The organism is Paeniglutamicibacter sp. NPDC091659, from assembly GCF_044756805.1.
Taxonomy (GTDB): domain Bacteria; phylum Actinomycetota; class Actinomycetes; order Actinomycetales; family Micrococcaceae; genus Paeniglutamicibacter.
Window position 1 is genome coordinate 172,547 of record NZ_JBIVTO010000009.1, and the last position, 40,839, is coordinate 213,385.

Genomic DNA, 40,839 nt, shown 5'->3' on the forward strand with positions numbered 1-40,839 from the left:
CGGGACATGGCCTTGCCCACCTGGCGCGGGCCGCCGGAACCGAGCAGTTCGGCGATATCCCCGTAGGAGAGCACCCTGCCCGGCGGGATCAGGGCAGCCACCTCAAGCACCGCCTCGTCGTAGTCGAGCCGGCCGCCGAATTCCTGCTGCCCATCGGCAGCGCTTTGCACCATGCATCAAATCTATCCGGCATTGCATGCCCGTCCTCAACGCCGCCGCGGTGTCGTGCGCCAAGGCGTCGTGTGCCAAAGTGTCCGCGATCCCCGGTAGCGTTGTTACATGACTTCCTGGCATACACTCCCCCGCGCCGCATTCGACCTTGAAACCACCGGGCGCGATCCGCTCGATGCACGCATCGTCACGGCGTCGATCGTCGTGGTCAACGGCCGCTCCGAAATCCTGCACACCAAGGAATGGCTGGTGAACCCCGGGGTGCCGATCCCGGTTGAAGCCAGTGAAATCCACGGCATCTACACCGCCCAGGCCCAAGCCGAGGGCACGGACGCCGCAACTGCCGTCGCGGAGATCTCCGCCTACCTTGCCGACCTGTTCCAGACCATGCCGGTCATGGCCTTCAACGCCGCCTACGATTTCACCGTACTGGACCGCGAGGCGAGGCGCCACGGCGTGGCCCCGCTGGCCCCCGCGCCGGTCATCGACCCCTACATCATGGACAAGCAGGTGGACAAGTACCGCCGCGGCAAGCGCAACCTCTCGGTGATGAGCGAGTTCTACGGCGTGCAACTGCTCAACGCCCACACCTCGCAGGCCGACGCCGTCGCGACCATCGGCATCGCCGACGCGCTGGCCGAGAAGTACCCCAAGCTGCAGCTCGACCCGTTGGAACTGCACGGCGCACAGGTCTCTTGGGCCGCCGAACAGGCAGCTGGCCTGCAGGAATTCTTCCGCCGCAAGGACCCCGCAGCGGTTGTCAACGGCGAGTGGCCGGTGCGCAACTGACGCTCAGGCCAAGCCGGAATTAGTCCGGTACAACCACATAGAAACAGCACAGCGCCCGGTGAACGTGATTCAGTTCACCGGGCACCTCTGTGCCCTCGCTCACCATGCGGAGTGCTGCCGGGTCGTCGATTTCTTCGACGAAGCGCTTCCTGATGCAACAAATCGATGGCGGCAAACCGGATGCACCCGGTTCGTTGCGCAAAATTACGCCGAGGAGCCACGATTGCGCCGCAATCATTCGACAGTGTTTCAATATGTAGTACCCCTTTTTACTTTTTGCATCTTGATTGCCGAGGACACCCCTTTTGATCACAGTTACCGACCTGCGCAAGGTCTACCAGCAGGGCGATCGCACCGTCGTCGCCCTCGACGGTGTCTCCTTGCACGTTGATGCCGGCCAGATTCACGGCATCATCGGCCATTCCGGCGCCGGAAAGTCGACGCTGGTGCGTTGCCTGACCCTGTTGGACCGCCCCACCTCCGGGTCCGTTGCAGTGAACAACAAGGAACTCGCCAACGTTTCCGATGCCGACCTGCGCACCGCGCGCCGCCGCATCGGCATGGTCTTCCAGCACGCAAACCTGATGGATTCGCGCACCACCGCGCAAAACGTCGCGTTCCCGCTGGAACTCATCGGCACCCCGAAGGCCGAGATCAAGGCCAAGGTCGCCGACCTGCTGGAATTGGTGGGCCTGACCAAGTTCGCGGACGCCTACCCGTCCCAGCTTTCCGGCGGCCAGCGCCAGCGCGTGGGCATCGCCCGCGCCCTGTGCTCGGATCCCGACGTGCTGTTGTGCGACGAGCCGACCAGCGCCCTGGACCCGAAGACCACCGACGAGATCCTTGAACTGATCAAGTCCGTGCGCGACCGCCTGAACCTCACGGTGCTGATCATCACGCACGAGATGAACGTCGTGAAGCAGGCCTGCGATTCGGTGTCCCTGCTTGAGGCCGGCCGCATCGTTGAGCACGGCGACATCCAGAAGGTCGTCGCCGACCCGGCGGGCCGCCTGTCCCAGGCCCTGCTGCCGATGCCGGGCGACCTGCCCGACAACCTTCCGTCGGGCACCGTGCTGGACCTGCTCTACTCCGGAACCCAGGCCACCGAGCCGGTGATCTCCTCGATCGCCCGCACCTTCGATGTCGATGTCAACGTGCTGGCCGGTTCGGTCGAACACCTCGGCGAACACCAATTCGCGCACCTGCGCATCCAGCTTCCCGAAGGATCCGACATCGCCGCCATCACCACCCACCTGCTCTCCAACGGCGTTGCAGTCACCGTGAAGGAGGCCAAGTAGGACATGGACTTCTTCAACGACCTGATGACCAACCCCGGCATCACCAAGGCCATGTGGCCCGCGTTCCTTGAGACCCTGCAGATGATTGGCATTTCGGCGTTCTTCACCGTGGTGGTGGGCCTGCCCCTGGGCATCCTGCTGCTGAACACGGCCAAGGACGGACTGACCCCGAACAAGACCCTGAACGTGGTTCTGTCGGGCATCATCGTCAACATCACCCGTTCGATCCCGTTCGCGATCCTCATGGTTTCGCTGATCCCGTTTGCCTCATGGCTGGTGGGAACCTCGCTGGGCCCGATCGCCGCTTCGGTCTCGCTGACCATCGGCACCATCCCGTTCTTCGCCCGCCTCGTGGAAACCGCCCTGCGCGACGTCGCCGCGGGCAAGATCGACGCGGCACTGGTCATGGGTTCGACCAAGATGCAGGTGATCCGCAAGGTGCTGGTCCCCGAGGCCATGCCCGGCATCATCGCCGCGACGACCACCACGATCGTGACGCTGATCGGCTACTCCGCAATGGCCGGCCTGGTCGGCGGTGGCGGCCTGGGCCGCCTGGCCTACAACTACGGCTTCCAGCGCTTCGACGCCACCATCATGATCGTCACCATCGTGATCATCGTATTGCTGGTGCAGCTGGTCCAGATCATCGGCGACAGGGCCGCCCGCGCGGTCGACCACCGCTAGACCCCCCGGGGCGCCGTCGCGGCGCTCCCCCAGAAAATTTCCGGCGGCTTGTCCGCCGGCGCGCAGCCAGTAGCCGCTAGCTGCGTTGGTTACCCGGTGTCACTTCATACCGGTTCTTCATGAAAAGGAAACGCATCCAATGCGTAAGAAACTCGCTCTCGCCCTCACCGGCGTCGCAACCCTGTTCGCGCTGACTGCCTGCGGCGGCGCTGCCGCCCCCAGCGCGGACGTCAACGCCACGCTCGACCCGGCCAACCCGACGGTCGTCAAGGTCGGCGCCAGCCCGGTTCCGCACTCCCAGATCCTCCAGTACATCGACGAGAACCTCGCCAAGAAGGCCGGCATCGACCTGGAAATCACAGAGATCGACGACTACCAGACCCCGAACCTGGCGCTGAGCGACGGCTCGATCGACGCCAACTTCTTCCAGCACGTTCCGTTCTTCGACGACCAGGTCAAGACCAAGGGCTACAAGCTGGAGCACGGCGCGGGCATCCTGCTCGAACCGCTGACCGCGTTCTCCAAGCAGTTTGCCGACGCGGCCTCGGTCACCGACGGCGCGCTCGTCGTGTTGATGAACGACCCGTCCAACCAGGTCCGCGGCCTGCGCGTCCTTGAGGGCGCCGGACTGCTCAGCGGCATCGTCGACGGCGACTCGGTCCTGACCGTCGAGTCCGACGAGGCAAAGAACCCGAAGCACCTGAAGTTCCGCGAAGTGAATGCCGAGCAGGTCCCGAAGTTCTACCAGGAGGACCCGACCGTGGGCATCGCCGTGGTCAACGGCAACTACATCGTCCAGGCGAAGCTGAACAAGGACGAGGTCATCGCCGTGGAGCCGACCAAGGACAACCCGAATGCCAACATCCTGGCTTGGCGTGCCGGCGAGAAGACCGCAGCCGTTGCCAAGCTCGATGAGCTGCTGCGCTCGGACGAGGTCCGCACCTACATCAAGACCACCTGGCCAGAGGGCGACGTCATCCCGGCCTTCTAGGCCCGACTCCACCCACCGGCAGGATCCAGGTTGGTGCGGCGCCTTGCGCCGCGCCAACCCACCCCGGGTGGCACGGTCCGGATGCGCAGTTCCGCCGACCATGCAGCACCCAGCTTTTCCATCGCAGTATCCCCTTGGGGCGCACCCGTGCCTCTTCGTGATTTTCCGGCGGTCCACCCGCCGGCGCGCAGCCAGTAGCCGCTAGCTGCGTTAGTTGCCCGTTGTCCACCGACATCGGGTCTTGATGAAAAGGAAAACGCATCCGATGCGTAAGAAACTCGCACTTGCCCTGACCGGCGTCGCAACCCTGTTCGCACTGACGGCTTGCGGTGGCGGCCCTGCCGCTGCCCCCAGCGCGACGGCATCCCTCGACCCGGCCAACCCGACCGTCGTCAAGGTCGGGGCCAGCCCGATCCCGCACGCCCAGATCCTCGAGTTCATCGACAAGAACTTGGCCGCGAAGAACGGCATCGACCTGGAAATCACCGAGATCGACGATTACCAGACCCCGAACATCGCCCTGGCGGACGGCACCCTGGACGCCAACTACTTCCAGACCGAGGCCTACCTGGCCGACCAGGAAAAGACCAAGGGCTACAAGTTCGATCACGGCGCCGGCATCCACCTGGAACCGCTGACCGTGTTCTCGAAGAAGTTCAAGGACGTCGCCTCGGTGACCGAGGGCGCCGTTGTCGTGCTGAACAACGACCCGGTGAACCAGCTGCGCGGCCTGCGCGTGCTGGAGACCGCGGGCCTGCTGAGCGGACTGGTTGACGGCGACTCGGCCCTGACCGTCCAGGACGACGCGGCCAAGAACCCGAAGAAGCTCGTGTTCAAGGAAGTGAACTCGGAGCAGGTTCCGAAGTTCTACCAGGAAGACCCCACCGTGGGCATGGCGATCGTGAACGGAAACTACATCGTCCAGGCGAAGCTGAACAAGGACGAGGTCCTGACCCAGGAGTCGGCGATCAACAACCCGAACGCCAACTTCCTGACCTGGCGCGAGGGCGAGTCGACCCCGGCGATCGCCAAGCTCGATGAGCTGCTGCGTTCGGACGAGGTCCGCGAGTACATCAAGACCACCTGGACCGAAGGCGACGTCATCCCGGCGTTCTAAGGTCCGTACGAGTCCCTCCGGGGAGTCCGCAAGAATGCGCTGTTCCCCCTGCCTCGGCAGGACGGGGGCAGCGCATTCTTTGTGCCAGCGACGCGTCAATCCCGTTTTGCCGCCGCACCGAGGCACCACTCCCGCGGCGGCGCGCGGGCCGAGACGGGCGGTGTCTGCCGCCCCGCAGCCAGGTCCTGCATCCCTGCCGCCGGCCGCCAAATTCGGAGGCTTTCCCACCTATTGACTCGCGACCGCCGGTGTTAGCATGGGCAAATGAGTTCGCCCCGGATGCACTCGCATCATCCGGGGCCGCTCAGGACCCCGGCCATGATGGCGCGGTCGAGGCCCCTGTAAGGACAAATCCAAGTGGCCGGACCCGGCCACGGTCGATTGGGGTGGCCAGGTGCCGCGGAGATTTCGTGCATTTTGGGGAGCATCGGCAGCGCTGGTTATCGCTGCCGCGATCGGGGGCTGGCCAACACCCAGCGCGGCGCCGGCGGTAGCACCGCCGCAAGGGGTTGCAGTACGCCAACAGGCCCCCGAAGGCCCCTCGCTCACGGGACAACCAGCCAAGGCCACGAAGGTCACCGAGCAGCCAACCAAGCCCGTGCCAAAGCAGGTTGCCACCGGCAATGCACCGGCACCGCGGATCACGGCAATGAGTTTCAACATCCTGACGGCGCTGCTGCACCAGGACGAGCACCCTTGGGACGAACGCCGTGGGACAGTGGCCAAGACGGTCGCCTCGCATTCCGTGGATGTCCTGGGAGTCCAGGAAGCCTCCATCACCCGCGACTGGGATGACAACGACGACGACATCCCCCAGTGGGAGAGCCTGCGCCGTGCCCTTGCCAAAAAGGGGTACGGCCACGCACTCACGGGTTCCGACGGCAAGTACGAGGATTGCGGCAAGAAGCACTGTTCCGATGACGAGGCGGAGCAATTCGGCCTGCACATCTTCTACAAAAAGGCAACGGTGGAACCCATCGGCACCGGAGGAACCGTCAACGTGGACAACGACTGGTGCGAATGGGACGACCGCGCCATGGTCTGGCAGGTCTTCCGCACGCGCACCACCCCATCGACCACATTCCTGATGGTGAACACCCACCTGGACTTCGAGGGCATCAACGAGCGCGGCGACTTCGAGCTCTGCCGCAACGGGCAAGTCAAGAACATCCTCAAGGCCCTGCTCACCTCGATCAATCCGCAGGGGCTGCCGGTTGTCTTCATGGGCGACCTGAACTCCTATGCCTACCAGAAGCCGGTGAAGACGTTGGTCAAGAACGGATTCTCGGACACCGCAAAAGTCGACGCGCCGGGGAAGAACACCACTTTCAACAGTTTCCACGGGTTCAAGAACCCTCCCCCGCGGATACCCGGCAAGCGAATCGACTACATCATGGTCACCAAGGACATCGGAGTCAAAAGCTGGGAACTGGTCGTGAAGCTCGATCCCCGCACCGGCAAGCTCAAGGGCAAGGTACCGTCGGACCACCATCCCCTCCTGGCGGTGCTGATGCTCCCCTTCCCCAAGGCTCCTGAGCCCAAACCGGCCGCCCCTCTTCCGGCTAAACCGACACCCACGGTTCCGGCCACGCCGACCCCGGACTCTTGGCTCTGCGGCGCCGATTTCCCCGACCCGCTGCGCCAGTTCTGCTTCTAGTTCCGCAGTCACAAGACCGGTGCCAACTGAAGTCGCGCCGGAAAGCGTGGAAACACGGCGGGTACGCAAAAGCGCCGGCACCCTGTTCTGGATCGCAGAAGTGGTGTCGGCGCTTTCGCCTGTTCGATGCTTGTTTGCCTGCGCCCCGGGTGGGGGCGGTCGGCGGTCTTACTTGCCGACGAGCTCCGGCTCGTCGGCCTTTTCCATCGCTGCGATCTGGTCGGCGAACTTCTCGTTCAGGCGCGAGTGGCGTCGGCCGTAGCCGAAGTAGATCGCCACGCCCAGCACCAGCCAGCCGGCAAAGTAGATCCAGGTCTCGACGGCCAGGTTGAGCATCAGGTAGGTGCACAACAGGGCCGAAACGATCGGGATGACCGGTCCGAACGGCACTCGGAAGGCGGGCTTCAAATCCGGGCGCTTGCGGCGCAGGACGATGATGCCCAGGCTGACCATCACGAAGGCGGACAGCGTGCCGATGTTGATCATTTCCTCGAGCACGTCCACGCGGGTGAAGCCGGCGGCGAATGCCACGAGGGCACCGCAGATGACGGTGATGCGCACGGGGGTGCCGCGCTTGGCGCTGGTCTTGGACAGCGAGCGCGGCAGCAGGCCGTCGCGGCTGATGGCAAGCACCACGCGCGAGAGGCCCATGAGCAGCACCATGATCACGGTGGTCAGGCCGATCAGCGAGCCGACGGCGATGACCGATGCGGCACCCTCGTTGCCCACCAGCTGGAAAGCGGTGGCCAGGTTCGGGGTGTCGACTGCGGCAAGGTCCTTGTAGGAGACCATGCCGGTCAGCGCGAGCGAGACGCCCACGTAGAGCAGAGTGGTCAGGGCCAGGCCGGCGAAGATGCCGCGCGGCAGCGTCTTGCTCGGGTCCTTGACTTCCTCGGCGCTGGTGGCGACGACATCGAAACCGACGAAGGCGAAGAACACCAGTGCGGCGCCCGCGAAGACGCCCATCATGCCGTACTGCGCCGGAGCGGCGCCGGTGGCGAAGGCGAAGAGCGACTGCTTGAGCACCTCGGTGGTGCCGTCACCCGTGGCCGGGACGGCCTCCGGAACGAACGGCGTGTAGTTCTCCACCTTGACGTAAAAGAACCCGGCGATGATGACAAAGAGCACCACGCCGATCTTGATGACGGTGAAGACGTTGCCGACCGTGGCTGAAAGCTTGGTGCCCATGACGAGCAACAGCGTAAACAGCGCAACGATCAGCAGCGGCCCCCAGCTCATGGTGACGATGCCTAGATCAATGGTTGGTGAGAGGTGTACTCCCACGAGCTGGAAGACTTCGGTGAGGTAGATACCCCAGTACTTGGCGATCACCGCTGCTGCGGTGAACAGTTCGAGGATCAGGTTCCACCCGATGATCCACGCAATGAACTCGCCCATGGTGGCGTAGGAAAATACATACGCTGAACCTGCAACGGGGATCGCCGTGGCAAATTCTGCGTAACACATGATCGCCATTGCGCAGGTAAGCGCGGCGATCACAAAGGAAAGCGTGACTGCTGGACCGGAGAAGTTTGCTGCGGCCCGTGCACCCACGGAAAAGATTCCGGCGCCCACCGATACTGCTACACCCATGATCATCAGATCCCAGGTGTTCAGGGTCCGCTTGAGCTGGCGACCCGGCTCTGCGGCATCCGCCAAGAAACTCTCGACGGGTTTTGTACGAAATAGGCTCACTATGATCCCCTGGGCAATGAAACGCGAAAACTAACCGCACAAGCCTAGCCGTGCTGCCTTGGCGCGGATTCTGCGCTCTGCCGAGGGACCGAACCGCATTGGCGGCTCCGGCTGCGGCCGCCCGCACTGCGATGCGGCCACTCTTTGTCGAACAATCTCATTCTGACGTGGGTGTTTAGAACCTATGACTGGCAGTGCGGCCGCGCTCCGGCACCGCGCCCGAGGTGCCGGATCCGACGTTGGGCCCGACGTGCCACGTGAGCCACGCCTCACCGCAAGGGACCCTCCAGCCGCCCGCCGGGGCCTCACCCGCCCAGTTTGCCTGCCCGCGAAACGCGGAATGCTCCCCGGTTTCCCGCGGCACCTTGGCGGTGTGCGGGAATACGGGGAGCATTCGGGCCGGGATCCGACCGGCGGCGGTCAGGCCGCTGAGATCGGATTGCGGAACTTAGGCGGCCGGGGTGGCCGCGGCGGCGGCGCGAGCCGCGGCCGGGAGCGCCGCGAAGATCTTGTCCATGGCCTCGTCGTCGTGGGCGGAGGACAGGAACCAAGCCTCGAAGACGCTCGGCGGCAGGTAGATGCCCGACTGCAGCATCGAGTGGAAGAACGGCGCGTAGCGGTAGGCTTCCTGCGCCTGGGCCTGCGCGTAGTTGTGCACGCCGTGCTCCGAGGTGCCGAAGGCGACGGAGAACAGGTTGCCCGCACGCTGGATCGAGTGATCGACCCCCGCGTCGTTCAGCGCGGAGGCCAGCGCGGCCTGCAGCTCAAGCGACTTGGCGTCGATGTGCGCGTAGACCTCCGGGGTCGCGTGGGTCAGCTGGGCGATGCCCGCGGCCATGGCGACCGGGTTGCCCGAGAGCGTACCGGCCTGGTACACGGGACCCAGCGGTGCCAGGTAGTCCATGACCTCGGCGCGGCCGCCGAGCGCGGCGGTGGGCAGGCCGCCGCCGATGACCTTGCCGAAGGTGTAGAGGTCCGGGGTCCAGCCCTCGGTGCGGCCGGTCAAACCCCAGTAGCCGGCGTCGGAGGCCCGGAAACCGGTGAGCACCTCGTCGAGGATCAGCAGCGCGCCGTTGGCGGTGGTGGTCTCGGCCAGGAACTTGTTGAAGCCGGCCTCCGGGGTGACGACGCCCATGTTGCAGGGCGCGGATTCGGTGATGACCGCTGCGATGTTGGCACCGTGCTCGGCGAAGGCCGCGGTGATGGCCTCGCGGTCGTTGTACGGCAGCACCAGGGTCTCCGCGGCGGTGGCCGCGGTGACGCCGGCCGAGCCGGGCAGCGCCAGGGTGGCCAGGCCGGAGCCGGCGGCGGCCAGCAGGCCGTCGAGGTGGCCGTGGTAGCAACCCGCGAACTTCACGATCAGGTCGCGGCCGGTGAAGCCGCGGGCCAGGCGCACCGCGGTCATGGTCGCCTCGGTGCCCGTGGAGACCATGCGCATGCGCTCGACGCCACCGACGCGGCCCATCACCAGCGCGGCGAGCTTGCCCTCGTCGGGCGTCGAGGCGCCGAAGGACAGCCCGCGGTCGACGGCCGCGTGCACGGCGTCCTGGATGGCCGGGTGCGCGTGGCCGAGCAGCGCCGGACCCCACGAGCAGACCAGGTCCACGTAGGAGTTGCCGTCGGCATCGGTCAGGTAGGCACCCTTGGCGCCGACCATGAACGGGGGCACTCCGCCGACCGAGCCGAAGGCGCGCACCGGGGAGTTCACCCCGCCGGGCATGAGCTTCTGGGCGGTGGCGAAGAGTTCTGCGGAGCTGGTCATTACTTTCCTTCTTTCAGCCACTGGGCGAGTTCACTGGCCCAGTAGGTCAACACGGTGTCGGCACCGGCGCGGCGGATGCCCAGGACGGATTCGGTGATGGCGGCGCGGCGGTCGATCCAGCCGTTGGCGGCGGCGGCCTCGATCATCGCGTACTCGCCGGAGATCTGGTAGGCGGAAACCGGCACCGGGGACATGGCGGCGACATCGGCCAGCACGTCGAGGTAGCTCATGGCCGGCTTGACCATGACCATGTCGGCGCCCTCGGCCAGGTCGAGCTCGACCTCCAGAAGTGCCTCGCGGCGGTTCGCGGCGTCCATCTGGTAGGTGCGGCGGTCGCCCTTGAGCTGGGAGTCGACGGCCTCGCGGAACGGGCCGTAGAACGCGGAAGCGTACTTGGCGGCGTAGGCCAGGATGGAGACGTCCTGGTGGCCGGCGTCGTCCAGGGCCTGGCGGATGACGGCGACCTGGCCGTCCATCATGCCGGAGGGGCCGAGCATGTGGGCGCCGGCTTCCGCCTGCGCGACGGCCATCCGGCCGTAGATCTCCAGCGTGGCGTCGTTGTCCACGTTGCCCTTGGCGTCGAGCACGCCGCAGTGGCCGTGGTCGGTGAACTCGTCCAGGCAGACGTCGGACATGATGACCAGCTCGTCGCCGACCTCGGCGCGCACGGCCTCGATGCCGCGGTTCAGGATGCCGTTCGGGTCGGTGCCGGCGCTGCCCATCGCGTCGCGGGTCTCCGGGATGCCGAAGAGCATGATGCCGCCCAGGCCCAGCTCGACGGCCTCCGCGGCGGCGGCCTTGAGCGTGTCGAGGGTGTGCTGCACGACGCCGGGCATGGAGGTGATCGGGTTGGGCTCGGTGAGCCCCTCGCGCACGAACGCGGGCAGGATCAGTTGCTGCGGGGCCAGGGTCAGCTCGGCGGCGAGTCGGCGCATGGCGGGGGTGGTGCGCAGGCGGCGGGGCCTGCGGGACGGGAATGACATTCTGGCTCCTTGTGAAGCTCGGGGTTTTCCAAGTTCTGGGGTGTTCAAGTTCGGGGTGTTCGGGTGCGGGGTTGCCAGTGGCATCCGGAGTCGCTAGCCGCTTCGGGAGGCAGCCAGCACGGCTTCCCAGGCGGCGATCATGCCCTCGGGTGTGGGCATGTCCGCGACGGCGGCGGGGGTGAGCCCGCGCTCGCGCAGGCGCGCCGCGGTGCTGTCCCCGATGGCGACGAGCGCCGGTGCGGCACCCGGATCGGGCACCACGGCCAGGAACCTGTCCACGGCGCTCGGGGAGGTGAAGAAGACGGCGTCGATGCCGGGCAGCGCGGCGGCAAGCCCGGCGGCGTCCAGCAGGAGGCAGCCGGGCGGCAGGTCCGCCGCGGATGCGCCGGCGGGGGAAACCAGTGCGCGGTCGGGGTCCGCGGGGGCCGCAACGGTGTTGTAGGCAACCACGATGTGGGCGTCCCACCCGCTGGCGGCGAACCCGTCGCGCAGCGTTGAGGAGGCGATGTCCGCCTGCGGCATGAACACGCTCGCCGGCCCCTCGCGCAGGGCGCCCCATTCGGCGAGCATGCCGCGGGCCGAGTGGTCGGCACTCGGCATGAAGTCGACATTCGAGCCCAAGGCCCGGACGGCCCGCGCCGTGGCCTCGCCGACGACGGCGATGCGGGTGGCGGACGGGATGGCCGGTTCCAGGCCCAGTGCCCTGGCGCGCACGGTGAGCGCGGCGAGCGTGTTGACGGAGGTGAACACGCACCAGTCGAACCCGCCGGCCAGCAGCCGGCGCAGGCCGGCATCCAGTTCCGCGGTGTCGGCGGGCAGCTCGAAGTCGATGAGCTGGCACAGCGCGGTGCGCGCCCCGCGTTCGCGCAGCGCAGCGATCGTGGCCGAGGCCCGATCCTTGCTGCGCAGCAGCAGGACGGTGCGCCCCGCCAACACCCCGGAAATGGACATGGCCGCTAGAGCCCCGCCAACGCCGCGGCGCCCTCGCGCAGCAGTTGCTCGGCCAGGGCCACGCCCAGGGCGACGGCCCCGTCGAGAGTGAGCTCCCGCGTGGTGGCGGAGCGGCGCATGGTGTCGGTGCCGTCGGGACGGCAGGCCACCGAATCGAGCACCAGCGTGTCCTCGAAGACGCGGGCCAGCGCGCCGATGGGCGCGGCGCAGCCGGCCTCCAGACGCGCCAGCAGCGCGCGTTCGGCGGTGACCGCCAGGCGGGTGTCGTGGTCGTCGAGCTTCTCCAGCGCCGCGTCGACCGCGGCGTTCGAGCTGCCCGCGGCACGGACCTCGACGGCCAGCGATCCCTGCCCGGGGGCCGGGAGCATGATCTCCGGGTCCAGGTACTCGGTGATGTGGGATTCGAAGCCGAGGCGTTCCAGGCCGGCGGCGGCCAGGATGACGGCGTCCAGGTCGCCCTGGTTGGTGCGGCCCACTCCCCCGTCGTCGGCCTGCGCGGGCGAACCCTTCACGCGACCCAGCCGGGTGCCGACGTTCCCGCGGATGTCGACGATCCTCAGGTCCGGGCGGAAGGCCAGCAGCTGCGCTGCGCGGCGCGGGGAGCCGGTGCCCACGGTTGCGCCCTCGGGCAGCTCGGCCAGGAACAGCCCGTCGCGGGCGCACAGCGCGTCGCGCACGTCGGCACGCTTGGGGGTCGCCGCGATGACCAGGCCCTCGGGCTGGGTCGTCGGCAGGTCCTTGAGCGAGTGCACGGCCAGGTCGCACTCACCGGTGAGCAGCGCCTGGCGCAGCGCCGCCGCGAACACGCCGGTGCCGCCGAGCTGCGAGAGCGGCCCGGTGATCACGTCGCCCTCGGTCTTCACCAGGACGGTTTCGATCTCGACGCCGGCCAGCGCCGCAAGCTCCGCGGCCACGTGCCCGGTCTGGGTGGTGGCCAGCGCGGAGCCGCGCGTGCCGATGCGGAAGGGTGCCTGGGTCATGGCGTCGGCACCCCGACCTCGGAGTCGACGGCGGCGATGGTCGGCTTGACGGTGCCGTCGCGCATGGCCTTGGCGCAGCAGTTGGGTCGGCAGACGTCGAACCACGGCCCCAGCGCGGCCACGGAGTCGCGGCCGGGCTTCAGCGCGTTTCCGTCGGCGCCGGCAACGCGTTCGCTGACCAGGTCGATCATGCCGGAGACGAACGTGGCGTGGGTTCCAGGGGTCGGCACGCGGTGGAAGGCCAGGCCGAGCTCGGCGCAGGTGTCCTTCGCCTCGGTGTCCAGGTCCCAGAGGACCTCCATGTGGTCGGAGACGAAGCCGATGGGCACCACCACGACGCCGGCAACGCCGGCTGCCTTGTACTCCTGCAGGGCGTCGTTGATGTCCGGCTCGAGCCACGGGATGTGCGGGGCGCCGGAACGCGACTGGAAGACCAGCGTGTGCTCCAGTCCGGCCGCGGCGGGCACGCCGGCGAGGATGGCGTCGGCCACGGCAAGGTGCTGGGCCGTGTAGAGGTCGGTGTCCAGGGTCGCGACGAGGTCGCGCGGGCCCGCAGCCTCGGCGTCGGAAACGGGGATGGAGTGGGTGACAAAGACGATCTTGATCTCGCCGTCCGGGTTCCCGGCCTGCGCCAGCTGCGCCCGCACGTCGGCCAGCGAATCGGTGAGCCCCTCCATGAAGGGTGTAACAAACGCGGGGGTGTCGAAGTACTGGCGCACCTTGTCCACCTCGAGCTTGCCCTCCAGTCCCGTCTCGCGCAGGGCCTCGCCGAGGTCCTCGCGGTACTGGCGGCAGCTCGAGTAGCCGGAGTAGGCGCTGGTGGAGAGCATGAGCACCTTGCGGTGGCCCTCGGCGTACATCCGCTCGACGGTTTCCGGGATGTACGGCGCCCAGTTGCGGTTGCCCCAGTAGACCGGCAGGTCGATGCCGCGGGCGGCCAGCTCGGCCTCGAGGGCCGCCTTCAGCGCGCGGTTCTGTGCGTTGATCGGGGAAATGCCGCCGTTCTTGCGGTAGTGGTGGGACACCTCCTCGAGGCGCTCGTCGGGAATGCCGCGGCCGGCGGTGACGTTGCGCAGGAACGGGATGACGTCGTCCTGCCCCTCCGGGCCGCCGAAGGACGCCAGCAGGATCGCGTCGTAGGCCTTGGGTGCCATGACACCGTTTTCGTCGTAGCCGACGCGCGGGTCGAAGGCCTGGCTCATCGCAGGACCTCGGCGACCTCGGCGGTGGAGATGCGGCGTCCGGTGTAGAACGGGGTTTCCTCGCGCACGTGGTTGCGGGCCTCGGTGTAGCGCAGGTGGCGCATCATGTCGACCAGGTCGATCATGTCCGGGGCCTCGAGGCAGATCTGCCATTCGTAGTCGCTGAAGGAGAACGCGGCGACGGTGTTGGCGAGCACCATCGGGAACTCGCGGCCCAGGATGCCGTGGTCGCGCAGCATCTTGCCGCGGTCCTTCGGGTCGAGCAGGTACCAGTCGTTGGTGCGCACGAACGGGTAGACGGTCATCCAGGCCTCGGGGGCGACGCCGCGGGCGAAAGCCGGCGAGTGGTCCTTGGCGAACTCGGCTTCGCGGTGCACGCCCATGGTCGAGTAGACGACCGAGGTCTCGGCGAAGAGGAACGAGCGGCGGACCTTGCGCAGCGCGGCCTGCAGGGACTCGGCGGTGGCGCCGTGCATCCAGATCATCACGTCGGCGTCCTCGCGCATGCCCGAGACGTCGTAGGTGCCGCGCACGGTCACGCCCTCGGCGGCGAGCTCCTCGACCAGCGAGTCGAAGGCCTCGACGCCCTCGGTGCGGTCCAGATCCGAGTCGCGCTTGAAGATGGTCCACAGCGTGTAGTACATCTTGGCGTCGCCCGCGGCCTCGCGGTCGCGGATCACTGGCGAATTGCTTTCAACTGCACTCATGATTCTTCTGCTTTCTCTGCGGTTCTTCGCACGTGAAGGCGAAGGGGCTGTTTCTTCTCTGGTGTGAAAGTCTGTTGCTGCCCGGCCGCCCGGCCGGATCCCCGGAGCTAGCTGGCACTGACGCGCAGGCGCCTGCGGGTGTCGGCCACCACGGCCGCCAGCCCGGTCCCGGAGAGCCAGGCACCCACGATCTCGAGCCCCGGGGTCGCATCCGCGCGTTCGCGGATCGCCGCGACGCGGGCGGCGTGCCCGGTCGTCGCAAACGGCAGCGCGCCCGCGTAGCGCACCACGTCGAAGCCCAGCACGTCGCCGGCCGTGATTTCCAGGCCCAGCAGGGTGGAGGCGTCCAAGAGCGCCGCGGCACGCAGCGACTCGTCGTCCGCGTTGGCCAGCGAACCGGCCACGTCGTTCAGCCGCCCGTAGGACAGGCGCAGCACGTGGGAGCCGGGTCCGGATTCGTCGCCCAGCCACTGCCACTTGGCGGTGCCGTGGGTCAGCGCCTTGGCCCCGACGGTGTCCACCGTGGGCGCGACCAGCAGGCCGGTGCCGCGCGGGGCGTCGTCGAGCTCGGGCTTGTCTATGACAAGTGTCACCAGCGAGATGCCGGCGCCCGGGGCCGGGCGGTGGCCGGTGAATCCGGGGTCGATGCCGGCCAGCAAGTCGGTGGCGATCTCGCCGGGGGTCGCGATGACCACGCGGGAGAAGAAGACGGGCTCGGCCGGCTCTGCACCGGCTTCGGAGGCCAGATGGAGCTCGAAGGCCCGCTCCGGCTCGCCGCTTTCGGCGTTGTGGTGCACCGAGGCGACGGGCGTCCCGGGCAGCAGGACGACGTTCGCGGCGCGCAGGTCCTTCAGCAGGGCAGCGGTGAGCCTGTTCATGCCGCCGACGATCGAGGCGACCGCGGAGCCGGCCGGGGCCGCCGCGCGCATGGCGGCCACGGCCCTGGCCAGCGACCCGTGCTTGAGCACTGCAGCTCGCAGGCCCGGGGCGACGGCGTCGACGTCAAGGGTGTCCGGGTCGGCCGAGTGCACGCCGGAAACCACCGGAGTGACGAGGTTTTCCAGCACGGCGGTTCCCATCCGGGAGCGCACCAGCGCGCCGAGGGACAGCTCGCCCTCCAGCAGTTTCTTGGAGACCGGGGTGATCAGGTCCGCCGCCGCGCGCAGGGCGCCGGCGCGTCCCACGGCGCTGCGCACCTCTTCGGCCCACGGGTCGCCGGGGATGCCCAGGATGCCGGTGGCCGGCAGCGGCTGGGCGGAGGATTCGCTTCCGCGCTTGAGGTACAGCCAGGCGCCGCCGGGGGCCGGGGTGACGATGTCGTCGCCCAGCCCGAGTTCGGCCAGCAGGTCCGCGACCGCGGTGGAGCGGGTGGCGAAGGATTCCGCGCCGGCGTCGAGCACCAGGCCCGCGACCTCGTGGGCGCGCACGCAGCCGCCGAACTGGGCGGAAGCCTCGTAGACGGTGACCGAGTGCCCGCTCGCGGCGAGCTCGCGGGCCGCAACCAAGCCGGCGATGCCGCCGCCGATGACGGCCGCCCGCGGCCCGGCCGGGGCCTTGGGCTCGGCCGAGCGGTGTTCGCCCGCGCGGGCGCGTTGCAGCAAGCGCATGGCGTGCGCCGCGGCGTTTGAGGCCACGGGTGCACGCTTGGCCTTGGGCGCCGCGCCGGGTTCCTGGTTCGCCGCTGCGGCGTTGGAGGCGGGCTGCTCTGGTGCGTTTGACTGCATGATCTCTTCCTGGAGACGGGGTTGCCCCTCCGCCTTCCCCGCCCCTTCCCGCCGCGGCCCAAGGGCGTCGCTGCGGGGTATTCCGGAACGGGGAAAGCGGATGCGGGCCGTGTTTCTAGCTTAACGTGCTATCGGGGCGATCGAGTGGATGAGTTCGACCACACGGGTCAGCGTCTCCGGGTTGGTGTCAGGCGGCACGCCGTGGCCGAGGTTGGCCACGTGGCCCGGCGCGCTGTCGCCGGCGGCGAGCACCTCGCGCACGTGCGCCTCGAGCACCTCCCACGGGGCCTCGAGCAGCGCCGGGTCGATGTTGCCCTGCAGCGGGATGTCCCCGCCCAGGCGGCGGTTCGCCTCGTCCAGCGGCAGGCGGTAGTCCACGCCCATGACGTCGACGCCCACGTTGCGCATCGCGCCGAGCAGCTCGGAGGTGCCGGTGCCGAAGTGCACCAGCGGCACGTCCAGGTCGCGCACCGCGTCCAGGGCGCGGGCGGAGGACGGTGCCACGAAGTTGGTGTAGTCGGCCAGCGAGAGCGATCCGGCCCAGGAGTCGAAGAGCTGGCCGGCGGAGGCGCCGGCCTCGATCTGTGCGCGCAGGAACGCGCCGGAGGCGTCGGCGGCCCAGTTGGCCAGCTCCTCCCAGACACCGGGTTCGGCGTGCATCATGGTGCGCGGGCCCAGGTGGTCGCGGGACGGGCGCCCCTCGACCATGTATGCGGCGACCGTGAACGGGGCGCCGGCGAAGCCGATCAGCGGGGTGTTGCCCAGCTGTTCGACGGTCATCGCGACGGCCTCGCGGATCGGGTCAAGGGCCGCGTCGTCCATCTTGGGCAGCGCACGCACGTCCGCGGCGGTGCGTACGGGAGAGCCCAGCACGGGGCCGACGCCCGGGACGATGTCGACATCGACGCCCGCGAGCTTCAGCGGGATGACGATGTCGGAGAAGAAGATTCCGGCGTCGACGCCGTGGCGGCGCACCGGCTGCAGGGTGATTTCGGACGCCATGTCCGGGCGCAGGCAGGATTCGAGCATCTGGGTGCCCTCGCGCAGCTTGCGGTATTCGGGCAGCGAGCGGCCGGCCTGGCGCATAAACCATACGGGGCGGCGGCTGGGGGTCTTGCCCCGGTAGGCGGAAATCAGCGGAGAATCGGCGGTGCGACCGTCCATCATCGGGTGGTTCTGGCTCAACGTCATAATCATGATTGTGCCAAGTTGTTGCGCCGAACTGTAATCCGCACGCCCCGGGCGAACAAACGCGCCCCGGGCCAGGCTGAAACCGATCAACACTCAGTTTTCTACGCGCAGTAGAAGCGCTACTATGGGAGGCACTGTGGTTTTACTATCTCTCGTTGCCTCCCATTCAGACATCGACCTCGAGACCGTGGCAAAGATCAGCGCCGACGCCTCCCAGGTCGCTTCCGTCGTGCTCGCTTCCGCCAGCCCCGTCGCCGGTGCCATCACGCTTGCCACCTGCAACCGCTACGAAATCTATTGCGAGGTGCCGCGTTCCGAGGACGTCCCGGCCGCCCGCTCCTCGGTGATCACCCAGATTGCCGCCAGCACCGGGCTCAGCGAGGCAACGGTGTCCACCGCCTTGGTCTCCAAGACGGAGTCCGACGTCGTCTCCCACCTCTTCTCGGTGGGCGCCGGCCTTGACTCGGCCGTCATCGGGGAACGCGAAATCGCCGGCCAGGTCCGCCGCGCCCTGAACGAGGCGCAGGCCGCAGGAACCGCCACGGGCTCCCTGGTCCGCCTCTTCCAGACCGCATCGCGCACCGCCAAGGAAGTCGGGTCGCGCACGGCACTGGGTTCGCGCGGCCTCTCGGTCGTCTCCGTGGCGCTGGATCTGGCCACCGACCTGAGCGTCGACCCGTCGTGGGAGAACAAGAACATCGTGATCTTCGGCACCGGCGCCTATGCCGGGGCCACCATGTCGCTGCTGCGCGAACGCAAGGCACACAACATCTCGGTGTTCTCCGCCTCCGGCCGCGCCGAGGCCTTCGTTTCGACCCGCGGCGGCACCGCCCTCGACGAGGAATCCCTCGAGTCGGCGCTCGCGGCCGCCGACGTGCTGATCGGCTGCAGCGGCTCGGACCACCGGCTGATGCGCGAGGACATCGCGGCGCTTGACCGCGGTGGCCGCGCGCTGATCGCCATCGACCTGGCCCTGACCAACGACTTCGACCCGAGCCTCGGCCAGCTTCCCGGCGTGGACCTGGTCAACCTCGAGTCCGTGCGCATGGCGGCCCCCGACGAACAGGCGCAGGCGCTTCACCAGGCACGCGCAATCGTGCAGGACGCGACCCATGCTTTCGCGCTCGAGCAGCGCGAACGTGCCGCCGACGCCGCAATCGTCGCACTGCGCAGGCACACCCAGTCCGTGCTCGAGGCCGAAGTGGAGAAGGTCCGTGCCCAGCACGGCTGCACCGCCGCGGCCGAAGAGGTCGAATTCGCGATGCGCCGCATGATGCGCCAGCTGCTGCACGTGCCGACAGTCCGCGCCCGCGAACTCGCGGCCGAGGGCCGTGCCGGTGACTACATCGACGCCCTGGAGACCCTCTACGGCCTCGAGATCGAGTTGCCGGCGGCACCCGCGTCCAAGGGAACCTGCCCGGCCGGCGGCGCCTCGGGGGCCTCCGCAGGCACGTCCGACACCGGCGAGCTCCTGCGCCAGGTCGGCTAACCACACGCCACACCACTCCGGGCGCCACCCGCCGTGCCGCGCCTGCAGCACCTGCACAGACACCGCGGGAGCCAACCCTTGATCAGGTTGACTCCCGCGGTGTCTGTGCGTTGACGGTCTCTTTGCGCCGCGGTCCTTGCCCGCTGAAGCAAGTTCCGGCGTTACGCCCCGGCGGGCCGTTTGCCGGCCAGCAAGGCACTTGCCGCTTGGTTCTGGGCGGAAGTGCACTTGCCCTGGTACCCGGCGATGTAGCTGTTGCCGTTGGAAAGCGTTCCGGTCCGCTTGGCACCCATCTTGTCACTCATGCAATCGGCCAGGTGTTCGATCCCGCGTCCGTCACGACGCGGATTGATACGGTCTGCGTACGCCGTCAGCTTTGCGAAGCCCGAGGGGTAGACCGTGAACTGGAGGATGTGCGCACACTCGTGCAGGGCGACGGCCTTGATGTTTGCCGCGTCCGGGTCGTTGTTGCCGACCCGGCTGAGCGTGATGCGACGCGGGATTGATTCCGCGTAGTACTCGCCCTTGACCTTGCTGACACGCACGGGAATCGAAGGGCAGTACTTGCCGATGTTGCTCTGGACCTTCTGGGACCAGGCCGCATTCGAATACGACTTCGTTCCTGCACCGGCAGCCGCGCTCAACGATGCACCCTTGAGGTCCCGGGAGGCGACCCATCCGGTCTTCCCCTGGTACTGGACCTGGATCCACATGTTCTTGTTGGCGTTCGTGAGTGTCCCGACGGTGTAGTCGCGGGGCAATGTCGCAAGCGTCTTGCCCGCCGCCGCCTGGGAACGGAACTTTGTGCCTCGAGTGGTTGTGTAGTTCGCAGCGGCTACGCGCTTGAGCTGGTTTGACTTCACCCACGCGTTCTTTCCGAAGAACTTGATTTGGGTGTGTCCGGCGGAAGTCTTGCCCGTGCCCCACACGGCGTATCCCTTGGACGCGGAGCCGAGCTTGGCTCCGCTGCTCTTGCCGGATCGCGGAGTGATGGATGCGGTCGTCAGGAACCGTGGTTTGGAGGAAGTGACCGAGCTTTTCCCTGAAAGCTGCACCTCGCCCGGTTCTTCTGCTTGCGTTGCATCCTGCTCGGAACCGTGGGCGTCGCCGCTCATTTGCCGGGATATTTCCGGTGGGGTAGGCAGTGCATTAATGTTTTGGGCCGCAATTGGAGCCGGTGAGAGCGCCAATAAACTCACAAGTGCAAGTAACAGAACTTTCATGGTGAACCTTAACCTCAGTGCCCTCCCCACAGAGCAACACTTCAGTATGTTCACCTCAGACTATGTGAATTTTATTCGTTTTGCATGATTTCTATGCACAATTTTTTCCGTTGTTGGGAACGCCACATGAGAATGCGCGAATCCGTGGTCTCAGTAGGCAGGAAGCGTCGCATCGACTTCGTGGATCCAGGCCAGAATCCCGCCCTCCAGATGACGAACTGCCGGATAACCCTCGCTGCGCAGGAACCGCAGGACCTCGGCCGAACGGGCACCGGATTTGCAATGAAGAATGATCTCTAAATCCATTGGCAAGATGATTTCACCCGAAAGTATGGCTCCCCTGGGAGCAAGAACGGCACCGGGAATCGCAACTATTTCATGTTCCCCCGGCTCCCGCACGTCGACGAGGAGGAAATCCCGCTCCCCCGCCGCACGATCATCCAGCAATGCGGCAAGTTGCGGGGCGCTGACGGTTGCCGGACCTTCCATGCCCTCCGCGGGGGCGTTCGCTGCGGGCCCGGCACAGAAAGCCTCGTAGCTGGGCAGCAGCTCCTTGATCCTTGGCGCACCCGGGTCCTGTTCCAGGCGGACTTCGCTCCATCGCATGTCCAGCGAATCGAGGATCAGCACCCTGCCCAGGAGCGACTCCCCCACACCGGTGATCAGCTTGATGGTTTCTACAACCATGACGGAACCGACCTGGGCGCACAACACGCCGAAGACCCCTCCCTCGGAACACGAGGGAACGGTGCCGGCCGGAGGCGGAGTGGGGTAAAGGTCCCGGTAGTTCGGGCCGAACTTGTCCCAAAAGACGCTGACTTGGCCGTCGAAGCGCAGGATGGACCCCCACACGTAGGGCTTGCCGCAGATCGCCGCCGCGTCGTTGACCAGGTACCTGGTGGCGAAGTTGTCGGTGCCGTCAAGAATGACGTCGTATTGCGCAAACAGTTCCAGGACGTTCTCGACGTCCAGACGGTGCGAATGCAGGTTCACGGCGACCAGCGGATTCAGTTCGCGGATGCGGGCGGCGGCCGATTCGGTCTTGAGCCGGCCGACCGAAGCCATGGCGTGGATGACCTGTCGTTGCAGGTTGCTGACGTCGACCACGTCGTCGTCGATGATCCCGATTGTTCCGACGCCTGCGGCGGCAAGGTAGAGCAAGGCGGGCGATCCGAGTCCCCCGGCGCCGATGACCAGGACCTTGGCGTTCTTGAGACGGCGCTGGCCGGCCATCCCGATCTCCGGGATGATGATCTGCCGCGAGTAGCGCATCCGTTCCTCGGCATCGAGCTCGGTTCCGGGCTCCACCAGCGGCCCGGGCCTCATCCCCGGACGCCGTGCCGGGGACGTGCCGGCTGAAATGGTTGTCGGCTCGTTGGGTTCCATGGAAACACCATAGCCCCGTATTGGAGGCCGTCGGCACTCTTTCCACTTCGTTACCCAAGAGTAGACTTGCACGAGAGTCCGCCGCGTCCGACGGCGGCTTGCACCTCGAAAGGGCCGATGTGACCACTCCCCCCAGCCGTGGCGTTCGTACACAGCGGATGCCGCGCGAGGCCCGCCGCCGCCAGTTGTTGCAGGCCGCGCACCAGGTATTCGTCTCCCACGGTTTCCACGGTGCCTCGATGGATGAAATCGCCGAAGTCGCCGAAGTTTCCAAGCCCGTGCTCTATCAGCACTTCCCCGGCAAGCGCGAGCTCTACATTGCGCTGCTGGACCAGCACATGGACGAGTTCAGTGCGCTGCTGCAGCAGGCGATGAACTCGACGAACGACAACAAGCTGCGCGTGCGGGCCACAATCCACGCGTACTACGAGTTCATTGCCCGCGACTCCCAGGCGTTCCGGCTCATCTTCGAGTCCGACCTGCTCAACGACGAGGAGATCGGCGGGCGCATCGAGGCGTTCAACGCCAAGTTCGCCCTTGGCATCGCCGAGGTCATCGCCGAGGACACCAACCTTCCCCCCGGCCAGGCGGTGCTCATGGGCCGGGCCTTGGCCGGGATGGCCCAGGTATCGGCCCGTTACTGGGTGGACCTGCGCGATGAAGTGAGCATGGAGGAGGCCAGCAAATTGGTCTCGCGTTTAGCTTGGCGCGGAATCGGTCGCTTCCCCAAAGAATCGTGACGTAAGTTCAGATCAGAAGTTTCTCGGTGTCATTGGGCACCGACGTACGCAAAAACCAGGAAGGCCATCATGGACGTTCGCATTGGAATTCAGAATGTTGCCCGCGAGATCGTAATCGAGTCTGCCGAAAACGCGGAAGAGTTGGCCCAGCGTGTCTCGGACGCCCTGAGCGCCGGTGGAGAATTGCGCCTCACCGATTCCAAGGGCCGCCTCATGTTGGTTCCTGTCGCGGGCATCGCCTACGTTGAGATCGGCGTGGAGGAAGCCCGCCGCGTGGGCTTCGCGCACTAGTTCCGATTAAGCCGGGGGCGCCGGGTCTGCATTCCAGATGGAGTGCGGACCCGGCGCCCTTTGGTCTTAAGACGTGTGCGTGTGTGGACGAGGCTATGCGTCGTAGGTCTCGCCGGGGACCTCGGGTTCGGCACACAGGCACATGCGGTTGCCGTCGGGGTCCGTGTAGACCACCCAGCGCGGCGCGTGGGTTTCATCGCCCGCGCCGGCAACGGGAAGCATTTTCTCGCGGGCGGCATCGAATTCCGACCGGGCGACAAGTTTGTCAATGTGGAACCGGCTGGCGCTTGGCGTTCGGGTTTCCTGGAACCAAAGCGGCGGGTTGCGGCGTTCGGGATCCACGAGGTCGCCCTCGCGACCCTTGCGGTAGCCCAACGTCGCGGACCAGAATGCCTCGAGTTTCGCGGGGTCCTGCGCGTCGATGGCCAGGGTCACGTCCTGGTGCCGGTGCGGGACGGCAATGGCCCCTGAATCCGCGGCGGCGAATTCCAGCAGCGTGGCCAGCTCGATGTCGCGCGGCGTGATCTCCCCGCCCACGTCGTGCGAGGAGGTGGTGAGGAAGATGGTGTTCCATCGCCAGTCGACATCGGGGTGGTGGCCCAGGTGCTCGGCTGCCTCGGCAACGATCGCCAGGAAGTCCACGGCCTCCCGGGAGGTCGCGAACGACCAGGCGCACACCAGTGTTCCCATGCGCTCGCGCCACGACGGAAGTTCCTTCAGCGCGCGGGCAATCTCGTATCCGTCCAGGACGTGTTTTGGTGAATCCATCGTCGTTCCTTTGGTTCTGGGGAGTGGGTCGGGTGGCATATGGCCGCGCCTAGGCCGTCATGCCCAGTTTGCTCATGCGACGGGAATGGTTTTCGACAAGCCGGGCAAAGAGCGCCGTCATGGTCTGCCCGCGGTCGCCGCGTTCCTCCAGGGAACCCCAGTAGTCGTACTGCTCCCCGATCTCGCGGGCCTGGGTCAGCGCTTCGCCGAGCAGCCGGCGTCCCCACAGGGCCAGGCGCGAGGCCCGCTCCGGGCGGTCGGCGATGGCCAGCTGCAGGCGGTCCCTCAGCCACACGGTGTTGGCGTCGGAAGTCTTCACGCTCTGGACCACCGAGCGGGACTCCTCGGTGAGCTCCGAGGCGATGTAGGAGTAGAAGTCGGCGGCGACGCCGTCGATCACATAGGCCTTGGTCAGCGATTCGTACCAGTCCCCCGGCTTGGTGCGCTCGTGCATCTCATCGAGCGAGGACATGAACGGTTCCATGACCTCCTGGGCGTCCATGCCGCGCGAGGCGATGATCTCCCGGATGAGCTCGTAGTGCCCGAACTCGGTGACCGCCAGCCTGGCCAGCGTTTCCCTGTCCACGAGGGTCGGCGAGAACCTGGCGTCGGAGGAAAGGTGTTCGAAGGCCGTCAGCTCCTGGTAGGCGATCAGGCCCAGCAGCGCCATTTCGTCCTGGGCGGCGTCCCGCCGGGCGGGGATTGCGGAAGGATTGCTCATGCGTTCAGCCTACTCGGGACGCCAAACCCGCGACAGTTGGGGACCCGGCGGCGGCGCTGTGGCTATGCTGTCGTTGTGAGCCACAACATCCTCGGGCTAACGCCCGACGCACAAAGTACAGCCCTGGCCCAGGCACTGGTTGCCCTGGAGACCGAATTCGAGTTGCGCACCGATTTCCCGTCGGCGGTGCTCGAGGAGGCGGCGCGGGCCATCAGCAACTTCGAGTTCCCGCCCACCGACAGGCGGGACATCGAATTCGTGACGATCGACCCCGCGGAGTCCACGGACCTGGACCAGGCCGTGCACCTGTCCCGCACCGCCGACGGCTACCTGGTGCACTATGCGATTGCCGACGTGCCGGGCTTCGTGGCCCTCGGCGGGCAGCTGGACGGCGAGACCAGGCTGCGCGGGCAAACAGTCTACCTTCCGCACCGAAGGATTTCGCTCCACCCGGAATCGATAGCCGAGGATGCCGGTTCGCTGCTGCCGGACCGGGACCGCAGCTCCTACCTGTGGTCCTTCACCCTCGATGCGGGCGGGGTCGTCACCAACACGGCCCTGGAACGCGCCATCGTGCGCAGCCGTGAAAAACTCAACTACGTCGGCGCGCAAAAGGAGCTCGATGCGGGGACGGCACCGGAGATGCTCGGGCTGCTGCGCGAGATCGGGCTCAAGCGCATCGAGCTGGAACGCGAGCGCGGCGGCGCCAGCCTGCGCATCCCCGCCCAGGAGGTCGAATGCATCGACGGCACCTACGTCCTGCTGGCCAACGCGCCGCTGCCCGTCGAGGACTGGAACGCCCAGATCTCCCTGCTGACGGGGATGGAAGCCGCCCGGCTGATGATCCGGGCAAAGGTCGGCATCCTGCGCACCATGCCCGCACCGCTACCCAAGGACCTTGAGGTGTTCAGGCTGCAGGCCGCCACGCTGGGCGCCCCGTGGCCCACCGACCAGCCCTACGGGGAGTTCCTGCGCTCGCTGGACCTCGACGATCCCGGGCAGCTGGCGCTGATGCACCACGCGGCAAGCCTGTTCCGCGGCGCCACCTACACGGTGCTTGACGGGGAGGTCCCCGCCGACCTGGAGCAGGCGGCGATCGGGGCGCCCTACGCGCACACCACCGCGCCGCTGCGCAGGCTGGTCGACAGGTTCTCCCTGCTGGTGTGTTCGTATGCGGCACGCCGGCAGGAAGTCCCCGCGGCCGTCCGCGAGGTGCTGCCCCTGCTTCCGAAGCTGATGGGCTCCTCCAACCAGTTGGTGAACAAGGTCGAGCGCGCCGTGATCGACACCGTGGAGGCTGCGTCGCTGGCCCACCGGGTGGGCGAAAGGTTCGCCGCCGTCACGCTGACCGGCACCATGCCGGCACCGGGCGGCGGGGAGCCGGGTCCCGCGCATGCGAACGGTTCCAACGGATCGAACGGGGCAAACGGTCGCAACGGGCACAAGTCGCGCGGCACCCTGCAGCTTGTCTCCCCCGCCGTCACGGCCCCCTTCGAGGGCTCGGCGGCGGCCGGGCAGCACGTCGAGGTCGAGCTTGTCACCGCCGACTTGTTGACCCGCACGGTGCTCTTCAGGATCGTAGGTCCCTAAGGCGAAGCCCGACGCACCCGGGGCGGCAGCTTTGCGCCGTCCCGGGTGCGTCGGGCCGCGAAATGCCGGGATCGGAACGGGTGCGGGATATGCTTGGGGGGTATACAAGGATGCCCGGTCGCGTATCTTGAACAAGTTTTTTAGCGGGATTACCCAGCGACTCCTGCGCCCACGCAGCCACAACAGCCTGGCTGCGATGCATAGCCTGCGATCGGCTCCGCTGGAATCACCGCCATGTGGTGGACTCCGACCCCTGGTCTTTTCTCGACTTCTCGGGGTCGTCGAGCACCCCAAGCACGGTGCCTAAACGAATGAGAACCCTGTCTTGAACACTGAACACCTGCTCACCGCCGACTCGGCGTCAGAAGCCGTGGACATCGAAGAGTCGCTGTCCACCGACGAAAAGCCCCACGAACTGCCCGAGCAGTCCTTCGCCGACTACGGGGTCCGCTCCGACATCGTCGAATCGCTCGCCGCTGCCGGCATCACCCACCCGTTCCCGATCCAGGCCATGACCCTTCCGGTCGCCCTGGGCGGCCACGACATCATCGGCCAGGCCAAGACCGGCACCGGCAAGACCTTCGGCTTCGGCATCCCGGCGCTGCAGCGCGTCGTCGGCCCGGACGACGAGGGCTACGACAAGCTCCCGGTCCCCGGCGCCCCGCAGGCCCTGATCGTCGCACCGACCCGCGAACTGGCCGTCCAGGTCGCCGCCGACATGGACAAGGCCTCCAAGTTCCGCAACGCGCGCATCGCCACCATCTACGGCGGCCGTGCCTACGAGCCGCAGATCGAGCAGCTCAACAGCGGCGTCGAGATCGTCGTGGGCACCCCCGGGCGCCTGATCGACCTCTACAAGCAGAAGCACCTGAGCCTGAAGAACGTGCGCATCGTCATCCTCGACGAGGCCGACGAAATGCTGGACCTCGGCTTCCTGCCGGACGTCGAGACCCTGCTGGCTGCAACCCCGGCGACGCGCCAGACCATGCTCTTCTCCGCAACCATGCCCGGCGCCGTCATTGCGATGGCCCGCCGCTACATGACCAAGCCGACGCACATCCGCGCCGCCGACAACGACGATGACTCCATCACCAAGAAGGACATCCGCCAGGTCATCTACCGCGCCCACCAGCTGGACAAGGACGAGGTCGTCGCCCGCATCCTGCAGGCCGAGGGCCGCGGACGCTGCATCATCTTCACCAAGACCAAGCGCTCGGCCGCCAAGCTGACCGACGAGCTGGTCGATCGCGGCTTCGCCGCCGGCGCCATCCACGGCGACCTGGGCCAGGGCGCCCGCGAGCAGGCGCTGCGCGCCTTCCGCAACGGCAAGGTCGACGTGCTCGTCGCCACCGACGTCGCCGCCCGCGGCATCGACGTCGACGACGTCACCCACGTGATCAACCTGCAGTGCCCGGAGGACGAGAAGACCTACCTCCACCGCGTGGGCCGCACCGGCCGCGCCGGCAACAAGGGCACCGCGGTGACCTTCGTCGACTGGGAAGACGTTCCGCGCTGGGGCCTGATCAACAAGGCCCTTGGCCTTGATGTCACCGACCCGGTGGAAACCTATTCCTCCTCCCCGCACCTGTTCGCGGACCTGCACATCCCCGCAGGCACCAAGGGCCGCCTGCCACGCAGCGCCCGCAAGCTCGAGGGCCTGGCCGGCGAGAAGCTCGAGGACCTGGGCGAGACCGGCAAGAAGAACAGCCCGCGCACCGGTGCACCGCGCCGCGGCGGCGAGCGCGGCGGCGAGCGCGGCTCGGAGCGAGCCGGCCGCCACGGCCACTCGCACGGCCGTGCGGACCGCCCGGCACGCGAGGACGAGCGCCACCACGAAACCAAGGCCGCCGGCCACGAGGACGCGGCACCCGCCGGCGAGGGTGCCGAACGCCCGGCACGCACGCGCCCGAACCGCAGCCGCACCCGTCGCCGCAACGGCGAAGTAGTGAACAAGACCGACTCCGAGTAGATCGGTGAGCCGTCTTAACACCCCCGACGGGCCCGTGCAGGCAACCGAACCGGTTGCCAGCGGGCCCGCCGGTCCCCCGCCGGTGCAGGCCTGGGATCCGGAGGGCCCCAACCTGATCGTGCACGCGGAGAACGCGACGTTCCTGCCGACGCTCCCCGACGGATCCTTCACGCTGATCTACGTCGATCCCCCGTTCAACACCGGGCGCACCCAAAAGCGCCAGGTGCTCAAGGCCGTGCGCGCGGCCGAGGGCGAGGGCGACCGCATCGGCTTCCAGGGCCGCAGCTACTCGACGCTGCGCGGGGACCTGCACAGCTACGACGACGCCTTCGACGACTACTGGTCCTTCCTGGAACCGCGCCTGCGCGAGGCCTGGCGGCTGCTGGCCGACGACGGCACCCTGTACGTGCACCTTGACTACCGCGAGGTGCACTACGCCAAGGTCATGCTCGATGCGATCTTCGGCCGCGAGTCGTTCCTCAACGAGATCATCTGGGCGTACGACTACGGGGCGCGCGCCAAGAGCCGCTGGCCGGCCAAGCACGACAATATCCTTGTCTACGTGAAGAACCCGAAGGCGTACCACTTCGATTCCGCCGAGGTCGACCGCGAGCCGTACATGGCCCCCGGGCTGGTCACTGCGGAAAAGCGCGAGCGCGGCAAGCTGCCCACCGATGTCTGGTGGCACACCATCGTCTCGCCCACCGGCAAGGAAAAGACCGGATACCCCACGCAGAAGCCCGAGGGCATCCTGCGCCGCATCGTCAACGCGAGTTCGCGCCCGGGCGACTGGGTGCTGGACTTCTTCGCGGGCTCCGGAACCACCGGGGCAGTGGCCGCGGCGACGGGCCGCCGCTTTGTCTGCGTGGATGAGAACCCGCAGTCGATCGCGGTGATGAGCGCCCGCATCCCCGGTGCGAGCCTGCTCGAGTCCCCGCCGGCCTAGCGCTTCCGGCGTCCCGGCACCCGCCTTGCAAAGACAGCCCCCGACCCGTACCGCATTCGCGGAACGGGTCGGGGGCTGTCTTGTCTTGTCGTGTCCTGTCGTGGAATCCGAACGGGCTCGGAAAGCTAGAGGACCGGCATCCCGACGGCGCTGCTGCCGGTTCCGGCGGCGAGGATGCGCCGCAGCATCTCCGGTGAGGTGGTGTGCTCCCCCAGCCGGTTCGGCTTGCCCGTGCCGTGGTAGTCGGAGGAACCCGTGACGATCAGGTTGTGCCGTTCGGCGAGCGCCCGCAGGTGCTTGCGTCCCTGCTCGGGATTGTCCCGGTGGTCGATCTCCACGCCGAGCAAACCCGCCTCGATCATCTCCTCGTAGGTTTCTTCCCCGACGACGCGCCCGCGCTCGGAGGCGACGGGGTGGGCGAAGACCGGCACGCCGCCGGCATCGCGCACCAGCCGCACAGCAGTCACCGGGTCCATCGCATAGTGGCCCACGTAGTACCGGGAGCGCGCGGTGAGGACCTGGGCGAACGCATCGCTGCGGGTGCGCACCACCCCGGCGGTGACAAGCGCGTCGGCGATGTGCGGGCGGCCGATCGTGGCTCCGGGCACGGAATGCTTGGAGACCAGCTCCCAGTCCACGGGGTAGTCCTCGGCGAGCAGTTCGACCATGCGGCGGGCGCGCGTGATGCGCGCATCGCGGGCCTTCTCGATCTCCTCGAGCAGCCCGGGGTGCGTCGGGTCGTGCAGGTAGCTGAGCAGGTGCACGCTGATGCCGATGCCGGTCTTGCAGGAAATCTCCATGCCCGGGACCAGCCCAATGCCGAGTTCCAGGGCCCGTGCGGAGGCCTCGGCCCAGCCGGAGGTCTGGTCGTGGTCGGTCAACGCCACCACATCGAGCCCCGCGGCGGCCGCAGCGGTGACAAGGTCGGCGGGAGACTCGGTCCCGTCGGAAATGTGTGAGTGAGTGTGAAGATCGATCCGCATAACATCCAGCGTAGTCCTTGCCCGCACCGCGGAGCGGTTTGGGCCCGGCGGTTCCTCCACCGATGAACAGGAACGCGGCGGGAGCCTTTTTCCCACACCCGGCTCCGCCCAGCGCATAGCGCCTTGGCACATGTCGCCACGCTTTGAGACGATTGGAACCATGAGCACTGATGCAACCACCACCACCGGCAGCGACCAGCCCCTCGAGGAGCGCGTGAACAACCGTTCGCAGCGCCCGTCCTCCGAGGCCTTCAAGACCTTCATGGCGTCCTCCTGGGCGCCCGACACCTCCGAGCTTCCCGGCGCCGACGAGGTTGCCCCGTACGCGGCCACCCGCCGCGCCGCGGTTTCCGCGCGCTTCCCCGGCGAGCGCCTGGTGATTCCGGCGGGCCCGCTGAAGGTCCGCTCGAACGACACCGACTACCGCTTCCGCCCGCACTCGGGCTTCGCCCACCTGACCGGCCTGGGACTCGACCACGAACCCGACGCGGTGCTCGTCATGGAGCCGACCGACGAGGGCGCCGGCGACGGCGGATCCAACCACAACGCCACGCTCTACTTCTCCCCCATGGCCGGCCGCGACACCGAGGAGTTCTACTCCAACGCCCGCACCGGCGAATTCTGGATCGGCCCCCGCCCGACCCTGGGTCTGCTGCAGGCACGCCTGGGACTGCCCACGGCCGACCTGGGCGGCCTTGAGGTTGCGATCACCAAGAACGCGGGCGTCGTCGAGCTCGGCGGCATGCGCGTCCGCCTGCTGCGCGACGTCGACATGAACTGCGACGCGCTGGTGGACACCTCCCGCATCAACACCGGCGTGGACCTCGAGGTCTCCGACTCGCTGGACGGCGAGCTGACCGAGGCCCTGTCCGAGATCCGACTGGTCAAGGACGCCTGGGAAATCGGCGAGATGAAGAAGTCCGTCGCGGCGACCATCAACGGCTTCCACGACGTGGTCCGCTCGCTGGACCGCGCGCTCACCCACCCGCGCGGCGAACGCGTCGTCGAGGGCGCCTTCTTCGCCCGTGCCCGCGAGGAGGGCAACGACCTGGGCTACGACACCATCGCGGCCTCCGGCAACAACGCGACGGTCCTGCACTGGATCAACAACAACGGCACCGTCAACGACGGCGAGCTGCTGCTGCTCGATGCCGGCGTCGAGGCCGAGTCCCTCTACACCGCCGACGTCACCCGCACCCTGCCGGTGAACGGCAGCTACACCGAGGTGCAGCGCAAGATCTACCAGGCCGTGCTCGACGCCGCGGACGCCGCGTTCGCCGTGGCCAAGCCCGGCACCAAGTTCCGCGACCTGCACGGCGCCGCCATCAAGGTGCTCGCCGAGAACCTCGACGCCTGGGGGCTGCTGCCCGTCTCGCTCGAGGAGGCGCTGTCCCCCGAGGGCCAGCAGCACCGCCGCTGGATGCCGCACGGCACCAGCCACCACCTAGGCCTTGACGTGCACGACTGCGCGCAGGCCAAGGCCGAGCTGTACCTGGACGGCGTGTTGGAGGAGGGCATGGTCTTCACCATCGAGCCCGGCCTGTACTTCAAGAACGAGGACCTCGCCGTGCCGGAGGAATACCGCGGCATCGGCGTGCGCATCGAGGACGACGTGCTCATCACGGCCGACGGCTGCGTGAACCTCTCGGCCGCGCTGCCGCGCACCCCGGAGGCCGTCGAGGCCTGGATGGCCCAGATCCGCAACAGCTAGCCGCCGGCGCAGGTGCCGCCCCCGAACAACGGGCGCTGCGCCGGCGCACTTGGCACAAAAAACGGCCCGGGTCCTTCCCGCATCTCATCGGAGAGCGGTAAGGACCCGGGCCGTTTGACGTTAAGTAACGGGCCGCTGAACGACGGTCCTAGTGGCGCGGGCCGGCTTCACTGCCGGTTTCGTTTTCGGTGCCCGCGGCCTTCGCACCTTCGGCTTCAGCTTCAGCTTCGGCTTCAGCCGCTGATTGCTCGCCCACGGCGGGTGCCGCGCTATCGGCGGCGCCGGCTTCCGGGGCAGGCGCTTCGGGTGCGGTTGCTTCCGGTGCTGCGGTTTCCGGTGCGGTGGCCTCCGGGGCGACGTGTGCCTGGGCTGCGGCGACGGACGCTGCGACCGGCGCCTCCGACGCCGGGGCCTCGTCCGCGGGAACCGCCGGCGCTCCGGGCTGGACCCGGATGCCGAACTGCGGGCGGCCGTCCGGAAGGTCGGAGTAGCTGCTTGACGGTGCCGGGGCGGCCGGGGCCTGCGCGTTGCCCGGGGCGACCGGGGCCTGCGGCTGGACCGGGGCCGGCGGCTGCACGGGGACCGCGTGGACGCCGACACCGGCGTCGGCGGCGCCGCGGCTCATCGGCAGCTTGGATGCCAGCGCGCGTGCGGCGTGGGCGTGCGAGAAGTCGACGACCACGTCGTAGCTGGTCGCCAGCACCTGGGACTGCGAGGCGAAGTCGCGCTTGCCGCGGCGGAACGAGTAGCCCACGACGGCCACGATCAGCCAGATCGCGATGCCCAGGCCCACCGAGGACAGGATCTGCGCCCACGCGTCGCTGGCCGGGTTGAAGATCGACAGGATCAGCCCCACGAACACGCCGAACATGGCGCCCTGCGCCGCGCCGGCGGCCGCAACCTTCGGGTAGCTGAGCTTGGCCGTGACGCGCTCGACGCTCTTGAGGTCGTTGCCCACGATCGTGATGTTGCTGACCGGGAAGTCGTTGTCGGCCAGGTAGTCGACGATCTTCTGCGCATCGAGGTAGGAGTTGTAACGCCCCAGGAGTTCACCGCGCGGCAGGCCGAGCGAGTTCGAATGGGTCTGGGAAGCACCAAGTGGGGATGACATGCTTCCATTGTGCACGCTCGCGGCCCCCCGCCGCCCGCTTGATCGCTGAAGGTGAAAGACAAATGTCGCGCGAAGCGGCGCCGGCACGGGTGACTCCGTATGTGCTCCCCGCTTCGCGAGGCAGTAGCCTAGAGAGCGTGAGCAGCAATTCTTCGAAGGTCTTCATTGCACGGTTGTTGGGTCTGGACGTGTTCGACCCCCTGGGCGACCGCCTGGGCCGGTTGCGCGACGTCGTCGTGATTTCGCGCTCGCTCACCAAACCCGCCCAATGCGTCGGCGTCGTCGTCGAGGTCCCCGGCAAGCGCCGCGTCTTCGTCCCGATGACCCGCATCCAGGCTATGGAGTCCGGCCAGATTATCTGCTCCGGCCTGGTGAACATGCGCCGCTTCCAGCAGCGCGGCGCCGAGATCCTTGTCGCGGCCGAGCTTTTCGACCGCCGCGTCGTGTTCGCCGACGGCAGCGGCCACGCCGTCGTGGAAGACATCGGGCTCAGCCAGGAACGCGGCGGCGACTGGATCATCTCCGACTACTTCGTGCGCCGCGGCGAACACCTCGGCGGGATCCTGGGCCTGCGCCGCACGCGCGGCGAGCGCCTGCTGGTGCCCTGGGACGCCATCGTCCACACCGCCCTGCACGAACCGCAGGCGGCCAGCACCTACGTCGCCGCGCACGACGAGATGAAGCCCGCCGACTTCGCCGACGCGCTGCACGAGATGAACGACAAGCGCCGCGTCGAGGTCGCTTCCGAACTTCAGGACGGCCGCCTGGCCGACGTCCTGCAGGAAATGCCCGACGACGAACAGGTGCAGATCCTCTCCGCGCTGGGCATGGAACGCGCGGCGGACGTGCTTGAGGAAATGGACCCCGACGACGCCGCCGACCTGCTCTCCGAGCTCAGCGAGGACACCAAGCACGCGCTGCTCGAGCTCATGGAACCCGAGGAGGCCCGCGACGTGCGACGCCTGCTCGAGTACGCGGAGGGCACCGCCGGCTCCATGATGACCCCGGTGCCGGTGATCCTCTCCCCGGAGGCGACGGTCGCCGAGGCGCTGGCCTCCGTGCGCCGCGAGGAGCTCTCCCCCGCTCTGGCCTCCACCGTCTACGTGACCCGCCCGCCGCTGGAAACCCCCACCGGGCGCTATCTGGGAGCCGTGCACATCCAGGCACTGCTGCGCACCCCGCCGCCCGAATCCCTGGGCAACATCCTCGACACCCACCTGGCCCCGATCTCGGACATGGCCGACGTGCCGGAGGTCGCCCGCACGCTTGCCACCTACAACCTCACCTCGCTCGGTGTCGTGAACGACGCCGGCCGCCTGGTCGGCGCCGTCACCGTCGATGACGTGCTGGACCACCTGCTGCCCGAGGACTGGCGCACCCACGACGACCACACCGCCAAGAGCACCGCGGTGGAGAACGGAGACACCCATGGCTGAGAAACGCCAGTCAGGCAGCGGGCTGGACACCCCGATGAGCGCCCGCGACCGCTTCTTCCCGCGTTTCTCCCCCGACCCGGACGCCTTCGGTTCCAGCACCGAAAAGTTCGCGCGGTTCATGGGAACCCCACAATTCCTGCTCTACATGAGCTTTTTCTGCATCTTCTGGCTCATCTGGAACACCTGGGCGCCCGTGGCGTGGCGCTTCGACTCCGCGGCCCTGGGCTTCACCGCGCTGACCCTGATGCTCTCGCTGCAGGCCTCTTACGCGGCCCCGCTGCTGCTGTTGGCCCAGAACCGGCAGGACGACAGGGACAAGGTGTCCCTCTCCGACGACCGCGGCCGGGCCGAACGCAACCTCGCCGACACCGAGTACCTCACCCGCGAGCTTGCCGCGCTGCGCATCGCCCTGCGCGACGTCGCCACCCGCGACTACGTGCGCTCCGAGTTGCGATCGGCGCTCGAGGAACTGCTGGAGACCGCCGACGGCGAGGAGCTGAGGCTGCGCGCCAAGAGCCCCAAGCGCCGCGACCGCACCTCCACCAACACCGGGCTCATCCCCCAGGTGGCCAAGGCCTCCAAGCGGGCGGACAAGAACGACAGACAGCGCGAGAAGCAGCACGAAGCACAAGCAGAGAAGAACATACCCTCATGAGCATCGAGCCACGGCTCCTTGAAGCACTCGCCGCGGTCCAGGACCCGGAACTGCGCCGCCCCATCACCGAACTGGGCATGGTCGAATCCGCGGTCCTCGAGAACGGCACGGCACGGGTCAAGATCCTGCTCACCATCGCCGGCTGCCCGATGCGCTCCACCATCGAAAACGACGCCACCGCCGCACTGGCAACCCTGCCGGAGGTCGACTCCGTGGAGGTCGAGCTCGGCGTGATGAGCCCCGAACAGCGTGCGGCCCTGCGTGAGTCCCTGAAGGGCCGCGCGGTGCCCTTCGGCGACCCGGCCTCGCTGACCCGGGTCATCGGCATCGCCAGCGGCAAGGGCGGGGTCGGCAAGTCCTCGCTGACCGCCAACCTGGCCTGCGCGATGGCCGCCGACGGGCTGCGCGTGGGCCTTATCGACGCCGACGTGCACGGCTTCTCCATCCCCGGCCTGCTCGGCATCGCCGGCGCCAAGCCGACCCGCGTGGACGAAATGATCCTGCCGCCGGTCGCCCACGGCGTGAAGGTCATCTCCATCGGCATGTTTGTCGACGACAACAAGCCGGTGATCTGGCGCGGTCCGATGCTGCACCGTGCCCTCGAGCAATTCCTCACCGACGTGCACTTCGGGGACCTCGACGTGCTGCTGCTCGACCTGCCCCCGGGCACCGGGGACATCGCCATCTCCGTCTCCCAGCTGCTTCCCGGCTCCGAGCTGGTGGTCGTCACGACCCCGCAGGCCGCGGCGGCCCAGGTCGCCGAGCGCGCCGGCGCCATCGCCGTGCAGACGGGCCAGAAGGTCCTCGGCGTCATCGAAAACATGAGCTGGCTGCAGATGCCCGACGGCTCCACCATGGAGATCTTCGGTGCCGGCGGCGGCCGGGATCTCAGCGAACGCCTCTCGGCAACCCTCGACGCGGAGGTACCGCTGCTCGGGCAGATCCCTTTGGACCCGCTGCTGCGCGCCGGCGGCGATGCCGGGCTGCCGCTGGTGCTCTCGCACCCCGGCTCCTCCGCGGCGGCTCAGATCACCGCGATCGCCCGTTCGCTCTCGCACCGCCCGCGCGGACTGGCCGGCATGAAACTATCGGTCACCCCCGGTCAAGCCCGGCAGGTCGGTTAGGCCCGGTCGGCTTCCGCCCCCCGGACGCCGAAAAGGTGGAGGCCGCAATCCCCGAACGGGAATCGCGGCCTCCACCTTTTGCCAAATCATGCCCTGCGATGCCGGGGCCGGCCCCCTGCTAGGTGGCTTCGGCGTCGAACGGCGCCGGCTCGTTCGGCTCCAGGCGTGTCACCTGTGCCGTCGCGACGGGACGCTGCTGGATGGCAACAGGCTCCTTGACGGCGCTGGCGGCGTCCTCGAAGTCGTCGAGCAGCGCTTCCTTGATGATCCGTCGCGGGTCGTACTGCCGGGGATCAAGCTTTTTCCAGTCCATGTCAACGATGTCGTCGCCGACCTCTTCGCGCAGCTGTTCCTTCGCGCCGGTGGCCATGCGGCGTAACTCCTTGACCAGTCGCGCCAGCTGGGCCGCGTATTCCGGGAGTTTTTCGGGTCCCAAAATAACCACGGCCAGTACGGCCAACACCAGCAACTCACTACCGTTGATTCCCAGAAACACCCTAGTAGACTACCTGCTTTCGTTGCATCATTTGGCCACGGCCTAGTCGAAGTCCAAAACCATCAGTCTGGACAGCCCGCGCATCAGGCGTTCGCCCAGCTCCTCGGGACTCGCGTCAAGCCCGGAAGCTCGCGTGTGTTCGCCGACGACCAGGCGTTGCAGCAGCCGTTCAACGTCCTTTTTCGCAAGGTTCGACGTGATCGTGTAATCCACGTCGTCCATGCTCAAGGTGGCCTTGCCCTTTCCGAAACTGACGGCGGCGGCCGCCTTCGCGCCAAGCCGTCGCCCCAGCTCCGTCAAGGGCCCCTCGGTGGCCTCGGCAGCCGACTGTTTGGCCGTTACCTGTTCCGGGGCGGCCAGGCTGCCTGTTGCCAGCGGACCGCCCGCCAGTTTCCGCACCTCGGTCACGTTGAGTTCGTGTTTTCCGTTCTTCATCACGATGTGGACCGCGGCGTTGCCCCCCGACCGGGTGCCAGTGGCAGAGGCCAGATGGTAACCCGCCGACTCGACAACGGGGCAGGTCCAACCCGACTCGCGCAAGTCTTCTAGTTCATCTTCGCCAAGGTGTGTGGCCGTTGCGTTCCAGGAACCGGTGGGATCGTGTTGCCCGGCGGACGCGACGCCCTGAGCCCCCAACGACCATGAAAGGCCCACGAAAGCTCCGACCATCACCAGGATGCCCAAAAGCGCCACGGCCGGGATCCATGGGCGGAAATGGGAAGTGCGGTGTTGCCCACCCAAGCCGCCGTCCGCGGAGGCGCTGCTCAGAAGGGTCTGCGCGGTGAGCGGAGGCCGCGGGATCTCGGATTGGCTGTTCCACTGCGGAGAGGTCCTCGGCATGGCCGACTGGAGTGCTTCCCAGCACCTCAGGCATCGATGCACATGTCTTTCGATGCTGCGGCGCTTCTTCGCATCCAGCTCGCCGGCGAGATACGCACGGATCCATTCTTGTTGTGAATGCATGCCCTAGCGGACTCCCGGGATCGGCCGCCGGATCTTGGGCAACCCCACGGTTGCCGATGGTCGGACAGCGGGATTTCGGTGGGCAAGCTTTTCGCGAAGCATCGCCCGACCGCGGTGGATGCGCGATCGAACCGTGCCAAGCTTGACGTCCAGCGCATCGGACACCTCCTCGTAGGAGAGCCCCTCCAGGTCGCACAGGACGATGGCTGCACGGAATTCCGGGGACAAGGCATCGAGCGCGGCCTGCACGTCGACATCCAGGTTGTTATATTCGAAGCTGCGCTCCGGGCCCGGGGCCGTACCGGGCAGCTTCGCTTCGGCTTCCTCGCCCAGTCCGTCAAACCTGATGCGGGACTTGCGGCGCGCCTGGTCAAGGAACAGGTTCGTGGTGATGCGGTGCAGCCACCCGCCGATGGTTCCCGGGGTAAATGTGTGCAGGGATCGAAAGACCCGCACGAACGTTTCCTGCGCCAGGTCCTCGGCATCCTGCCGGTTGCCGGTCAATCGGTAAGCGAGTCGGTAAACCCGTGGGGAATGATCCCTCACGATCTCATCCCACGTGGGAACCCCATCCGCACCGAGCTCGTCGGTGGAGCTCGGGTTGATGGCCAAGGTCGGATTCGTTGCGTTCACGGTATCAATTCTGGCTCAGGCTCCTGAGCGAATCCTGTATGCAACCTGTGCCACTCCTACGATTCCAATTCAGCCGCTGAAGTGGACACTCAGGGATAGGATGGGGGACGTATCGGCACCCCGCCCGGCGGCAGGCCATGGCCGGGCGCTTGAAGACGCCGCGCGCGCGGACCGGGACGGCGCCCGCCAACTCACGCGCTTCTTGAAAAGGACCCCACCACACTCATGAACCTGGATGTCTATAGCAGCTGGTCGTACGCCGAGGCCCAAGCCACGGAAGATCAGGTCATCGAGCGGGCCCGCGAACGCGGACGCGAGCTCGGGGTCGAGTCCGTGGGTCCCGCCACGGCCAACTTGCTGACGGTGCTGGCGGCCACGTCCAAGTCGCGCAACGTGGTGGAGATCGGTTCCGGCGTGGGCGTCTCGGGAACCAGCCTGCTCCGCGGCCTTGGCGCACACTCGGCGCTGACCACCATCGACATTGACGTCGACCATCTGGCCGCGGCGCGCGAAGCGTTCCACGAGTCGGGGTTCGACTCCTCCCGCTTCCGCGCCATCGCCGGCCGGGCCGAGGCCGTGCTGCCGCGCCTGACCGACGCCGCATACGACATGGTGTTCATCGATGCCGACAAGGCCCACCTGTCCGACTACGTCACCCAGGCGATCCGCTTGGCCAAGGTCGGCGGGATGATCTTGCTTCACGACGCCTTCGACCACCACCGCGTGGCCAAGCCGGCAATCCGCCAACCCAGCACCGTCGCCACCCGCAACGCCATCCGGATGCTGCGAAGCGACGAGCGTTTCACCACCACGCTGGTCCCCACTGGCTTGGGGATGCTGATCGCTGCGCGAACCATGTAGTGCGAGGCAACGGAACTGTGCAGGTCGGCACACATGCACATGGGAGCCGACCCGTGTGGATCGACCCCCATGTGCACAATTCCAAACCGAAGATTACTCGGTGACACCCACGAGGCAGTCACGCAAGGCCGCGGCTTCGTCGGCGTTCAGTTCAACTACCAGACGTCCGCCACCGTCGATCGGTACGCGCATGATCAGGCTACGGCCTTCCTTGGTGACCTCCATCGGACCATCCCCGGTACGTGGTTTCATCGCAGCCATTAGCGCTGTCCCTTTCCTATGAGGCGGAGGGGGGTTGCCCCTTCGCCCGGTCGTGAGTTACTTGGCGAATTCAACTATTCCGTGAATCGCTTTCAACTTGCTAACTTCCATTATTCCGAATAATCGCCCGTGTTGCTAATCACACGCTCTTTACCGCGTTGCGCGATGACCTGATGCAACCTGTCGATCTCGGCCGAGAGCGCATCCAGGACCTCATCAACCTGGTCGCACCGGTACCCCCGCAGAGCCAAGGAGAAGCCCACCGCCTCGATGTCGGCGGGCTTTGGCTCCAGGGGCAGCAACACCGGGGGCAGCGACGCCACCGGCTCGACAAGCCCCTGGATCGGGGTCCGCGGCGATTCGTAACGCGACCCTCCACCCTGTAGGCGCGCACGCCGGGTTCCGACACCCATCAACACGGCCGCACCCAACAGCAAGATCGCCAGGACCAACAAAACGTACACCAATACATACTCCTCTTGAAGCCAGTAAAGCCCGCCGGGGGCCGTCAGTCAGCCGCGGTAAACCCATTGGCGTGGGCGGATTCAATAACAATCCGCACAGCCTCGTCGATGTCGTCGGTCAGCTTGATCAGGTCGAGGTCGGCAATCGAGATCGCGCCTTCCTCTGCGACGGTGTTTCGCAGCCACTCAAGCAGCGGGCCCCAGTAGTCGGTTCCCACCAGCACGATCGGGAACCCTGTGACCTTCTCGGTCTGCACCAGGGTCACCGCCTCGAACAGCTCATCGAGCGTTCCGTAGCCACCCGGCAACACGACGAATCCCTGCGAATACTTCACGAACATGGTCTTGCGAGCAAAGAAGTAGCGGAAGTTGATGCCGACATCGACCCACTCGTTCAAGCCGGTCTCGAACGGAAGCTCGATGCCCAGCCCCACGGACACACCGCCGCTCTCGCAGGCGCCCTTGTTTGCGGCCTCCATGGCGCCGGGGCCGCCCCCGGTGATGACAGCGACGCCGGCCTTCGCAATCAGCGAACCGATCTTTTCCGCCTGCGCATAGCGCACCGAATCGCGCTTGGTGCGCGCCGAACCGAAGACGCTGATCGCCGGCCCGATGCCGGCCAGCGCCCCGAACCCCTCGACGAATTCGCTCTGGATCCGCAACACGCGCCACGGATCGGTGTGGGTGAAGTCCTGGTTTTCCCGGGTGTCCAGAAGATAGCGGTCCGACTGCGGAATGTCGGCCTGTCCGCGGCGCAAAACCACGGAGCCCTTGCGGCGCGCCGGGTCGGGCAATGATTCGAAGTTCTTGGCTTGAGAGTTCTGGCGTGGCATGTCACCCACTGTATCGGCAATCGCCGTGTTCACCGGTCGCGCCCTAAATAATTTAGGAAACGATTCGGCAAAGGTATGCGCAAGCTAATGGTGATTCAGCCCACGTCCGCTAAGGTCGACTCATGAGCACTGATTCCCCCGCGAGTAGCGCTGGGTCGGCCTTGGTTCCGATCGTCAAGCTGTCCGCTGTCAACAAGCACTACGGCCCGCTGCACGTCCTGCAGAACATCAACCTCGAAGTCGCCAAGGGCGAGGTCGTCGTTGTCCTGGGACCCTCCGGCTC

Annotated in this window: 40 protein-coding genes (1 of these 40 running past the window's edge); 17 read left to right on the forward strand and 23 right to left on the reverse strand. The window is 67.3% G+C overall.

Annotation, left to right across the window (positions count from 1 at the left end; all coding sequences use genetic code 11):
• A protein-coding gene (locus ACIQLF_RS16465) for an MGMT family protein (protein WP_400300667.1) crosses the window boundary here: on the reverse strand, positions 1–173 show its beginning. 229 nt of this gene lie to the left of the window's left edge; the window shows 173 of its 402 coding nt (coding positions 1–173); its start codon is at positions 171–173; the stop codon falls past the left edge of the window.
• Positions 174–279: 106 nt separating this feature from the next.
• Here ACIQLF_RS16465 and ACIQLF_RS16470 point away from each other — a divergent pair, with 106 nt between their 5' ends.
• Positions 280–960 carry a 3'-5' exonuclease gene (locus ACIQLF_RS16470; protein WP_400300670.1) on the forward strand — a complete coding sequence of 227 codons (681 nt, stop codon included), beginning with the start codon at positions 280–282 and terminating at the stop codon, positions 958–960.
• Positions 961–979: 19 nt separating this feature from the next.
• Here ACIQLF_RS16470 and ACIQLF_RS16475 read toward each other — a convergent pair whose 3' ends face one another.
• Positions 980–1,198, reverse strand: coding sequence for a hypothetical protein (locus ACIQLF_RS16475; RefSeq protein ID WP_400300672.1), 219 nt, complete (start codon positions 1,196–1,198; stop codon positions 980–982).
• Between the two features lie 67 nt (positions 1,199–1,265).
• On the opposite strand from ACIQLF_RS16475, the gene ACIQLF_RS16480 reads away from it, so the two are divergent.
• The 5 genes from ACIQLF_RS16480 to ACIQLF_RS16500 all read left to right on the forward strand — a co-directional run bounded on the left by ACIQLF_RS16480 (position 1,266) and on the right by ACIQLF_RS16500 (position 6,707).
• A complete protein-coding gene (locus ACIQLF_RS16480; RefSeq protein ID WP_400300675.1) occupies positions 1,266–2,258 on the forward strand; it encodes a methionine ABC transporter ATP-binding protein in 993 nt (330 codons plus the stop codon).
• A gap of 3 nt (positions 2,259–2,261) precedes the next feature.
• Positions 2,262–2,942, forward strand: coding sequence for a methionine ABC transporter permease (locus tag ACIQLF_RS16485; RefSeq protein WP_400300678.1), 681 nt, complete (start codon positions 2,262–2,264; stop codon positions 2,940–2,942).
• Between the two features lie 139 nt (positions 2,943–3,081).
• On the forward strand, positions 3,082–3,933 hold the full coding sequence (locus ACIQLF_RS16490; protein ID WP_400300681.1) for a MetQ/NlpA family ABC transporter substrate-binding protein: 852 nt from the start codon (positions 3,082–3,084) through the stop codon (positions 3,931–3,933).
• A 265-nt stretch (positions 3,934–4,198) separates the two neighbouring features.
• Positions 4,199–5,050: a MetQ/NlpA family ABC transporter substrate-binding protein gene (locus ACIQLF_RS16495; RefSeq protein ID WP_400300683.1), complete on the forward strand. Its 852-nt coding sequence runs from the start codon at positions 4,199–4,201 to the stop codon at positions 5,048–5,050.
• Positions 5,051–5,699: 649 nt separating this feature from the next.
• The gene (locus ACIQLF_RS16500) at positions 5,700–6,707 is read left to right on the forward strand and encodes an endonuclease/exonuclease/phosphatase family protein (RefSeq protein WP_400300686.1); all 1,008 of its coding nucleotides are present in this window, start codon (positions 5,700–5,702) and stop codon (positions 6,705–6,707) included.
• Positions 6,708–6,875: 168 nt separating this feature from the next.
• On the opposite strand, the gene ACIQLF_RS16505 is transcribed toward ACIQLF_RS16500, so the two are convergent.
• From ACIQLF_RS16505 to hemE, 9 genes are all read right to left on the reverse strand, one after another.
• On the reverse strand, positions 6,876–8,402 hold the full coding sequence (locus ACIQLF_RS16505) for an amino acid permease (protein WP_400300689.1): 1,527 nt from the start codon (positions 8,400–8,402) through the stop codon (positions 6,876–6,878).
• 448 nt (positions 8,403–8,850) lie between these two features.
• On the reverse strand, positions 8,851–10,164 hold the full coding sequence (gene hemL / locus ACIQLF_RS16510; protein WP_400300691.1) for a glutamate-1-semialdehyde 2,1-aminomutase: 1,314 nt from the start codon (positions 10,162–10,164) through the stop codon (positions 8,851–8,853).
• Positions 10,164–11,147 carry a porphobilinogen synthase gene (gene hemB / locus ACIQLF_RS16515; protein WP_400300694.1) on the reverse strand — a complete coding sequence of 328 codons (984 nt, stop codon included), beginning with the start codon at positions 11,145–11,147 and terminating at the stop codon, positions 10,164–10,166. Before hemB ends, hemL begins: the two co-directional genes overlap by 1 nt.
• Positions 11,148–11,240: 93 nt before the next feature.
• Positions 11,241–12,098, reverse strand: a complete 858-nt coding sequence (locus ACIQLF_RS16520; RefSeq protein WP_400300697.1) for a uroporphyrinogen-III synthase — start codon at positions 12,096–12,098, stop codon at positions 11,241–11,243.
• 5 nt (positions 12,099–12,103) lie between these two features.
• On the reverse strand, positions 12,104–13,078 hold the full coding sequence (gene hemC / locus ACIQLF_RS16525; protein WP_400300699.1) for a hydroxymethylbilane synthase: 975 nt from the start codon (positions 13,076–13,078) through the stop codon (positions 12,104–12,106).
• The gene (locus ACIQLF_RS16530) at positions 13,075–14,280 is read right to left on the reverse strand and encodes a ferrochelatase (RefSeq protein WP_400300702.1); all 1,206 of its coding nucleotides are present in this window, start codon (positions 14,278–14,280) and stop codon (positions 13,075–13,077) included. The genes hemC and ACIQLF_RS16530 overlap by 4 nt, the downstream gene beginning before the upstream one ends.
• Positions 14,277–14,987: a hydrogen peroxide-dependent heme synthase gene (gene hemQ / locus ACIQLF_RS16535; protein ID WP_400300705.1), complete on the reverse strand. Its 711-nt coding sequence runs from the start codon at positions 14,985–14,987 to the stop codon at positions 14,277–14,279. Before hemQ ends, ACIQLF_RS16530 begins: the two co-directional genes overlap by 4 nt.
• A 107-nt stretch (positions 14,988–15,094) precedes the next feature.
• Positions 15,095–16,711 (reverse strand): FAD-dependent oxidoreductase, encoded by a 1,617-nt coding sequence (locus tag ACIQLF_RS16540; protein ID WP_400300707.1) that lies wholly within the window; start codon positions 16,709–16,711, stop codon positions 15,095–15,097.
• Between the two features lie 120 nt (positions 16,712–16,831).
• Positions 16,832–17,902 carry a uroporphyrinogen decarboxylase gene (hemE, locus tag ACIQLF_RS16545; RefSeq protein WP_400300710.1) on the reverse strand — a complete coding sequence of 357 codons (1,071 nt, stop codon included), beginning with the start codon at positions 17,900–17,902 and terminating at the stop codon, positions 16,832–16,834.
• A gap of 136 nt (positions 17,903–18,038) precedes the next feature.
• On the opposite strand from hemE, the gene ACIQLF_RS16550 reads away from it, so the two are divergent.
• Positions 18,039–19,391 carry a glutamyl-tRNA reductase gene (locus ACIQLF_RS16550; protein ID WP_400300712.1) on the forward strand — a complete coding sequence of 451 codons (1,353 nt, stop codon included), beginning with the start codon at positions 18,039–18,041 and terminating at the stop codon, positions 19,389–19,391.
• Positions 19,392–19,552: 161 nt separating this feature from the next.
• On the opposite strand, the gene ACIQLF_RS16555 is transcribed toward ACIQLF_RS16550, so the two are convergent.
• Together ACIQLF_RS16555 and moeB are read right to left on the reverse strand one after the other, a co-directional pair.
• A complete protein-coding gene (locus ACIQLF_RS16555) occupies positions 19,553–20,506 on the reverse strand; it encodes a hypothetical protein (RefSeq protein ID WP_400300714.1) in 954 nt (317 codons plus the stop codon).
• A gap of 258 nt (positions 20,507–20,764) precedes the next feature.
• Positions 20,765–21,940, reverse strand: a complete 1,176-nt coding sequence (gene moeB / locus ACIQLF_RS16560; RefSeq protein WP_400300768.1) for a molybdopterin-synthase adenylyltransferase MoeB — start codon at positions 21,938–21,940, stop codon at positions 20,765–20,767.
• 218 nt (positions 21,941–22,158) lie between these two features.
• Between moeB and ACIQLF_RS16565 the strand changes: the two genes are divergently transcribed.
• Together ACIQLF_RS16565 and ACIQLF_RS16570 are read left to right on the forward strand one after the other, a co-directional pair.
• The gene (locus ACIQLF_RS16565; RefSeq protein ID WP_400300771.1) at positions 22,159–22,740 is read left to right on the forward strand and encodes a TetR/AcrR family transcriptional regulator; all 582 of its coding nucleotides are present in this window, start codon (positions 22,159–22,161) and stop codon (positions 22,738–22,740) included.
• A 69-nt stretch (positions 22,741–22,809) separates the two neighbouring features.
• Entirely contained in the window at positions 22,810–23,031 is a 222-nt protein-coding gene (locus ACIQLF_RS16570; RefSeq protein ID WP_209997809.1) for a DUF3107 domain-containing protein, read from the forward strand.
• A 93-nt stretch (positions 23,032–23,124) separates the two neighbouring features.
• Here ACIQLF_RS16570 and ACIQLF_RS16575 read toward each other — a convergent pair whose 3' ends face one another.
• Entirely contained in the window at positions 23,125–23,799 is a 675-nt protein-coding gene (locus ACIQLF_RS16575; RefSeq protein WP_400300716.1) for a 4a-hydroxytetrahydrobiopterin dehydratase, read from the reverse strand.
• A 49-nt stretch (positions 23,800–23,848) separates the two neighbouring features.
• The gene (locus ACIQLF_RS16580) at positions 23,849–24,520 is read right to left on the reverse strand and encodes a ferritin-like fold-containing protein (protein ID WP_400300719.1); all 672 of its coding nucleotides are present in this window, start codon (positions 24,518–24,520) and stop codon (positions 23,849–23,851) included.
• Between the two features lie 75 nt (positions 24,521–24,595).
• Between ACIQLF_RS16580 and ACIQLF_RS16585 the strand changes: the two genes are divergently transcribed.
• From ACIQLF_RS16585 to ACIQLF_RS16595, 3 genes are all read left to right on the forward strand, one after another.
• Positions 24,596–26,110, forward strand: coding sequence for an RNB domain-containing ribonuclease (locus tag ACIQLF_RS16585; protein ID WP_400300721.1), 1,515 nt, complete (start codon positions 24,596–24,598; stop codon positions 26,108–26,110).
• Between the two features lie 325 nt (positions 26,111–26,435).
• Positions 26,436–28,079: a DEAD/DEAH box helicase gene (locus ACIQLF_RS16590; protein ID WP_400300724.1), complete on the forward strand. Its 1,644-nt coding sequence runs from the start codon at positions 26,436–26,438 to the stop codon at positions 28,077–28,079.
• A 34-nt stretch (positions 28,080–28,113) separates the two neighbouring features.
• The gene (locus tag ACIQLF_RS16595; protein WP_400300774.1) at positions 28,114–29,025 is read left to right on the forward strand and encodes a DNA-methyltransferase; all 912 of its coding nucleotides are present in this window, start codon (positions 28,114–28,116) and stop codon (positions 29,023–29,025) included.
• A gap of 125 nt (positions 29,026–29,150) precedes the next feature.
• Here ACIQLF_RS16595 and ACIQLF_RS16600 read toward each other — a convergent pair whose 3' ends face one another.
• Positions 29,151–30,008 carry a PHP domain-containing protein gene (locus ACIQLF_RS16600; protein WP_400300726.1) on the reverse strand — a complete coding sequence of 286 codons (858 nt, stop codon included), beginning with the start codon at positions 30,006–30,008 and terminating at the stop codon, positions 29,151–29,153.
• A gap of 160 nt (positions 30,009–30,168) precedes the next feature.
• Here ACIQLF_RS16600 and ACIQLF_RS16605 point away from each other — a divergent pair, with 160 nt between their 5' ends.
• On the forward strand, positions 30,169–31,719 hold the full coding sequence (locus tag ACIQLF_RS16605) for an aminopeptidase P family protein (protein WP_400300729.1): 1,551 nt from the start codon (positions 30,169–30,171) through the stop codon (positions 31,717–31,719).
• Positions 31,720–31,867: 148 nt separating this feature from the next.
• On the opposite strand, the gene ACIQLF_RS16610 is transcribed toward ACIQLF_RS16605, so the two are convergent.
• A complete protein-coding gene (locus ACIQLF_RS16610; RefSeq protein WP_400300732.1) occupies positions 31,868–32,830 on the reverse strand; it encodes a general stress protein in 963 nt (320 codons plus the stop codon).
• Between the two features lie 137 nt (positions 32,831–32,967).
• On the opposite strand from ACIQLF_RS16610, the gene ACIQLF_RS16615 reads away from it, so the two are divergent.
• From ACIQLF_RS16615 to ACIQLF_RS16625, 3 genes are read left to right on the forward strand one after another with little or no spacing between them, the layout of a single operon-like run.
• Positions 32,968–34,266 (forward strand): magnesium transporter MgtE N-terminal domain-containing protein, encoded by a 1,299-nt coding sequence (locus ACIQLF_RS16615; protein ID WP_400300734.1) that lies wholly within the window; start codon positions 32,968–32,970, stop codon positions 34,264–34,266.
• Complete coding sequence (locus tag ACIQLF_RS16620; protein ID WP_400300737.1) at positions 34,259–34,921, forward strand: DUF1003 domain-containing protein; 663 nt, start codon at positions 34,259–34,261, stop codon at positions 34,919–34,921. The genes ACIQLF_RS16615 and ACIQLF_RS16620 overlap by 8 nt, the downstream gene beginning before the upstream one ends.
• Entirely contained in the window at positions 34,918–36,045 is a 1,128-nt protein-coding gene (locus tag ACIQLF_RS16625) for an Mrp/NBP35 family ATP-binding protein (RefSeq protein ID WP_400300740.1), read from the forward strand. The genes ACIQLF_RS16620 and ACIQLF_RS16625 overlap by 4 nt, the downstream gene beginning before the upstream one ends.
• Before the next feature lie 118 nt (positions 36,046–36,163).
• On the opposite strand, the gene ACIQLF_RS16630 is transcribed toward ACIQLF_RS16625, so the two are convergent.
• The 3 genes from ACIQLF_RS16630 to sigE are packed head-to-tail and all read right to left on the reverse strand — an operon-like array spanning position 36,164 to position 38,116.
• Positions 36,164–36,541 (reverse strand): sec-independent translocase, encoded by a 378-nt coding sequence (locus ACIQLF_RS16630; protein WP_400300743.1) that lies wholly within the window; start codon positions 36,539–36,541, stop codon positions 36,164–36,166.
• Positions 36,542–36,583: 42 nt separating this feature from the next.
• Entirely contained in the window at positions 36,584–37,504 is a 921-nt protein-coding gene (locus ACIQLF_RS16635) for a zf-HC2 domain-containing protein (protein WP_400300746.1), read from the reverse strand.
• A gap of 3 nt (positions 37,505–37,507) precedes the next feature.
• Complete coding sequence (sigE, locus tag ACIQLF_RS16640) at positions 37,508–38,116, reverse strand: RNA polymerase sigma factor SigE (protein ID WP_400300776.1); 609 nt, start codon at positions 38,114–38,116, stop codon at positions 37,508–37,510.
• A 246-nt stretch (positions 38,117–38,362) separates the two neighbouring features.
• On the opposite strand from sigE, the gene ACIQLF_RS16645 reads away from it, so the two are divergent.
• Entirely contained in the window at positions 38,363–38,998 is a 636-nt protein-coding gene (locus tag ACIQLF_RS16645; RefSeq protein WP_400300749.1) for an O-methyltransferase, read from the forward strand.
• 93 nt (positions 38,999–39,091) lie between these two features.
• Here ACIQLF_RS16645 and ACIQLF_RS16650 read toward each other — a convergent pair whose 3' ends face one another.
• From ACIQLF_RS16650 to ACIQLF_RS16660, 3 genes are all read right to left on the reverse strand, one after another.
• The gene (locus ACIQLF_RS16650; RefSeq protein ID WP_209997865.1) at positions 39,092–39,259 is read right to left on the reverse strand and encodes a DUF3117 domain-containing protein; all 168 of its coding nucleotides are present in this window, start codon (positions 39,257–39,259) and stop codon (positions 39,092–39,094) included.
• A gap of 110 nt (positions 39,260–39,369) precedes the next feature.
• Positions 39,370–39,723 carry a DivIVA domain-containing protein gene (locus ACIQLF_RS16655; RefSeq protein ID WP_400300778.1) on the reverse strand — a complete coding sequence of 118 codons (354 nt, stop codon included), beginning with the start codon at positions 39,721–39,723 and terminating at the stop codon, positions 39,370–39,372.
• Between the two features lie 44 nt (positions 39,724–39,767).
• Positions 39,768–40,556, reverse strand: a complete 789-nt coding sequence (locus ACIQLF_RS16660; protein ID WP_400300751.1) for a TIGR00730 family Rossman fold protein — start codon at positions 40,554–40,556, stop codon at positions 39,768–39,770.
• Positions 40,557–40,839: the final 283 nt, after the last annotated feature.

Coding starts and splice junctions, on each gene's coding strand:
- ACIQLF_RS16570 (WP_209997809.1), top strand. CDS start 22,810: ATGGACGTTCGCATTGGAATTCAGAATGTTGCCCGCGAGATCGTAATC.
- ACIQLF_RS16520 (WP_400300697.1), bottom strand. CDS start 12,098: ATGTCCATTTCCGGGGTGTTGGCGGGGCGCACCGTCCTGCTGCTGCGC.
- ACIQLF_RS16635 (WP_400300746.1), bottom strand. CDS start 37,504: ATGCATTCACAACAAGAATGGATCCGTGCGTATCTCGCCGGCGAGCTG.
- ACIQLF_RS16620 (WP_400300737.1), top strand. CDS start 34,259: ATGGCTGAGAAACGCCAGTCAGGCAGCGGGCTGGACACCCCGATGAGC.
- ACIQLF_RS16625 (WP_400300740.1), top strand. CDS start 34,918: ATGAGCATCGAGCCACGGCTCCTTGAAGCACTCGCCGCGGTCCAGGAC.
- ACIQLF_RS16495 (WP_400300683.1), top strand. CDS start 4,199: ATGCGTAAGAAACTCGCACTTGCCCTGACCGGCGTCGCAACCCTGTTC.
- ACIQLF_RS16530 (WP_400300702.1), bottom strand. CDS start 14,280: ATGAGCCAGGCCTTCGACCCGCGCGTCGGCTACGACGAAAACGGTGTC.
- hemL (WP_400300691.1), bottom strand. CDS start 10,164: ATGACCAGCTCCGCAGAACTCTTCGCCACCGCCCAGAAGCTCATGCCC.
- ACIQLF_RS16500 (WP_400300686.1), top strand. CDS start 5,700: ATGAGTTTCAACATCCTGACGGCGCTGCTGCACCAGGACGAGCACCCT.
- hemC (WP_400300699.1), bottom strand. CDS start 13,078: ATGACCCAGGCACCCTTCCGCATCGGCACGCGCGGCTCCGCGCTGGCC.
- ACIQLF_RS16660 (WP_400300751.1), bottom strand. CDS start 40,556: ATGCCACGCCAGAACTCTCAAGCCAAGAACTTCGAATCATTGCCCGAC.
- ACIQLF_RS16600 (WP_400300726.1), bottom strand. CDS start 30,008: ATGCGGATCGATCTTCACACTCACTCACACATTTCCGACGGGACCGAG.
- ACIQLF_RS16485 (WP_400300678.1), top strand. CDS start 2,262: ATGGACTTCTTCAACGACCTGATGACCAACCCCGGCATCACCAAGGCC.
- ACIQLF_RS16565 (WP_400300771.1), top strand. CDS start 22,159: ATGCCGCGCGAGGCCCGCCGCCGCCAGTTGTTGCAGGCCGCGCACCAG.
- ACIQLF_RS16540 (WP_400300707.1), bottom strand. CDS start 16,711: ATGCAGTCAAACGCACCAGAGCAGCCCGCCTCCAACGCCGCAGCGGCG.
- ACIQLF_RS16575 (WP_400300716.1), bottom strand. CDS start 23,799: ATGGATTCACCAAAACACGTCCTGGACGGATACGAGATTGCCCGCGCG.
- ACIQLF_RS16490 (WP_400300681.1), top strand. CDS start 3,082: ATGCGTAAGAAACTCGCTCTCGCCCTCACCGGCGTCGCAACCCTGTTC.
- ACIQLF_RS16555 (WP_400300714.1), bottom strand. CDS start 20,506: ATGAGCGGCGACGCCCACGGTTCCGAGCAGGATGCAACGCAAGCAGAA.
- ACIQLF_RS16580 (WP_400300719.1), bottom strand. CDS start 24,520: ATGAGCAATCCTTCCGCAATCCCCGCCCGGCGGGACGCCGCCCAGGAC.
- ACIQLF_RS16650 (WP_209997865.1), bottom strand. CDS start 39,259: ATGGCTGCGATGAAACCACGTACCGGGGATGGTCCGATGGAGGTCACC.
- hemB (WP_400300694.1), bottom strand. CDS start 11,147: ATGTCATTCCCGTCCCGCAGGCCCCGCCGCCTGCGCACCACCCCCGCC.
- ACIQLF_RS16605 (WP_400300729.1), top strand. CDS start 30,169: ATGAGCACTGATGCAACCACCACCACCGGCAGCGACCAGCCCCTCGAG.
- ACIQLF_RS16610 (WP_400300732.1), bottom strand. CDS start 32,830: ATGTCATCCCCACTTGGTGCTTCCCAGACCCATTCGAACTCGCTCGGC.
- moeB (WP_400300768.1), bottom strand. CDS start 21,940: ATGAGGCCCGGGCCGCTGGTGGAGCCCGGAACCGAGCTCGATGCCGAG.
- hemE (WP_400300710.1), bottom strand. CDS start 17,902: ATGACGTTGAGCCAGAACCACCCGATGATGGACGGTCGCACCGCCGAT.
- hemQ (WP_400300705.1), bottom strand. CDS start 14,987: ATGAGTGCAGTTGAAAGCAATTCGCCAGTGATCCGCGACCGCGAGGCC.
- ACIQLF_RS16475 (WP_400300672.1), bottom strand. CDS start 1,198: ATGATTGCGGCGCAATCGTGGCTCCTCGGCGTAATTTTGCGCAACGAA.
- ACIQLF_RS16645 (WP_400300749.1), top strand. CDS start 38,363: ATGAACCTGGATGTCTATAGCAGCTGGTCGTACGCCGAGGCCCAAGCC.
- ACIQLF_RS16470 (WP_400300670.1), top strand. CDS start 280: ATGACTTCCTGGCATACACTCCCCCGCGCCGCATTCGACCTTGAAACC.